This window comes from Mongoliibacter sp., from assembly GCF_007692705.1.
GTDB lineage: Bacteria > Bacteroidota > Bacteroidia > Cytophagales > Cyclobacteriaceae > Mongoliibacter.
In genome coordinates, this window is sequence record NZ_REBN01000166.1 from 1 (window position 1) to 57,671 (window position 57,671).

The 57,671-nt window shown below is 39.4% G+C and carries 54 protein-coding genes and 1 riboswitch (1 of these 55 running past the window's edge); of the genes, 25 read left to right on the top strand and 29 right to left on the bottom strand.

All coding sequences use genetic code 11. The features are described from left to right. Positions 1 to 97: 97 nt before the first annotated feature. The 3 genes from EA341_RS10930 to EA341_RS10940 all read left to right on the top strand — a co-directional run bounded on the left by EA341_RS10930 (position 98) and on the right by EA341_RS10940 (position 2,926). Entirely contained in the window at positions 98 to 319 is a 222-nt protein-coding gene (locus EA341_RS10930) for a hypothetical protein (RefSeq protein ID WP_293014120.1), read from the top strand. 71 nt (positions 320 to 390) lie between these two features. Beyond that, the gene (locus tag EA341_RS10935) at positions 391 to 1,560 is read left to right on the top strand and encodes a DUF4221 family protein (RefSeq protein ID WP_293014122.1); all 1,170 of its coding nucleotides are present in this window, start codon (positions 391 to 393) and stop codon (positions 1,558 to 1,560) included. A 52-nt stretch (positions 1,561 to 1,612) separates the two neighbouring features. Then, positions 1,613 to 2,926 (top strand): cysteine peptidase family C39 domain-containing protein, encoded by a 1,314-nt coding sequence (locus EA341_RS10940; RefSeq protein WP_293014124.1) that lies wholly within the window; start codon positions 1,613 to 1,615, stop codon positions 2,924 to 2,926. Here the strand turns inward: EA341_RS10940 and EA341_RS10945 are convergent. From EA341_RS10945 to EA341_RS10965, 5 genes are all read right to left on the bottom strand, one after another. Further along, entirely contained in the window at positions 2,834 to 4,108 is a 1,275-nt protein-coding gene (locus tag EA341_RS10945; RefSeq protein WP_293014126.1) for a TRAP transporter large permease, read from the bottom strand. The two genes, EA341_RS10940 and EA341_RS10945, sit on opposite strands and share 93 nt — an antisense overlap. After that, positions 4,105 to 4,578: a TRAP transporter small permease gene (locus tag EA341_RS10950; protein WP_293014128.1), complete on the bottom strand. Its 474-nt coding sequence runs from the start codon at positions 4,576 to 4,578 to the stop codon at positions 4,105 to 4,107. The genes EA341_RS10945 and EA341_RS10950 overlap by 4 nt, the downstream gene beginning before the upstream one ends. A 148-nt stretch (positions 4,579 to 4,726) precedes the next feature. After that, positions 4,727 to 5,710 (bottom strand): TRAP transporter substrate-binding protein, encoded by a 984-nt coding sequence (locus EA341_RS10955; RefSeq protein ID WP_293014130.1) that lies wholly within the window; start codon positions 5,708 to 5,710, stop codon positions 4,727 to 4,729. A 254-nt stretch (positions 5,711 to 5,964) separates the two neighbouring features. Further along, a complete protein-coding gene (locus EA341_RS10960) occupies positions 5,965 to 8,229 on the bottom strand; it encodes a TonB-dependent receptor (protein ID WP_293014132.1) in 2,265 nt (754 codons plus the stop codon). Between the two features lie 73 nt (positions 8,230 to 8,302). Beyond that, positions 8,303 to 8,671 carry a hypothetical protein gene (locus tag EA341_RS10965; protein WP_293014135.1) on the bottom strand — a complete coding sequence of 123 codons (369 nt, stop codon included), beginning with the start codon at positions 8,669 to 8,671 and terminating at the stop codon, positions 8,303 to 8,305. 143 nt (positions 8,672 to 8,814) lie between these two features. Here EA341_RS10965 and EA341_RS10970 point away from each other — a divergent pair, with 143 nt between their 5' ends. Then, positions 8,815 to 9,189 (top strand): UDP-glucuronosyltransferase, encoded by a 375-nt coding sequence (locus tag EA341_RS10970; protein ID WP_293014141.1) that lies wholly within the window; start codon positions 8,815 to 8,817, stop codon positions 9,187 to 9,189. Here the strand turns inward: EA341_RS10970 and EA341_RS10975 are convergent. Further along, a complete protein-coding gene (locus tag EA341_RS10975) occupies positions 9,186 to 9,416 on the bottom strand; it encodes a hypothetical protein (protein WP_293014145.1) in 231 nt (76 codons plus the stop codon). The two genes, EA341_RS10970 and EA341_RS10975, sit on opposite strands and share 4 nt — an antisense overlap. A 271-nt stretch (positions 9,417 to 9,687) precedes the next feature. Between EA341_RS10975 and EA341_RS10980 the strand changes: the two genes are divergently transcribed. Then, positions 9,688 to 10,593 (top strand): AEC family transporter, encoded by a 906-nt coding sequence (locus EA341_RS10980; protein WP_293014149.1) that lies wholly within the window; start codon positions 9,688 to 9,690, stop codon positions 10,591 to 10,593. On the opposite strand, the gene EA341_RS10985 is transcribed toward EA341_RS10980, so the two are convergent. The 12 genes from EA341_RS10985 to EA341_RS11040 all read right to left on the bottom strand — a co-directional run bounded on the left by EA341_RS10985 (position 10,594) and on the right by EA341_RS11040 (position 23,453). Continuing rightward, on the bottom strand, positions 10,594 to 13,575 hold the full coding sequence (locus EA341_RS10985; protein WP_293014151.1) for an AsmA-like C-terminal region-containing protein: 2,982 nt from the start codon (positions 13,573 to 13,575) through the stop codon (positions 10,594 to 10,596). It abuts the gene before it with no gap. Between the two features lie 66 nt (positions 13,576 to 13,641). Next, positions 13,642 to 14,433 carry an inositol monophosphatase family protein gene (locus tag EA341_RS10990; RefSeq protein WP_293014153.1) on the bottom strand — a complete coding sequence of 264 codons (792 nt, stop codon included), beginning with the start codon at positions 14,431 to 14,433 and terminating at the stop codon, positions 13,642 to 13,644. Positions 14,434 to 14,461: 28 nt separating this feature from the next. Continuing rightward, the gene (rsmI, locus tag EA341_RS10995) at positions 14,462 to 15,151 is read right to left on the bottom strand and encodes a 16S rRNA (cytidine(1402)-2'-O)-methyltransferase (RefSeq protein ID WP_293014155.1); all 690 of its coding nucleotides are present in this window, start codon (positions 15,149 to 15,151) and stop codon (positions 14,462 to 14,464) included. 2 nt (positions 15,152 to 15,153) lie between these two features. Beyond that, positions 15,154 to 15,381: a 4a-hydroxytetrahydrobiopterin dehydratase gene (locus EA341_RS11000; protein ID WP_293014157.1), complete on the bottom strand. Its 228-nt coding sequence runs from the start codon at positions 15,379 to 15,381 to the stop codon at positions 15,154 to 15,156. A 13-nt stretch (positions 15,382 to 15,394) separates the two neighbouring features. Beyond that, on the bottom strand, positions 15,395 to 15,661 hold the full coding sequence (locus EA341_RS11005; RefSeq protein WP_293014159.1) for a DUF493 domain-containing protein: 267 nt from the start codon (positions 15,659 to 15,661) through the stop codon (positions 15,395 to 15,397). Between the two features lie 110 nt (positions 15,662 to 15,771). Continuing rightward, complete coding sequence (locus tag EA341_RS11010; protein ID WP_293014161.1) at positions 15,772 to 17,883, bottom strand: peptidylprolyl isomerase; 2,112 nt, start codon at positions 17,881 to 17,883, stop codon at positions 15,772 to 15,774. Between the two features lie 74 nt (positions 17,884 to 17,957). Continuing rightward, positions 17,958 to 19,244: a hemolysin family protein gene (locus EA341_RS11015; protein WP_293014163.1), complete on the bottom strand. Its 1,287-nt coding sequence runs from the start codon at positions 19,242 to 19,244 to the stop codon at positions 17,958 to 17,960. Next, complete coding sequence (locus EA341_RS11020) at positions 19,244 to 19,453, bottom strand: hypothetical protein (RefSeq protein ID WP_293014165.1); 210 nt, start codon at positions 19,451 to 19,453, stop codon at positions 19,244 to 19,246. The genes EA341_RS11015 and EA341_RS11020 overlap by 1 nt, the downstream gene beginning before the upstream one ends. Before the next feature lie 5 nt (positions 19,454 to 19,458). Beyond that, on the bottom strand, positions 19,459 to 20,010 hold the full coding sequence (gene lptC, locus EA341_RS11025; RefSeq protein WP_293014167.1) for an LPS export ABC transporter periplasmic protein LptC: 552 nt from the start codon (positions 20,008 to 20,010) through the stop codon (positions 19,459 to 19,461). Between the two features lie 137 nt (positions 20,011 to 20,147). Then, entirely contained in the window at positions 20,148 to 21,446 is a 1,299-nt protein-coding gene (locus EA341_RS11030; protein ID WP_293014170.1) for a tetratricopeptide repeat protein, read from the bottom strand. Positions 21,447 to 21,457: 11 nt separating this feature from the next. After that, a complete protein-coding gene (locus EA341_RS11035) occupies positions 21,458 to 22,744 on the bottom strand; it encodes a hypothetical protein (RefSeq protein WP_293014172.1) in 1,287 nt (428 codons plus the stop codon). Then, on the bottom strand, positions 22,728 to 23,453 hold the full coding sequence (locus EA341_RS11040; protein WP_293014174.1) for a type III pantothenate kinase: 726 nt from the start codon (positions 23,451 to 23,453) through the stop codon (positions 22,728 to 22,730). Before EA341_RS11040 ends, EA341_RS11035 begins: the two co-directional genes overlap by 17 nt. A 128-nt stretch (positions 23,454 to 23,581) precedes the next feature. On the opposite strand from EA341_RS11040, the gene EA341_RS11045 reads away from it, so the two are divergent. From EA341_RS11045 to EA341_RS11055, 3 genes are all read left to right on the top strand, one after another. Beyond that, the gene (locus EA341_RS11045; RefSeq protein ID WP_293014176.1) at positions 23,582 to 24,652 is read left to right on the top strand and encodes an anhydro-N-acetylmuramic acid kinase; all 1,071 of its coding nucleotides are present in this window, start codon (positions 23,582 to 23,584) and stop codon (positions 24,650 to 24,652) included. A gap of 66 nt (positions 24,653 to 24,718) precedes the next feature. Beyond that, positions 24,719 to 25,945, top strand: coding sequence for a Glu/Leu/Phe/Val dehydrogenase dimerization domain-containing protein (locus EA341_RS11050; protein ID WP_293014178.1), 1,227 nt, complete (start codon positions 24,719 to 24,721; stop codon positions 25,943 to 25,945). A 192-nt stretch (positions 25,946 to 26,137) separates the two neighbouring features. After that, a complete protein-coding gene (locus tag EA341_RS11055) occupies positions 26,138 to 27,634 on the top strand; it encodes a sodium:proton antiporter (protein ID WP_293014181.1) in 1,497 nt (498 codons plus the stop codon). A gap of 195 nt (positions 27,635 to 27,829) precedes the next feature. Here EA341_RS11055 and EA341_RS11060 read toward each other — a convergent pair whose 3' ends face one another. Continuing rightward, complete coding sequence (locus EA341_RS11060; protein ID WP_293014184.1) at positions 27,830 to 28,390, bottom strand: hypothetical protein; 561 nt, start codon at positions 28,388 to 28,390, stop codon at positions 27,830 to 27,832. Positions 28,391 to 28,676: 286 nt separating this feature from the next. Next, a complete protein-coding gene (gene gpmI, locus EA341_RS11065; RefSeq protein ID WP_293014187.1) occupies positions 28,677 to 30,200 on the bottom strand; it encodes a 2,3-bisphosphoglycerate-independent phosphoglycerate mutase in 1,524 nt (507 codons plus the stop codon). A gap of 202 nt (positions 30,201 to 30,402) precedes the next feature. Here gpmI and EA341_RS11070 point away from each other — a divergent pair, with 202 nt between their 5' ends. After that, complete coding sequence (locus tag EA341_RS11070; RefSeq protein WP_293014190.1) at positions 30,403 to 30,807, top strand: DUF4783 domain-containing protein; 405 nt, start codon at positions 30,403 to 30,405, stop codon at positions 30,805 to 30,807. Positions 30,808 to 30,848: 41 nt separating this feature from the next. Then, complete coding sequence (gene nadC, locus EA341_RS11075) at positions 30,849 to 31,709, top strand: carboxylating nicotinate-nucleotide diphosphorylase (RefSeq protein ID WP_293014194.1); 861 nt, start codon at positions 30,849 to 30,851, stop codon at positions 31,707 to 31,709. Between the two features lie 59 nt (positions 31,710 to 31,768). On the opposite strand, the gene EA341_RS11080 is transcribed toward nadC, so the two are convergent. Both EA341_RS11080 and EA341_RS11085 read right to left on the bottom strand, forming a co-directional pair. Beyond that, on the bottom strand, positions 31,769 to 33,001 hold the full coding sequence (locus EA341_RS11080; protein ID WP_293014196.1) for an ammonium transporter: 1,233 nt from the start codon (positions 32,999 to 33,001) through the stop codon (positions 31,769 to 31,771). Between the two features lie 99 nt (positions 33,002 to 33,100). Beyond that, positions 33,101 to 33,439 (bottom strand): P-II family nitrogen regulator, encoded by a 339-nt coding sequence (locus tag EA341_RS11085; RefSeq protein ID WP_293014199.1) that lies wholly within the window; start codon positions 33,437 to 33,439, stop codon positions 33,101 to 33,103. Between the two features lie 318 nt (positions 33,440 to 33,757). On the opposite strand from EA341_RS11085, the gene EA341_RS11090 reads away from it, so the two are divergent. Both EA341_RS11090 and EA341_RS11095 read left to right on the top strand, forming a co-directional pair. Next, positions 33,758 to 34,663 (top strand): NTP transferase domain-containing protein, encoded by a 906-nt coding sequence (locus EA341_RS11090; RefSeq protein ID WP_293014268.1) that lies wholly within the window; start codon positions 33,758 to 33,760, stop codon positions 34,661 to 34,663. 230 nt (positions 34,664 to 34,893) lie between these two features. Then, on the top strand, positions 34,894 to 35,310 hold the full coding sequence (locus EA341_RS11095; protein WP_293014201.1) for a DoxX family protein: 417 nt from the start codon (positions 34,894 to 34,896) through the stop codon (positions 35,308 to 35,310). Here EA341_RS11095 and EA341_RS11100 read toward each other — a convergent pair. Then, the gene (locus EA341_RS11100) at positions 35,304 to 36,413 is read right to left on the bottom strand and encodes a DNA replication/repair protein RecF (RefSeq protein ID WP_293014203.1); all 1,110 of its coding nucleotides are present in this window, start codon (positions 36,411 to 36,413) and stop codon (positions 35,304 to 35,306) included. The two genes, EA341_RS11095 and EA341_RS11100, sit on opposite strands and share 7 nt — an antisense overlap. 105 nt (positions 36,414 to 36,518) lie before the next feature. Between EA341_RS11100 and pdhA the strand changes: the two genes are divergently transcribed. The 4 genes from pdhA to EA341_RS11120 all read left to right on the top strand — a co-directional run bounded on the left by pdhA (position 36,519) and on the right by EA341_RS11120 (position 40,467). Further along, the gene (gene pdhA, locus EA341_RS11105) at positions 36,519 to 37,538 is read left to right on the top strand and encodes a pyruvate dehydrogenase (acetyl-transferring) E1 component subunit alpha (RefSeq protein ID WP_293014205.1); all 1,020 of its coding nucleotides are present in this window, start codon (positions 36,519 to 36,521) and stop codon (positions 37,536 to 37,538) included. 119 nt (positions 37,539 to 37,657) lie between these two features. Further along, positions 37,658 to 38,368 carry a tetratricopeptide repeat protein gene (locus EA341_RS11110; protein ID WP_293014207.1) on the top strand — a complete coding sequence of 237 codons (711 nt, stop codon included), beginning with the start codon at positions 37,658 to 37,660 and terminating at the stop codon, positions 38,366 to 38,368. An 83-nt stretch (positions 38,369 to 38,451) separates the two neighbouring features. After that, entirely contained in the window at positions 38,452 to 38,928 is a 477-nt protein-coding gene (gene ribH / locus EA341_RS11115; protein WP_293014209.1) for a 6,7-dimethyl-8-ribityllumazine synthase, read from the top strand. A gap of 216 nt (positions 38,929 to 39,144) precedes the next feature. Further along, the gene (locus tag EA341_RS11120) at positions 39,145 to 40,467 is read left to right on the top strand and encodes an aspartate kinase (RefSeq protein ID WP_293014211.1); all 1,323 of its coding nucleotides are present in this window, start codon (positions 39,145 to 39,147) and stop codon (positions 40,465 to 40,467) included. 88 nt (positions 40,468 to 40,555) lie between these two features. Here the strand turns inward: EA341_RS11120 and EA341_RS11125 are convergent, their stop codons facing one another. Continuing rightward, positions 40,556 to 41,677 (bottom strand): ATP-binding protein, encoded by a 1,122-nt coding sequence (locus EA341_RS11125; RefSeq protein WP_293014213.1) that lies wholly within the window; start codon positions 41,675 to 41,677, stop codon positions 40,556 to 40,558. A 320-nt stretch (positions 41,678 to 41,997) separates the two neighbouring features. Between EA341_RS11125 and EA341_RS11130 the strand changes: the two genes are divergently transcribed. The 4 genes from EA341_RS11130 (at position 41,998) to EA341_RS11145 (ending at position 46,961) form a co-directional block, all read left to right on the top strand. Next, positions 41,998 to 43,728, top strand: a complete 1,731-nt coding sequence (locus tag EA341_RS11130; RefSeq protein WP_293014215.1) for a M14 family metallopeptidase — start codon at positions 41,998 to 42,000, stop codon at positions 43,726 to 43,728. A 37-nt stretch (positions 43,729 to 43,765) separates the two neighbouring features. Continuing rightward, positions 43,766 to 44,095: a DUF6787 family protein gene (locus tag EA341_RS11135; protein ID WP_293014217.1), complete on the top strand. Its 330-nt coding sequence runs from the start codon at positions 43,766 to 43,768 to the stop codon at positions 44,093 to 44,095. 170 nt (positions 44,096 to 44,265) lie between these two features. Further along, on the top strand, positions 44,266 to 46,056 hold the full coding sequence (locus EA341_RS11140; protein ID WP_293014219.1) for an ABC transporter transmembrane domain-containing protein: 1,791 nt from the start codon (positions 44,266 to 44,268) through the stop codon (positions 46,054 to 46,056). Positions 46,057 to 46,190: 134 nt separating this feature from the next. Continuing rightward, on the top strand, positions 46,191 to 46,961 hold the full coding sequence (locus EA341_RS11145) for a DUF3050 domain-containing protein (protein ID WP_293014221.1): 771 nt from the start codon (positions 46,191 to 46,193) through the stop codon (positions 46,959 to 46,961). A gap of 194 nt (positions 46,962 to 47,155) precedes the next feature. On the opposite strand, the gene EA341_RS11150 is transcribed toward EA341_RS11145, so the two are convergent. Both EA341_RS11150 and EA341_RS11155 read right to left on the bottom strand, forming a co-directional pair. Beyond that, the gene (locus EA341_RS11150) at positions 47,156 to 48,103 is read right to left on the bottom strand and encodes a pyridoxal-phosphate dependent enzyme (RefSeq protein WP_293014224.1); all 948 of its coding nucleotides are present in this window, start codon (positions 48,101 to 48,103) and stop codon (positions 47,156 to 47,158) included. 167 nt (positions 48,104 to 48,270) lie between these two features. Beyond that, positions 48,271 to 49,617 carry a fasciclin domain-containing protein gene (locus EA341_RS11155; protein WP_367127331.1) on the bottom strand — a complete coding sequence of 449 codons (1,347 nt, stop codon included), beginning with the start codon at positions 49,615 to 49,617 and terminating at the stop codon, positions 48,271 to 48,273. A gap of 204 nt (positions 49,618 to 49,821) precedes the next feature. Between EA341_RS11155 and EA341_RS11160 the strand changes: the two genes are divergently transcribed. Next, complete coding sequence (locus tag EA341_RS11160; RefSeq protein WP_293014226.1) at positions 49,822 to 50,505, top strand: peptidoglycan DD-metalloendopeptidase family protein; 684 nt, start codon at positions 49,822 to 49,824, stop codon at positions 50,503 to 50,505. On the opposite strand, the gene EA341_RS11165 is transcribed toward EA341_RS11160, so the two are convergent. After that, positions 50,495 to 51,271, bottom strand: a complete 777-nt coding sequence (locus tag EA341_RS11165; protein WP_293014229.1) for a type III pantothenate kinase — start codon at positions 51,269 to 51,271, stop codon at positions 50,495 to 50,497. The two genes, EA341_RS11160 and EA341_RS11165, sit on opposite strands and share 11 nt — an antisense overlap. 146 nt (positions 51,272 to 51,417) lie before the next feature. Here EA341_RS11165 and EA341_RS11170 point away from each other — a divergent pair, with 146 nt between their 5' ends. The 4 genes from EA341_RS11170 to EA341_RS11185 all read left to right on the top strand — a co-directional run bounded on the left by EA341_RS11170 (position 51,418) and on the right by EA341_RS11185 (position 53,892). After that, positions 51,418 to 51,897, top strand: a complete 480-nt coding sequence (locus EA341_RS11170; RefSeq protein ID WP_293014232.1) for a GNAT family N-acetyltransferase — start codon at positions 51,418 to 51,420, stop codon at positions 51,895 to 51,897. A 58-nt stretch (positions 51,898 to 51,955) separates the two neighbouring features. Beyond that, the gene (locus tag EA341_RS11175) at positions 51,956 to 52,714 is read left to right on the top strand and encodes an SDR family NAD(P)-dependent oxidoreductase (protein WP_293014235.1); all 759 of its coding nucleotides are present in this window, start codon (positions 51,956 to 51,958) and stop codon (positions 52,712 to 52,714) included. A 110-nt stretch (positions 52,715 to 52,824) separates the two neighbouring features. Next, positions 52,825 to 53,421, top strand: a complete 597-nt coding sequence (locus tag EA341_RS11180) for a hypothetical protein (RefSeq protein WP_293014238.1) — start codon at positions 52,825 to 52,827, stop codon at positions 53,419 to 53,421. 6 nt (positions 53,422 to 53,427) lie between these two features. Continuing rightward, entirely contained in the window at positions 53,428 to 53,892 is a 465-nt protein-coding gene (locus EA341_RS11185; protein WP_293014240.1) for a hypothetical protein, read from the top strand. 40 nt (positions 53,893 to 53,932) lie between these two features. On the opposite strand, the gene EA341_RS11190 is transcribed toward EA341_RS11185, so the two are convergent. Both EA341_RS11190 and EA341_RS11195 read right to left on the bottom strand, forming a co-directional pair. Continuing rightward, on the bottom strand, positions 53,933 to 56,329 hold the full coding sequence (locus EA341_RS11190) for a TonB-dependent receptor (protein WP_293014242.1): 2,397 nt from the start codon (positions 56,327 to 56,329) through the stop codon (positions 53,933 to 53,935). A 167-nt stretch (positions 56,330 to 56,496) separates the two neighbouring features. Then, positions 56,497 to 56,593: riboswitch (TPP riboswitch) on the bottom strand. Between the two features lie 148 nt (positions 56,594 to 56,741). Further along, positions 56,742 to 57,671, bottom strand: partial view of an acyl-CoA desaturase gene (locus EA341_RS11195; RefSeq protein WP_293014245.1) — the 3' portion only. 135 nt of this gene lie beyond the right edge of the window; the window shows 930 of its 1,065 coding nt (coding positions 136-1,065); its start codon lies beyond the right edge, outside the window — the gene reads right to left on this strand; it ends in the stop codon at positions 56,742 to 56,744.

The following is a 57,671-nucleotide window of genomic DNA, read 5'->3' on the forward strand; positions in this document are numbered from 1 at the left end:
ATCCAAAAGGATAAAAATATTCAATCGCGATGAATGGTCACAGGCTTCGGGTGACTTTAATGTCCGAGGAAACTAATTTTAAATAAATCTAAAAATCATGAAAAAGTCAAGTTTAGAAATGCTCAGACTTACTTCTGATGAAGTACTGGGAAGAAGTCAGATGAAGAAGATTACTGGGGGAGCTAGATTCACCTGTTCTTGCTCCGATGGTAGTACCTCATGGGATGGAAACTATAGTACTGCTATGCAAATTTCGAATGCTATAAATAATGAATGTGGAAGTGCAGGTGGTTCTTGTCATGCTGCCCCACAGCAGTGATATTTCAACATTAAAATAGTTTTATTGGCCATATCTATTTCGATATGGCCATTTAAGTTAAAAAAATGTTTATGCGATACATAATATCTTTCTTTATTATCACACTATTTTCCTGTTCCGAAAAAACTGGTGATATCAGATCGGGTTATTTCTCCAATGTTCAGTTTTCATTAGATACAGTTATCATTGATCCTGGAATTAATATAATTTTTTTGGAATATGATCTCCTTAATGCGGACAAAAGCATTGATGATAAATACCTTTTTAATTTTAATATGGATGACCATTCACTTGAAAAAATTAACCTGAATACTTTGCGTCTTGAGGAAAAGCTTCCTTTTGAAAAAGAAGGCCCCAACGGAACAGGCCCATCTTTTGGGGGCTTAAAAATTCGAAATGAAAATCAATTCACCATTGGTGGGATGAACCGGACAGAATTATTTTCTTTGAATGGAGAAAAATTAAAGACAATTCGTTATGATAGTTTTTTTTTAGAAAGTAACCCATCGGTAGCTGGCGAGTTTGTAAGTCCAATTACTTTTCTTGAAGAAGAGTCCAATCGCTTATATGTCTTGATTGATCAAAAGGCGAATAAGAGTTATGCTTTCGGTATACTTCATTTGGATAACTATGAAATTATTAGAATGCCGCTGAAAACTTTTGAGGACTTATACGATTATGGCTTTACCTTTTTCATGGGTCAGAGCAGTATAGGTTTTGGACCAGGTAAGGGAATTGATATGTTTGGTACTAAACTGGTACTATCCAATCAAATTACAAGTGCATTAATGGTTTATGATACGGAGATGGATTCGCTTTATACAAAAGATTATTGCAGCAAACTAATTGCCGATAAAAAGGTGAGACCCTATCAATTGGAGCATGAAACTGAGGAAAGTTTAGAAGCTGAATACTCAAGATTCCATCAGGAGATAAATTTTTTAGCCCCATTTTGGGATGAGAAAAACCAAGTCTTTTATCGCTTTGCTTATCAGGAAATGCCATCTGAATCCAAAGAAGATGTGCAAATAAAATCGAAAATTTACCTGACAGTTTTAGACAAAGACTTGAACCTTATAGGAGAAACATTGGTGCCTCAACTGACAAAAAAACCCGCTAAACCATTTTCCAGACAATTTCCCAAGCATTTTGCCAAGGACGGAAAAATCTGGATTTATGAGAATATCAATGATGAGATGGGGTTTGCGGTCTTAACTATCTCAAAAAAAGAAATAGGATGAAACTCCTGTTCTCTATCCTTCCTATCTGTTTTAAATTTTCAATTCTTAACTTTTGAAAACCAGTTTCTCCTTCTACAAGCAACCCGATACCAAGGACTGTGGACCGACCTGCCTTCGCATCATAGCAAAACACTATGGCAAGCTGATATCCTTAAAAGAAATCCGTGAGATATCGGAAACGACCAGAGAAGGAAGCAGCTTGCTGAAACTGAGTGATGCTGCAGAGGCCATGGGGTTTAAAACCATAGGCGCAAAATTGAATTTCAATAAACTCAGGGAAGCCCCCCTTCCATTTATTGTTCATTGGAACAAACACCACTATGTAGTGGTGTATAAAATCAAAAAGGATACCGTCTATATTTCCGACCCTGCTTATGGCTTGATCAATTATTCAAAGGAAGAGTTTATCTCCAGATGGATCGGCAACAATGCCGATGAGCATACCAAAGAAGGTATTACGCTCCTGCTTGAACCTACCCCAACATTCAGAAAAATGAAATGGGAAGGCAAAGAGAAGCGTTCCCTCAGCTTCCTTTTCAAGTACCTCTTCAATTATAAAAACCTGATAGCTCAACTGGCTATCGGATTACTGGTAGGTAGTCTGTTGCAGTTGATTTTTCCTTTCCTGACACAGAGTATAGTAGATGTGGGGATCCAAAACCAGGATATCAACTTTATTTACCTGGTCCTTTTTGCCCAGATCATGCTCTTCCTCGGAAGGATGAGTGTAGAAGTGCTTCGGAGTTGGATATTGCTCCACCTAACTACCCGGATCAATATTTCCTTGGTTTCGGATTTTTTTATCAAGCTGATGAACTTGCCCATTTCCTATTTCGATACCCGGATGACGGGAGATATCATGCAGCGCATCGGGGACCACCGCAGGATAGAGAACCTGCTGACGGGAACTACGCTCAGTACCCTATTTTCTTTTTTCAACCTGATCGTTTTTGGTGCTGTCCTGATTTATGACAGCCTTACGATTTTTTTGATCTTTCTTGGAGGAAGTGTAATATACCTTGCTTGGGTGTTGTTTTTTATGAAGCGGCGTAGGGAACTGGATTATAAGCGCTTTGCACAGATGAGCCAGGAACAGAGCACTGTGATAGAACTGATCAACGGTATGCAGGAAATCAAGATGCACAATGCCGAAAAGCAAAAGAGATGGAGTTGGGAATTTGTGCAGGCCCGGTTGTTTCAGGTATCGATTCAGTCCCTTTCTATTGATTTTACCATGAAAATCGCAACCCAAACTTTCATTTTTCATGGTAAATCAATCATAAAACAAACCCGGCAGATACAGGGAAATTTCCGGTATATAGGTTACCAAAAACAGCACAAGCAAACTCACCAAAAGAAAGGGTAGGCCTGCTTTACTGATTTTTTCCAAGGAGACATTGCCTATACTGGAAGCTACAAAAAGGCAGATTCCCACAGGAGGTGTCGTCAACCCGATCACCAGATTGACCACCATGATCATGGCAAACTGTATCGGATCCACACCCACATGCACAGCTACTCCGAGCAATACAGGGAATAGAATAAGCAATGCGGCTATGGTTTCCATAAATGCCCCAACAAAGAGCAATAGGATATTGATCATCAGCAGGATCAATAGCTTGTTTTCGGTGATGTTGAGCAAGCCAGCTGCAATCATTTGTGGTATTTCATCCACTGTCATGATCCAGGCAAAGAGATTGGCAAAGCCTACCAGGACCATCAGTGAGGCAGTGGTCTTGGCCGATTCCAAAATGATCTTGGGCAACATGGCCAATTTGAGTTCTTTGTAAACAAACAGACCTATCAAAATGGCATAAACTACCGCTACAATGGATGCTTCTGTAGGTGTAAATATCCCGCCTATTATTCCGAAAAGAATCAGCAAGGTCATCATGATAGCCCAAAATGCCTGATAAAAACTCTTGAACATCTTGATGGCAGAGACACGCTCCTTTTTGGGATAGTTTCTTTTGACCGATATCATATAAGTGACGCCCATCAATCCAAGACCCAATAGTAATCCCGGAACAATTCCTGCTACAAACAACTTTCCTACCGAAAGCCCTGTCAAGGTTGCCGCAATGATCATCGGCAAACTGGGAGGAATAATCGGTCCCAAAGTGGAGGAAGTTGCAGTTACTGCACAGGAAAACTCCTTGTCATAGCCTTCTTTTTCCATGGCAGGAATCATGACCGCACCAATGCTGGCGGTATCTGCTATGGCTGTTCCAGATATGCCACCAAATAACATGGAAGCCCCTACATTGGCCAAACCCAAACCTCCCCGGATATGCCCCAGAAAAGCATTACAGAAATGGATGATCCTACCGGTAATCCCACTCGCATTCATCAGATTTCCGGCAAGTATAAACCCCGGAATGGCCAAGAGTACAAATACATCTATGCCTGCATACATTTTTTGAGGAATGACAATCAGTGGTAGGTCGGTAAAAAGGAGATAAAAGAAGGAAGAAAGCCCTAAGGCAAAAGCTATTGGAAAACCCAGAACCAGTAAAAGCACAAAGACAATAAAAAGAAGAATGATCATCTGCTTGCCTTTAAGAGTTTAAGATTAACAGAAAACTCTATGGCTGCATATGCCAGTACCAAGCTACTCATTGCTGTCATGGAAAAATAGATAAAGGCCATATTGACCTTCATGGAGGCGGATTGTTGGAGAGCTACAACTTGCATCAGTGAAAAACTGTAATAGAGCATGACCGCCATCAACAGGATCAAACTGCCTAAAATGACATTTTCCAGAATCAAGCCTGCCTTCCTTGAAATTTTGTCGAAAATGATACTGACCCGCACATAAGCTTTGTCCTTGACAGCCAATCCAGCTCCTAAGCTCACCATATAGACAAAGCAAAATCTCGCCAGTTCTTCTGTCCATGCAGGAGACCAGGGAAGTGCATACCGGGAAACCACCTGAAGGATCACTGTAATCATCATCAGTATAAAACTGATGATTACAGCCCATTCCAGCGATTTTTCGAACATGTTTCCTCTATCCATTAATTTATAATATGATTATACCCTTATTTGGGAGGTGTTTTTATTTAGTCATCTCGAAATCGAGAGGGGATATCCGCAAATATCGAATATCCATAAGTATCAAATCAGTATTTAGAGTATTTCATTTTTTCATTTCTGGCACTAACCATTATTTAATAGCCTGAATTTTTCTGAACATTTCTTTCTGACCTTCGCTGAAGTTTTCCAGCACGGCTTCACTTGCGATTTTTTCAAAGGCTTCCTTATCCACTTCTACAAATTCCATCCCTTTACTGATCAAAAATTCCCGATCCAGGTTTTCCTGTTCCAGATGGAGATTGTGTTCATGTTCCTGCATGATTGCCGCAGCTTCCAAGACGATCTCCTGCAGCTCAACTGGCAGTCTCTCAAATTGCTTTTTCCCCATGACCACATAAGCCCAGCCTTTGACATGTTCGGTAAGGTTGCAATATTTCTGTACCTCGTAGAGGCCAGCATTCCTAATATGGGAAAAAGGGTTTTCCTGCCCGTGTACGGTGGATTGTTGCAATGCGGTAAATACTTCTGAAAAGGCCATGGGCGTCGGTTTCGCTCCCAAGGCACTCCATGTTTTGACAAAAAGGGAAACATTGGGTACCCTGATAATCATGTTTTTCAGGTCTTCAGGATGCCTGATGGGAACATTGGAAGTAAGGTTTCTGGCTCCTCTTTCAAACCAGGCAATGGGTTTGAGTCCAGCGATTTCTTCAATATGTGCTTCTATTTCTTTTCCGATTGGTCCTCCGGCTACTTTTCTGAGGTGCTCCGAATCACGGATGGCATAGGGGGTAGCGCAGAGAATGGCATAAGGCAAACTCCAGTTTTCTAAGGATTCAGCAGTAATCACAAAGTCTACACTACCGCTAAGGATTCCGGTAATCATATCCATTTCCTTTCCTAGCTGTTCGTTGGGATAGATTTTAACCTGAATCCTACCACCGGACCTTTCTTCTACTACTTCTTTGAACTTTACCGAAGCCTTATGCCAGGTATTGTCTTCATTCATGATATGACCAAAACGAAGCGTGAATTCAGGTTTACCTGAATCTGTTTTGCATGAGCAAATAATGGATATTAAGAAAAAAAGAGGCAAAAGCCGGAAGACTGGCTGCATTTGGTTCTAGGGTTTTACATAGAACAAGTTAGCCGAAAAAAATAAAAAAGCCCTTCCAAATTTTTCAAAAGGGCTTTTTTCTATATATGTAGTTTGATTATAAGCTTTTCCCCAAAATATTAACTGCTTAAGTTTACCGCTAACTAGAGGTCAATATCAATGAATATCAAATATCAATCAATATCGAAATTAAACTAAATCAAATTGTTATTTCGGTATTTTCAAGGTTCTGAATTTACAATATTTTGTAATATTTAAAATGGAACCCTCACATTCAAAGCCACATTTCTACCGATTTGGTTGATACCAAAAGGTCTGAAAAGGGACATGTGATCCAGGTAAGTTTGATTCAGTAGGTTGGTACCACTCAGGTAGACATCAACTAGATTTTTACCGACTTGTACATTACCTCCCACATTCAACCCCAGTAGGTAATAGCCTGGTGTAGCCTCTTCCAAAGGAGCTTCTCTATTTTGGTCAAATACAGCAGTTCCCAAAAGGCTGATATAAGGCCTTTGAATACCTCCGAAATTTTTCAACCTGAAATCAACACTTTGCGTCCACCTGAAAGCAGGAATATAAGGCAAGAAGCTCCAGTCTGATCTTCTTTGGCCAATGACCATGCTGTATGCAGTATTGAAATTTACCCATTTGGCACCTACAGGTTGGTAATTCAATTCCAATTCTCCACCATATAGTCTTGCATTGTCTTGTTCAAAAACCCAGACAGTCAAGTCTTCCACCATTTCTTCTGTGGGCGAGAAAAAGATGTAATTATCGATGTGGTTGTAGAATACTTCTCCAGAGATGCTGAAACCATTGTTGCTATATCTTACACCGAAGTCAGTCTGAATATTTTGCTCTCTTTCAAAACTTGCATCCCCTCTTTCAAATCTGCTGGTACCTGGGTGAGGACCGTTTGAATAGAGTTCTGCCAAATCCGGAGCCCTGAATCCTTGTGCAATATTCATTCTGAACCTCCATTTTGAGCTTGGTCTGAAAGTTGCCCCCGCACTGGTAGTAACCCCATCAAAGGTTCTTTCCAATCTTCTGTCTGCGGGATCACCTGGAAGGATAAAGCCATAGTCTATTAGATTTGGCGCATTGGCATCTGCCACTACTTTTCTCCAGTCATAGCGTATTCCACCTTGAATTACCCATTTGTCTTTATTGTAATTAACCAATGCATAAGCAGATCTATCGTCTTTGGTAGCATCGGGGATCAGTATTTCCTCTGCCTCATCCATATTGGTGTTGGTAAGATAGAAGCCCTGTACTCCAAAAATCAATTCTGTATGTTCGGTCAAAGATTTGTAATACTTGAGATCATACATGAAGTTGGTTTGATTCAAACCCAAATCTACTTCATCAAAATCATCTTCTATTTCTTTCCTCTGGTTGATATGGTAGCCGAATGTTGCCTTCAACCTATCTTCTCCAAGAAATACATTCGTTTCTGAATTGAAAAAATGATCGGTTACGTCCTGAAAAGGGAGCTGCATGGAACGGTCATTTCTGGTGGTGACCAATTCATCCAATTCATCCTCCTCTAAAATACCTAGGTTTTGCTGCAAGTAAGTATAGCGGATGCGGGTATCTCCCCATTCTTTTTTCAAGCCCACACCGGCTTTGATGTTTTGCGTATTGAATCTGGTATTGCCTACCGTATTTCCATCTCCATCTAGGTAGTCAGCATGTGATTCTGTGGCTCCTCTCAAGGACCAAACAAAGCCATTTTCGTTTGCCCCTTTGGCACCTGCTTCTACTCTTCCTCCCAGAGAGTTGCTAAACCCTCTTAAGTTGACATCGCCGTTTATTTCACCTGCTGATGCATCTCTTTCTTCGATCAGGTTGACCACACCTGCCATAGCACCTGATCCATAAATGATGGAAGCGGGGCCTTTGATCATTTCTATGTCTGCTATCCCAGTTTCGGTCAAACCAAGCCCATGGTCTGCTCCCCACTGCTGGTTTTCAAACCTTGCACCTTGATATACAGATAGTACTCTGCTGAAAGATAGACCTCTGATTACTGGCTTGCTAATACCCGGCCCCAAGGAGATCTCACTGACTCCCGGAGTTCTGGTAAGTGCTGTCATCAGGTTTGGGGATGGCATTTTCAAAATGTCACTTTTGTTGATTTTTTCTATGCTTATAGGCGAGCTTTCTTTGCTCATCACATAGGCACCTGAGATGACAACCTCGTCAATACTCGTGGTGCTTTCCTCTAATTCTACAGTCAGACTACCAGTTCTACCAGGATTGAGCGTTCTGATTTCTGTTGCATAACCCACAAAAGAGATTTGGAGGGTAAGGTTCTTTTCTGGTAGAGAACCTAGGTTAAAGTTACCGTTTAGGTCAGTTACTACACCTCTGTTCAATTCGGGAATAAATACTGAAACTCCAGGAAGCGGGGTTTTGGAATCTTTGTCCACCACTTTCCCTGAAAGCGAAATGTCTTGTGCAGCAATCACACCTACAGAAATGAGGAGTGATATAGCCACGAATAATACTCTCATGGTAATATCAATTGTTAAATTTTAAATAAAAAAGAAGTTTTGGTCTCTTGGCTTAGACCGGGTTTGGCGGATATTAAGAAAAAGTGGGTGGACCGCGGTGCTCAAAACCTAAGGCAGTAGCCTGGAAAAATTCTTGAGATATAAAAGTAGATATTATGCTTTCATTGAGTGTTGGGGCACTGGGAACCGCTACTTCAAAGTGAAAAGCAAAATATTCTCCATGTGCGATCAAGTCTAAAATGATCAGCTCCATTTCCGTATGACCATGGTCAGAAGGGTCATCACTTTCCGCTTCCAATAAGATCGGGTGGGCATGGCTAATGATTTTCCCATTTTCTAACTCATGGGAGTGGAAAAATAAAACGCCATTGGCCAAGACACTTAGCATCAAAGCTAAGCTCAAAAGGCTCATTAAAGGCACTATCTTTCTCCAAAGTTTCATTATCCCAAATTGAATCAATACAACGCGAAGTTAACAAACATTGTTAAATTAGGGACACCTTTTTTATTTTTATTAGCAAACAAAATTAAAAATTAGATAAGGCTAAAAATATTTTAATGCTGTAAATTACGTAATTTTCAAACATGATAAATTATGAATTCCGCCCGGAAACCTTTTTTGACGGCACTGGACCGAATGCCATGGTAGCCAAACTTTTGTACCCTGAAAGCCAATGGGGTGAAGAAATCAGTATTTATGTAAATGTGACAGACGGCAATTATTGTTTCGAGGCAATTGACTTTTATGGGAATGACATCAAGTTGAATCCTGAAACTGTAAAAAAAATTCCAACCTTGCAGGAGCTGATTTTTCTAATCGAAACCATGGATGTCAATCCCGAAACGGCTCAAGGTAATGTAGAACTTACCCTATCCGGCATCCCTGAGGCAGAAAGTGCTTTTTATCCAGACTTGGAAAGGTATTTTACTGAGAAAAGAAAACACTATGGACTCCGCTAAAAATCCAGTATGGTTTCGTGGTTTCTTGAAAGTATATGAAAAGTTCTGTACCAATAACTGTAGGTTTCAAATGCAACACAATCATTGAGCTCCATTCCCTGGAATTCCATTTTTCTGATACTTCCATCAGGAAGCCAGCTTCTCAGGTCATTTGCCTGATCAATGGTCAGCTGGGACAATTGAATTATCTTCTGTTCTTTGATAATCAGTGGTATCAGTCGTGTCATGTTTTAAATTATTTTATCCACTGCAAATGAAATCCTTTTTGATTCGGAATTGATTAAATATAAATTACCCTTGTGTTAATTTTGGGATTTCTATGATCACCATGGTAGCTTACATGATTCAAACATCCTTTTAGTGACTAAATCCATAATTATCCAATTTCAGTTGAAAACTGGTAGAATCATTCATTAATTAGACAAAGTGGTATTTCTGAAATCTGTATTTATAATTTTACACGTCTATACCCAAAAGGAATTTTGCTAAACTGATAACATGCTTAATATCATCCTCATTGTAGTTTTTTTGATTGTAGGGATATTCCTTCAAAGGGTAAAAGCCTTACCGCATAATTTGGCAACCCACCTTAATAATTATCTGATTTACATAGTACTTCCTGTATTAGCTTTAAAGTACCTACCTGAAGTGGATTTAAAGGTTGAATTGATTCTTCCCATTGGCACGGCTTGGCTGAGTTTCGCTCTATCCTGGATCATATTTGGATTAATAGGTAAAAAGCTGAAATGGAAGGACTCACTGACTGGCTGTCTGATAATAGTATCAGGTCTTGCCAACACCTCATTCGTAGGCTTTCCCATTGTCCAGGCACTTTATGGTCAAGAAGCGGTAAAAATTGCTTTATTGATAGATCAGGCCGGTTCTTTTATTATCGTCAGCAGTGTAGCCGTGATAGTGGCTTCAATTTATAGTGAAGGTAAAAAGAGAAAGCGCGACATTTCTAAAAAAATTCTGACTTTTCCCCCTTTTTCTTTTTTCGTCATAGCCATGGTGATGAATATATTGCAGTTGAAGATTCCATCAATTATACTCCCGGCTTTTGATACCATAGCAGCCACACTTACCCCAGTCGCATTGGTAGCAGTAGGGTTACAAGTAAAAGTGAATGTTCAAGCCATGGGCTCTCCTTTCCTTTGGATGGGTTTGGGATACAAGCTTTTGCTGATACCCTTGATTGTGTATCTGCTTTATACCACGATATTCCAGTTGGAAGGTCTATTGTTGAAGGTTTCGGTGATAGAAACAGCCATGGCGCCTATGATTACGGGGTCTATCATAGCCATTTCCCATGATCTTGAGCCAAAGTTGGCATCCCTACTCGTGGGAGTAGGGATACCCCTGTCTTTTTTGACATTGGCTTTATGGTATTTTATACTGGGCTGATCAGGGAATGCTTGTTGTGTCAGGTTTCGTATTTCTGGGTCTTAAAACATTCCTGAGTACATTTTTAGCTTCTTCGACTGCTTTATCTTTTGTTTCTGAAGCTTTTCTTTCCGCTTCTCTTTTGACGCTGTCCTGAACAGATTCTGCCTTAGATTTTACTTCCCTTCGAATGCTGTCCTCCGCAGCTCTAAACTGTTGGGTAGCTTGTTCTTGAATATTTTCCCTTTCCTGTCCGACTCTAGAGCGCAGGGCAGTTGACAAGAGGTTTTCTATGCTATTCCCACCTGCAAGACTCACTCTAGGATTGGAGTAAGTGCCGCCCAAGTTTAAGGAAACAGGTATGATGGTGGATTCACCACTTTGGGCACCGCTGATTGTTGACAACAAGTTGTTTGCCAATGAACCAAATTTACCCGCAGGAACCTGCATATTGATCAGGTAGTTGATACTGCCATCAAATGAAGTACTTCCCTGAATATTGGCTTGATAATCCCAAAGTCTGATATCAAATGGCCTCACATCCATTACCCCATCATTGATTTCTATTGGAATACTGACATTTCTCATTTGAAGGCTATTGGATTCATTTAGCCTCGTTACCTGAGAAACCGCCTGTAGCAATTGTGGGTTTTGGTAAGCAGCTTCAGCGACTCTTAACAAACCTTTGCCATCTAAAGATGAAAGTATTGGCATCATATCAGGACCGAGCTTTCCCGAGAAATTAAGTTTGGTATTGAAGTTCCCGGTAAGGTGCTGCGCAATAGGGGCAAAGGCCCTTACTGTATTGAATGTTTCAAAAGCCCTAGGAATGCTGAGACTTGAAATATCCAGATCAAAATCAAAATTAGGGGCTGTTACGTCTCTTGGGTCATAACTGCCATTGATACTGACTTGTCCTCCTAGTGTATTCATCGCAGCGTCTCTGAATCTCAGGACACCGTCTTTTATGGTAAGACTACCTCTTACATTTTTTAGACTAAGGTTATCATAAAGTACTTCGTCCATATTGACAGCTAGGGTAAAGTCAATGTCTGTGGGAAGAGGAATTACACTCAATTCCATAGATTCGTCAGCTGTATCTGCAGTCATCCATTCATTGATATTGAACTTGCTGGAATTCAAGGTAAGCTGTCCATTTAGCACTTCATCCTTTTTAAGGAAATAGTCAAGATAGTTGGCTAAAAATCCTGAAGCCATCAGTGGACTTTCTCCTAACCTGGAGTCAAAGCTTTTTAAATTTATCCTTTGAGGGGAAAACTCCATTTCTGAATTGTTTATCCTTATTCCCTGTGGTAAATCATTTGAGTTAAAGTAAAAGTCCTTGAGTGCCATCTCGCCCCGCATGTCAATCCTATTATACCTTCCGGCCTCTACATCTGTGTAAGAGCCTTTTGTTTCCAGGTCTGCCCTTAGCTTGCCTTCCATGATAATATCTTCCATCGGGAAAATGGCTAGCATTTTTCCTAAGTCTACTGATCCTTTCAGAGCACCATCCCAATTGAGTTTTGAAAAATCCTGGATCCTAAGGTTGCCAGTCACCTGCTCATCTTCAAGCTCAAACCCAAATTGGGAAAGGTTCACCACGAAATCATTCATTTTACCACTGGGGTTAATGATGCTCGCATTCACATTGAGCTTCTCAATTGGCGCTGGATATTCCACACTTTTAATAAAACCATTGGTCAGTGACAGTTTTGCATTTATACTTGGGATGATTTCCGCTACAGAATCATACCTACCCTTTGCGGCAGCATCTACATCCAATATTCCCCTGAGCGTAATACCATCAACAGGAAAAATAGAAGTGAGCTCTTCTAGGTTTAACCTTCCTTTTAAAGCACCATCTATGGGGTAATCCACCAAATTAGCCAACGCGAACCTCCCTGAAATAGGGTTGCTTCCGAAATTCATGCTGAAAGTAGGAATATCCACAGATGTATTGTCCAAGTTGTTGCTATTATTGACCATTTGCATGGCCACATTGATGTCACTGACAGGTCTTGGGAGATCGGGATATTGAAACATGCCGTCCTCTACTTTGAGTGATATGTCAAATGATGGAAAACTGCTTTCATTATATATGCCTTTCATAAACCCTCTGAAGTCCATGGTACCTGATGTCCTCAAATTTTCAAAACTTTCAGTATAGATACCTGGGACTAGTGAGAGGATACTTTTGAAGGAATTGTTTTTCCCTTCAAAAGCCAAATCCATTTCTATATCGTCATTTGGTAGGGCAATAAAACCCTGAAGATCAAAAAGGAATTCATTGAGTTGAAAACTTCCATCGCCAAGGGAGAACCTAAATTGCTCCAAATCCACGTTGAGCACAGTTTCACCTTTGAAGGTCTTGCTTCTCAGATAATTGGTACCCTCATAAGTGACATCAGCTATATATGCTTCCATCTTCATAGGAAGGTCGTAAACATCAAGTGTAAAATCTCCCCTACCTTCTATATCTATTTGTCCCAAGGCCATAAAAAAATCAAGTTGGCGGTCATTATAGATTAGGTCAAGGTCATTGACTTCAAGAATATCCACTGCCATTTTAAAGTTGCTTTCAGCAGGGGCTTCTTCTGAAGGATATGTGATGTCATAATTGGCAGTACCATCTTCCAAGACTTTTACATATAGACTACCACCATCGAGGTGTAAACCTGTAAGTGTAGGATATTCATCAAAAATGACACTTCGCAGGTTAAAATCAATCTGTAATTGATTGACATGTATCAAGGTATCGTTTTGAAAAGGAGGATTTCCAATGATACCAAATTCACGGACAGTTGCCGAGATATGGGGAAACCTCTGAAATATACTCAAACTTATATTATTGAAATCATAATAAACCTGAGCATTGACAGAAGCTTGGATTTCTCTGTCTATTCTTTCTGCTATTTTATCTTTGAAAATAAAGGGAAGGGCAATCAAAATTCCCAATAGCACCAAAAACACTGCCCCTGCAATCAATAGCTTCTTTTTCATACCATTAATGATTTTTGGTTTGTTTACTTAAGCCACATGAAAATGTTGGGCTGATCACTTGAATTTTTACCAGATTTTCTGAACTTCTCCAAGAAACTCCTGATGTATGTGCGAATTGCTTGCCAAAATTGTTTTTCCGAATAAAAAGTCTTTGCCTCCATCAAAATCTGTGACTTTCCCACCTGCTTCTCGTAAGATAACAACACCTGCCGCTACATCATACGGCTTTAAATCATATTCAAAAAAGCCATCTGATCTTCCACAAGCCACATAGCAAAGGTCAGTGGCAGCACTCCCCAATCTTCTCAAGCCATGGCAGGTTTCCATAAGGCTGCGAAGTATATTTAAATAATCATCAATTTTATCGAATGCAGAATAGGGAAATCCTGTGACAATAAGACTTTCAGACAGGCTTTTTGCTTTACTCACCTGTATTTTTTCTCCATTCAGGTACGCACCCTTCCCCTTGCTTGCATAAAAGCATTCGTCAAAATTAACCTCATAGATTACACCTAAGACAAGCTCTTCTTTGTGTTTGAGGCCAATGCTCACGGCAAAAATCGGGATACCATGAATGAAGTTGGTTGTGCCATCTAAAGGGTCTATGATCCAAGTATACTCTTTACCACTTTGAACTGCTGTCCCTTCCTCGGCTATGAAATCAGCCTCAGGCAGAATCTCTTTCAGTCGGTTGACAATTATCTTCTCAGCCTCTTTGTCAACGTAGGAAACCAGGTCATTCAGTCCCTTAGACTCGATTTTGCTTCTATCAAAAGTTTTCGCTTCTTTTCTGATAAATTCACCTGCTTTCTTTGCTATTTCTATCGTCTGATTAAGAATTTCACTTAGGTCAATCATGATTTGATGTCTTTATAGATTAAAAATATTATTTTCCCTGTACGACCAAGACAATTTCACCTTTAATGGGGTTTTCCTTGTAATATATGACCAATTCAGCCAAAGTGCCTCTCACATTCTCTTCATACAGTTTAGTTAGCTCCCGTGATACACTTGCCATTCTATCAGGCCCAAATGCTTCAGAAAGCTGCTCCAAGGTTTTCATAAGACGGTGAGTGGACTCATAAAATATCATTGTTCGGCTTTCTTCCATAAGGCTTTCGATTCTGGTCTTTCTACCTTTTTTGTGAGGTAAAAATCCCTCGAAAGTAAACCTGTCATTCGGTAAACCGGAATTGACTAAGGCAGGAACAAAAGCAGTTGCTCCCGGCAGGCAATTGACAATTAAGTCAGATTCCTTGGCCGCTCTGATCAACAGGAAGCCTGGGTCAGAGATTCCAGGAGTACCCGCATCACTGACCAAAGCCATCACCTCACCTTTTTTCATCCTTTCCACGAGTTTTTCCACGGTTTTATGCTCGTTGAAAATATGGTAGCTCTGAAGTGGCCTTTGTATTTCCAGGTGTTTGAGCAGCTTTCCGGTAGTACGGGTATCTTCTGCCAGAATTACGTCTACGGCTTTAAGTACCTCAATAGCCCTAATGGTTATGTCTTTTAGATTTCCAATAGGAGTAGGTACGAGGTATAGGCTGACACCTGTTTCTTCCTGTTCGGTCATACTCAAATCTGATCGATAGCTTTTGCAAGTTTGCGATCCTTTTCGGTTATCGTATTTCCAGCATCATGGGTAGTAAGTTCGATAGTAACCTTGTTGTAGACGTTACTCCAGTTGGGGTGATGCCCCTGGGATTCTGCTAAAAATGCAACCCTGCACATGAATGCAAAAGCTTCTTGAAAATCTTTAAATTCAAAAGTTCTAGCAAGTTTGTTGTTTTCTTCTTTCCACATGGTATTTTTTGTTTTACAGTGCGATGACTCCCTCAATTTTTGAAGCAGCATCATAAATTTCCATGATCGCTTCTGAGCTGGACATCATGGCTTTGATAGTTACGGAAACATAGGTTCCTTTTGAAGAATTTTTCAATTCAATCTTGTTGTTGGGCAGTAGCTTTGCAACCTCCTGTTCTTTTCCTTGAGGAACAATAAATTTGAACATATACAAGGAAGGAAATGATGTTTGGGCTTCAAGTTTCTCCTTAAAAGCTTCCCGATCGAAGGTATTTTTCATAATTCACTAATTTAAAACTTTAACAGCAGACTATAAAAATTAAATCCATAGATATAAAAAAAACCCATGAATGAATTCACGGGTTTTTAAGTAAGTATAAAAGGATCCTCTTAGAAGAATTTATACCTGTAATCTTTTACATTAGCAAGATCTTCAAGTGCCATCATGATCATGTAAGCCGTTCTCTGGGATGAGTTTAAGGTCAGTTGTCTTTGGAAGCTGCTATAATCACCAACTTCAGTAGCCGGAGTTATGGAATTTAGCTTAAGAACAATGATACCAACATCCTCTTGGATTGGTTTGCTGATCTGACCGCTTTCTTTCAATCCAAAAGCAGCACCTATCGCACTTGGTGCAAATCCTACACCTGGAAGTACAGATGCGGAAAGTTTAAGATCCGGAGTATTGTCCAAAGATGCATCATCAGCGAATACTTCTCTCATTTCTTCAAGAGTGGATTTGCCTGAAATTTTATCTTTGATCATTTTGGCTTTTTTCTCATTCCTTACCTGAGTCAATACTTGTGGCCTTACTTGGTCTAAGGTAGCAGTTCCCTCTTCATATCTCTTTTTCAATGTAGCGACGATAAAGGCATTATCCAATTCAAACACATCGGATACCTTGCCCTCTGAAGCATCATTGAAAGCCCACCTGATTACTTCTCTTGCATTGGTAAGGTTGTTTAGGTTTCTTGCGAATGCATCTACGTTATTTGCCTGAATGACTCTCAATCCTTCCTTTTCAGCATTGGCATTGAACTCACTGGCATTTCCTGCACTTGCAGCAAAAAAGTCTGCTTTTCTATAAGCATCATTTCGTGTAGCATCACTGGCAATAAGCTCTCTTTCTATTGTTGCGATTTTGTACGTTTCTTTTTTAGGCAGTTCGGTTACACTGATAATATGGAAACCATACTCAGTTTCTACCAATCTATTGATTAATCCTGTATTCCTTTGAGCAAATGATACCTCTGCAAATTCATCCACAAAATCTTCTTTTGCAAACCAGCCAAGATCACCACCGTTTTGGGCAGTACCGTCTTGTCCGTATTGGGCAGCTGCAGTAGCAAAGTTTAAGCCTTCTTGGATTTCCTTTAATACACTTTCCGCATTTTGCTTCACCTCTGCTTTAGCATCATCACTTAAACCTTGGGCACCAAAGAGGATGTGCGCTGCTCGCATTCTAGGGGTTCCATCAAATTTAGAAGTGATTTTATAGGATACATAAGTAGACCTGTTGGTTAGGAATGGTCCATACACTTCTCCTTCTTGGATATCATCTACATTTGATGTCAGAGAGGCAGGTAATTGGTCACCTGGAAGGATTGTTTGAAAAGGCCTCTGTGCTTCAGAATTTCTGATGGCGAAAACAGAATCGTTTTCTGCGTTTCTAAGTGCCTCAGTCAATTCTCTAATTTCTGAAATAACTGCTGCTGAATCCTCACTGCTTGGATTGATAGGAAAACTCACATAAGCCAAGTCGGCTGCATTCGAGACCTTAAATTTATCTTTGTTTTTGCTGATATAATCCCTCAACTCACTATCTGATACGCTTACAGCGGTATCAGGAATAACGTAGAAAGGAATATACAAATGGTCCACGTCAGCAACAGAATTGGCCATTTTATGTTCCATTCTGCCTTCTGCCTTGGTGGCATATTCTGAAGTAGACAAAAGGTTGTCGTATTTTACCCTTAGCCTTGCATCTGCAAACAAACGCTCTTGTTGTGCCCAGAAAGCTCTTTGTTCAGGTTCTGCATCTTCTAAAGACTGTAGAAATGCTACAAGTTGATTTCTGTCAAACTCGCCTGTTTGTGGGTTGGTCAGCTGTTGTCTTAGTTCGGCAATAATATTTTTGCCTTGTACCATGTCTACCAATTCGGCATCAGATACTGTAAGGCCAAGCTCCTCAAATTGAGAATCAAATACTTTGTCTACTACAAGTGCCTGCCATGCCTGCTCCCTGATACTGTTCATTTCATTTTCAGAAGGAGTTCTTCCAGTATTCTGTTGAAACTGGAACTTCACTTCTTCTATTTTCTGAATGTATTCCTCATATGAAATACTTTCACCTGCAATCTCACCTACTTTGTTGGAACCTCCACCCAAAAGGGTAGAGTTGGGGCTTAGGATATCTCCTCCTACAAGGAAGAAGATCAAGCCCACTGCTATAACACCGATTGCAAGACCTGTTTTCTGTCTGATTTTTTTAATTAATGCCATTCTACTGGTTTTTTGAAGTGCCGCAAAATAATTACATCTAGTGCTAAATTCAAAATAATATCACTGTCAATAAATTACTTATTGGCTTTAAGGTTGGGATTGATTTTTATTTTAAGGGTTTCTATTCTGTGATCCTGCTTGGATACAATGGTAAAGGTGAAGGATTCATAAGTAATTGTCTGACCTTTCTGAGGTATATCTTCTACAAGAGAGAGGATTAACCCAGCTAAAGTTTCAAACTCTCCATAAGGCAAGTTCCATCCGTATTTTTCATTAAGGTAATCGATTTCATGCCTAGCACTTACCAAGTATTCTACCTCAGAGATTTTCTGTTCAATCAGATCATCACTATCGTACTCATCTTGGATTTCTCCAAAAATTTCCTCTATGATATCTTCCATGCTTACTATACCGCTTGTACCTCCAAATTCATCCACCACCAAAGCTAAACTTTTTCTTTCTTTAATGAATTGAATCAAAAGTTCATTGGCAAGAGCTGACTCCGGAACTATGATGATACTGGTTAGGATATCAGAAATGGTTTTTGGCTTTTTGAATAGCTCAAGCTGATGGCAATATCCTATTACATCATCAATAGATTCTTTGTAAACTATTATTTTTGAATGCCCGCTTTCTGCAAATGCTTGTTTGAGCTCCTCTATATTTCGCTCTATATCTACCGCTACAATATCTGTCCTAGGGACCATGCATTCCCTGACCCTAATGGTTTTGAATTCCACAGCATTGTCGAAAATTTTGTGGTCTATCTCTACTTTAGAATCTTCATCCATATGCTGTAAATTGTTCTGGATGAAACTGTTTAAATCTGTCACTTTAAAAACAGGCTTGTCTTCATTATAATCAAGACGGAGTACCTTGGTGATAAAAAATCTTGATAAACCCACTACAAACCATACAATGGGATACATGAGGGTGTAAATCACCTGAAAAGGGAAAGAAAATGCAGACAATAACCGGTTGGGGTTTAAAATAAAAATACTTTTTGGTAAGAATTCAGCTGTTACCAGTACAATAAAGGTAGAAATGATGGTTTGAGAAACCAGTACCGTTGCCTGATTGTCAAAATCATTTGGCAGCATATCCTTGATCCACGGTTCCAACAGGTTGGCCATGAAAATACCATATAGTACCAAGGCAATGGTATTCCCGATCAGGGTAGTGCCTATAAACTGCCCAGGTTTCTGCATGAAATTGGACAGGATCTTACCGGAAAGTAACCCTTGCTTGTTTTGAAGTTCAATCTGTAGTTTGTTGGCTGAAATAAACGCGATTTCAATTCCCGAAAAAAATGCGGAAAACATCAAAGTGAACAATACATATATCAGGTATTGGGTTTCCATTATTTTTTCTTCTTGCGACCGGGCTTTTTATTTTCTGTTGAATTGGTTTCCTTTTCCTTATTTGTCCTGTACTTGTACCAAAAGAGTAATGCTACTGATAGCATGAAAATAGGATACGAAGCAATCAGTCCTATTGTAATCAGCTGATGTGTACCAATAATGACGGTGGCAGCTGCCAAGGAGAGTATAGATATATTACTTATTTTCATCAAAATCAATTTTCACCTGGAAGTATGGTCCGGCTATTGGTGACTTTAAATAGCTTGTATTCATTAAAACTTTCATCTGCTTCCATACCGGTTCCATTGAATAAAGTTTCTCTTTCCTGTATGGTTACAAACTTCTCTGTATAGATTTTTTTGGCATTAGGATCCCAAAAGAGCTCTTCTGAGGATAGTTTTTGTTCTTTCTCAAGGTTGTGTACCCTCACATCTCCTTCTCCTTTGTAAATATTATCTTTATGGGTGTAGAACCCCCTGTCTGCCCGCATGGTAGTGGTGATTTCTCCCTCCTCGTCAAAGAAAGTAATGTCAATTCCTTCAGGGAATTCCTGGTTGCCATTTTCAAATTCAATTTGCTTCTTGGCTCTTAGATGCGTTCTTACTATGGCAGAGTCGCTATGGTATAGATCAACATCTATCGCTTCTGCGACAGGACCTAGATAGGGTTCCAATAGACTGCTATCTACCTCTTCCTCACATGAAGAGAGAATAAATGTCACTATCCCTAGTGTCAAGAATAGAAATAGCCTGGTAACTGGAATCATTTCGGCAAAGATATCAAAAGATTGTCAATAACGTGTTTTTGTTTATTCCCCCTCACCTCTTCGTCGAGTATTTCTATATGAATGCAAAAAAAGGCAGCCTGAAAGACTGCCTTTTACTAAATATGCTAATTTTTTGATTAGTCTCTTGTAGCAAGGGTAACAGTCTCGCCTACCCAGCAACCAGTGCTGATAGAAGACCCTACCTGTAAACCTTCAGTAAACAATTCCTCTTTAGATGGGAATCGTGCTCTGGCGTCTCTCATTCCCTCGTTGTTACCAGCTCTTTGGAAAGCATTGTAGGCAGCAATGTAGACTGAGTAATCTTTTGCTCTACTTTCTCCACCTTTACAGTCATTAAAAGACCCCATATAAAGCTGTCCGATCATAGTGTAAGCATCAGATAACCTGTCTGGGTCAAGCTTTGAAGATTCCTGTGCAGCAGATCTTGCCGCAGATTTTCTTCCTGCCTGAGCATGGACCTTTGCCAAATCAAAATGAACTTCAGCTTTCTGCTTATCATTTTGGGCAAGTGTCAAAGCTTTTTCCAATACTGGCTGTGCTTTTTCGTATTCTCTATTCTGCATGTACCTCATTGCCCTTACCTGAGAGGTAGAGAAAGTAGGATTGTCATTATCTATCATTTCCAAAGCAGCAAGGAAAGTAGGAGAGGACAAACATTTGTACTGGACGGAATATTTGAAAATTTGCTGAGCTAGAAGAAGGTTCTCAGGATCTTTTTCCAATCTTGGCCCAAGTGTGTTGTCGATAAATTCACAGTTGATAAGCTCCATAGCAACAAGGAGTGCTTCCACATTGGATTTTGGAGTGGATACGTCTACACCCTGTTCTTCTGCATCGTCAAGCAATTGAGAAATTTTATCATGAATACCCAAAACTTCTATATCCGAATATGCTTTATTAAGAAGATAGTGTCTCCTTACCAAATCGAAGTAAGCTGCTGCATAAGCTGGATTGATGGTTCCATTGACCTCAAAGGCCCTATCATAAACCCCTACTGCTTCTTCTAATTTGGTCTTATCATCTCTATAGTATTGATATCCGTAATAAGCTTTATTTTCAATCCATCTGGACTCGTTGTCATAATACTTTTTTCTCAAGTCGTAGATGGTCATCACTGAATCTTGGTATATCCTCTTTTGGGCAGCGTCAGAAGTTGCGTTGGCAGCTCCATTATAGACAGTCACACCGTTGATGTATATTGACTCATTGAGTTCTGGCACATTGGTCAATAACCAATGAAGCCCTTGTGTGGCTTCTACAAACTGCTCGGACTTCATATAATCCGTATAAGCAGCATTGAGTTCTCTTGCTTTTGCCTCTCCCGCTTCGTCAGCAGGCCAATTAAATTGTTGGGCCTGGGCAAAACCCACCGTAATTATGGTAAGTAACCCGGCTAGTACACTTTTAACTTTCATGTTTGTAGAATTTATTCAAATACTCGTTTGTAAAACCATGTGTTATCATTGAGAGAAAACCCTAAACTAAAGTTAACATAATTTTCTCTTATCAATCCATTTTCAGTTGTGCCGCGGGTCCCAAGCTTGATGGCGAAGTTTGTCAAAGATAAACTGTTTATAGGAACCGAGCCTCCAAAATTGATGCCAATATCCTGAACTTGAATGCTCGACAAAATATAAGGTGTTTGCTGATATTCTAAACCTAATCTATAGGTTGTTCTTTTGAATAAATTGTCAACTGCACCGAAATCAGGAGTTAACTGACCACCAAGTGCTATTGTAAATGAGTCACCTAGTTCTTCAGTATTACCATCAAATGACCGGAATTGGCTTAACTGATGATATTGGCCTTCAAGACCAATTACAAATTTATTAATTTTTTCGAAAGATACCCCAAAACCTATCCTATTAGGAACATAAACACTACCTGGAACATCATCACTTATAACTTCTCCATCCCCGTCGGGCCTGCTAGCTTCTCCAAAATTGCCAGTTTTTGCAAATTCTTTTCCATTAATATTTCCAAATGCCTGATAGATGGCACCTATGTGAATGTTATTTTTGCTTCCTGCTTTGAAAAAATAATGAGCCCCACCTTTTACAGCAAAATCACTTACACTGAATCTTTGAAATAATTCAGAAGAGATACCTATAGGATTCCCAGATTCGTCAAGAAGGCTAAGCTGATTGGTTCTGATGGTAGAGCCAAATAAATAAGAACCATGTATGCCAAGGCTCAGATTTTTGGCAACCAAGAAGCCAGTGGAAAGATAGGCTTCAGAAACTCCACCTACTCCATCAATTCTATTGAGTGAATTGAAGTCAGTTCCTGCCACTTGGCCAGAAACCAATAAGTTATAATTCACACTCGTGAGTTGATTTATTCCCATTCCGAGAGTGGACTTTCCTGAATTGATGGGCAAAGACATCAGTACATATGAAAGGCCACCCCCATCAGCAAGTTCAGATGTTTCCCCTGAAGAAACCCCAATGCGCTCATAATTGAATGCTGCCTGAAAATTAAAGATGGTATTTCGAGTAGAAAGGGCAGGGTTCATATAATTGACTGACCAGCCTGTACCAAAGCTGATTCCCAATCCGCCCATACCTCGATTGGTGGTGAGACCGGAATTATTGAAATCACCTATGCCTAAGGCACTATAAGTAGAGGCACTTGATTGGGCATTTACTTCTGAAAATATGAAAAATGAGCAAAACGTGCTCAATAATAATTTTATCCTAGTGGAGATTGACATTGTAGCTTAGAATTCTATTTAATCCATACAGGACTAAATTTGGGATTACAAATATGTGGTCTTTTGTTAAGCTTTCAAAAACTTTTGAATCGCCTCCACAAATAATGACCTTTAAATCACCGTATTCAAAACGGTATGCGTTGATATACCCTTCAATTTCATGAAGAATACCATGATAAACACCACTTTGCATGCATGAAAGGGTACTGTCTCCGGTAAGCTTTGGTATTACGTTGTTTTCCAAGCTGACCAATGGCAATCTTGCTGTCTGTTCATGCATGGCCCTGAACCTCATTTTTAATCCTGGAGATATGGCTCCACCAAAGTACCTGTCTTTTGCATCCAATATTTCATAGGTAATGCAACTGCCCATGTCGATTGTCAAAACAGGCCCTTTTTCTACCTTTGCCCTAGCTCCGATTACTGCTGCTTTTCTATCAACCCCCAGTGTTTCAGGGGTTTTATACATGTTTGATATAGGAGTTGGAGTCAGCTTATCCAAATACAGAAAATCAAAATTCAAAAGGTCCTGAAGTTCATCTTCTGAATACTTGACAGAACTGATAATGACATTTTCAAAGTCCGAATTCTGCGTGAATTGCAGAAAGGCTTCAAAATTGTCAAAAGGACTTTCCATGACAAGATTTTCGTTGTTAAATACTGCCGTTTTGATCCTGGTATTACCAATATCTACAATCAGGTTACGCAAAATTTGAAGGTTGAATAATAACTGAACTTTTATCAGAAGCGAAAATACAGTTTTTAACCATCTGTGATTTTTGCTTAAAATAAAATTAACTTTAGGCTCCTGTATTTAACAAAATTTAACCCTTGACAATGAAAGATACCTACAAAGTAATAGGCTTGATGTCCGGAACTTCCGGAGATGGACTGGATATAGCCTATTGTACTTTTGAGAAAGCGCAGCATTGGAGTTATAAATTTCACAAAGGCCTGACTATTCCTTTTCCAGAAAAATTAGGAAAGGATTTAAAGTATGCCCATCAGATGGATAGTCTTTCACTGGCAATTTTGGATGTCGAATTCGGAAAATGGATGGGTGAGGAAGTCTTAAAAATGGTAAAGGAAAACCGAATCAAAGTGGATGCAGTCTGCTCCCATGGCCATACGGTTTTCCACCAACCACAAAAGGGGATAAGTCTCCAGATTGGCAATGGTTGGTCTATGCATCAGGCATGCAGTCTACCTGTGATCAATGATTTTAGAATGCTTGATGTACAGCTGGGCGGTCAGGGTGCCCCCTTGGTTCCCATTGGAGATCAGCTTTTGTTTGGCAATTTTGATTATTGTATCAACCTGGGTGGTATAGCCAATATCAGTATGGATTATAACGGGAAAAGGATAGCCTTTGACATTTGTCCATTTAATTTATTGCTGAACCCTTATGCAGAGGTTTTGGGAAAGCCTTATGATGAAGATGGTAAATTTGCGAAAGGTGGAAAAGTACTTGAAAATGTATTACATGAATTGAACAGTCTTCCCTTTTATAAAAGACAGGGGGCAAAATCTCTGGGGAGGGAAGATTTAGAGATATACTTTGAAATTTTGGAGCGGGTTGAAAATCACGCTCCCGAAGATATATTGAGGACTTTAGTTGAGCATTATGTCATTCAGATCAAATCCACTCTTTCTCCTTCCGAATCCAAAAAAAAATCAATCCTGATTACAGGTGGTGGAGCATTCAACAAGTTCTTCGTTGAAAGTTTAGATGATTCTATTCAAAATAGGTATGACATTTTAAAAGCGGATGAAAGCATCATCAATTTTAAGGAAGCCCTGATATTTGGGTTTTTGGGTGTACTTAGAATGAAAGGTGACAACAATTGTTTGGCCTCAGTAACTGGTGCCATAAAAGATAATTGTGGAGGGATGGTTTTTGGACTATGATAATCGGTTCTTTCCGGAGAGTAATATTTTTATATTTTTGCGGGATAATAAACCCAAATACAATTTATGAAAGACCTACTGAAAAAGTTTGAAAATAAACAGCCTGAAATCGTTTTTGAATGGAGTGATCATGAAACCGAAGCGGAAGGCTGGGTTGTGATCAATTCTCTTAGGGGTGGAGCAGCTGGTGGAGGTACACGTATGCGGAAAGGGCTTGACAAAAGAGAGGTCGAATCCTTGGCGAAAACGATGGAGGTAAAATTCACAGTTTCAGGACCAGCTATAGGTGGAGCCAAATCAGGGATCAACTTTGACCCCAATGACCCAAGAAAAAATGAGGTATTGAAAAGATGGTATAAGGCAGTGATGCCCTTGCTGAAAAACTACTATGGTACGGGTGGTGACCTCAATGTTGATGAAATTCATGAAGTTATTCCTATAACAGAAACCTATGGGCTTTGGCATCCACAAGAAGGTGTAGTAAATGGACATTTTCACGCAACGGAACCTCAGAAAATCAGGAAGATCGGTCAATTAAGACAAGGTGTTTCTAAAGTGCTGGAAGATCCGCTATATACCCCCAACGGAATCAAAAAATACACTGTGGCTGACATGATAACCGGGTTTGGTGTCGCAGAAGCAGTAAGACATTATTATAAAATCTGGGGGGGAACTCTCAAAGGAAAGAGAGCAGTCATCCAAGGATGGGGAAATGTAGGTGCAGCAGCAGCATGTTTCCTGGCAGTAGAAGGAGTGAAAATTGTGGGAATCATAGATCGAATGGGCGGTTTGATCAATGAGGAAGGATTTACCTTGGATGAAATACGAGAGTTGTTTGTCAATAGGGATGGGAACAAGCTTGTGGCAGACAATCTTATTCCATTTGAAGAAATGAATCAAAGGGTTTGGCATTTACAAAATGAGATTTTTATTCCAGCGGCTTCTTCAAGACTTATCACGAAAGAACAAGCGGAAAGTATGGTGGCATCAGGATTGGAGGTCATTTCCTGTGGAGCAAATGTTCCTTTTGCAGATCCTGAAATTTTCCTTGGACAAATAGGAGTATGGACAGATGAAAGGGTTGCTGTCTTGCCTGATTTTATAGCCAACTGTGGAATGGCTAGGGTCTTTGCCTATTTGATGTCTGGAAATGCGGAAGTCACTGATGATGCCATTTTCAAAGACGTGAGTAAGACGATTGCCAAAGCCTTGAGAAAAACCTACTCAAAGAACGCTGGGAAAACAAAAATTGCCCAGACTTCTTTAGAATTGGCACTTAAGCAACTTGTATAAGAATTAAACCAATCATCAGCCGGGGTGAAATGTTATAAAACATTTCACCCCGGCTTCTTTATTTTATATGGTTCTTTTCATTCAAAATAAGTAGTTTAGCAAAAGTAAACTTGAAAAATAGAGCTTTGAGAAGCTTCACTGACAAGTTTTTTTATTCCAAACCCGTTGAAAAATTAGTTTAATTTTAGCCGAATGAAGAATATACTCGCTGTTTTTGCATTGATTTTGGGATTGACATTTTTGGTTGATGTCCCTGTTGCAAAAGCCCAAGCAGATACTCAAACTGAAGAAGTTGATACTACTGCACAAGGTGATAAAATTCAAAGTGTTGCCGCTCATATTCATGACGACCATGACCATGAAATAGCTCCCTTATGGTTGGTGATACCTTTCGTGGCCTTGTTGCTCATGATCGCAACAGGACCGTTGTTTTATGAACATTTTTGGCACCACAATTACCCAAAAGTAGCTGTAGTCCTTGCTGTAATCGTAGTTTCCTACTACCTGTTTATACTGCATAATGTTCACGGCCCAGTACATGCTCTTGCCGAATATGTGCAATTTATAGCGCTTTTAGCCTCATTGTATATTGCTTCAGGAGGTATTTTGATTGAAATAGATAAAAAAGCCACCCCACTTGCCAATGTGTCAATACTCCTGATTGGTGCCATCATATCAAATCTTATTGGTACTACAGGAGCTTCTATGTTGCTTATCAGACCATTTATCAGGCTAAATAAAGGCAATATCCAACCCTACCATATCATATTTTTCATTTTCATGGTGAGTAATATTGGAGGATCCCTGACGCCAATTGGAGACCCGCCATTGTTCCTTGGGTTCCTTAAAGGAGTGCCTTTCTTCTGGACTTTGGAATACAACTGGCCTGCATGGATAATAGCCCTCATTATTCTGGCGGTAATCTTTTATTTTATTGACAAGAAGTTTGGACGTGCCAATGAAGAAGAATTGGAGGAAACAAGTTATACCAATAAGTTTGAACTTATAGGTAGTAGAAATTTCATATGGTTACTTATCGTAATTCTTTCAGTATTCTTGGATCCAAACGTAATTGATTGGGTACCTGCGATCAGATACGATGGTCAGAAATTTTCCTTTCTTAGAGAGATCATCATGTTGTCTGTGGCATACCTCAGTTATCGATTTGCGGATCAAAAAGCCATCAAAGGCAATGAATTTAATTTTGAGCCTATAAGAGAAGTGGCATTTATCTTTGTTGGGATCTTTGGGACCATGATGCCAGCGCTTGAATTGGTAGGTAATTTTGCTAAGTCTCCGGAGGGAGCTGCGATGATAACTCCGAATACGCTTTATTGGGGAACAGGAATCCTTTCAGGATTCTTAGACAATGCCCCTACATATCTTAATTTCCTCGCAGCCGCAATGGCTTCACAGGGTGCTGAAATAAGTAATGTCGAAAGTGTGAGAAATTTTGCACTCAACAATTATGATGGATCTGCCTTTGAATTGATGGCTATATCTATAGCAGCGGTATTCTTTGGTGCGATGACATATATAGGGAATGGACCAAACTTTATGGTAAAGTCCATAGCAGAACAGAGCGGGATTAAAATGCCTTCTTTCTTTGGATATATCATTAGATTCTCCTTGCCGATATTATTACCTGTGCTACTCATTACATGGCTAATATTCTTTGCCTTTGCATAGAGGTATTGAAATTGTAAAAAAATAATGGGATTAAATGTTTCTATATCAGCTCTTTATGGGAAGATATTTCCCTTTACCCTAAAGCTGAACTCTTCATGAAATTTTGCTTTCAAACACAGTAAAACGAAGGCCTGCCAATGAAACTTGGCAGGCCTTCATGTTTACTTAAAAAAACAGAAATAAATGATTTCAGCTTCAATCAATAACCGAAGCCGAGATGATCAATTTGTTGGGTTTGGAAAAAACTACATCCTGGTAGTTATCGATCGAAAACTGATCAAGTTTTCCGGACTCTGCATGAAAAACCAGTAATCCCTTGGTTTCTGATGAGTAAAAAGGATTTTCGGTTTTCATTCGAAAACTTATTTGGGTGACTTTGTCTTCATGGTATTTAACCACTATTCTTTTGACTTTACCTTTTTCTCCTTCTTTCAGTTCATGAACCAAAATATTTTCACTTCGGTCGGTTTTATAAGACTGAGCCAAGGCAGGACTGTTGATATCAGCTTCTATGAAGAAACTTAGTTCTTTGAGCCACTCCTCTTCTGATGGTATCGTGGTCACACGCTCTCTTTCACCGTTGATGATAACTTCCTTTAAGAGGCTTTTCCCTTCAACATTCTCAACCAAAACCTCTACAAATTCTTTGAGGGGGAAATAAATTGGTTCGTTGCTCTCTCCCTCCTCTGAAATATTTGAACAGCCCCAAAGGGATAAAAGCAGAACAAAACTGCAGAGTAGATATTTCGATTTCATATGTTCATATTTTGTTTTTCAGCGGTCATATGGAAGGCCCATAATAATCATCCCACCTTTGTGTGAACTCTTTCTCATGGGCATTTCATATTTTTATGATTATTATTCAGTGCTTATAACTTTTCCTATACCGAATTTCCAGATACTATTTCTGGAATTCGCTAGTGTAGGGGAGACTTGATTTGACAAAATCTTCCATGATGCCTCCAGGTATTGGAGCACCACCTTTTTACCTATGTTATGCTTGACTTGATATAAATGAATGTTTATAGCGTTTTTATATCGCTTATTTAAGAAGTATTTCTCCAGTCATTTCACTTGGAATGTCTATGCCCATTAGCGTAAGGATTGTGGGCGCTAAATCACCAAGTACGCCATCTTTGACATTTAACGTGTCTTTGCCGTCAACCATTATCATAGGCACTAGATTGGTAGTATGTGCAGTATTTGGGGATCCATCTTCATTGATCATCATGTCACTATTGCCATGGTCTGCTATTACTATTGTGGTGTAGCCACTTTCCAAAGCTTGCGAAATCACTTGCTCTGCGCATTTGTCTACCGCTTCGCAGGCTTTTACAGCAGCATCAAAAACCCCAGTATGGCCGACCATATCTGCGTTTGCAAAATTGAGACAAACAAAATCCACTTCCTTCTTTTTTAATTCCACATTGATTTTGGAAGAAATTTCAAATGCACTCATTTCTGGCTTGAGGTCATAAGTGGCAACCTTAGGAGACGGGCAGAGGATTCTACTTTCTCCCTCAAACTCTGCCTCCCTTCCTCCGGAGAAGAAAAATGTCACGTGAGGGTATTTTTCAGTTTCAGCAATTCTGATTTGTTTCTTGTGGTTCCTTTCCAAGACTTCTCCGATAGTATTGTTTAGGTTATCTTTTTCGAAAAGCACCTTGACACCTTTGAAAGTCTCATCATAGCTGGTAAATGTGACATAATAAAGGTTCATCTTTTTCATATGATAATCTTCAAAATCAGTCTGAGTGAGTACTTGGGTGATCTCTCTACCTCTGTCTGTACGGAAATTAAAATTGATTACCACATCACCATTTTCGATGACCGCAACAGGCTGGTTCTCCTCGTTCATCTGAATGATAGGTCTGATAAATTCATCCGTCACATCATTTGAATAGGATTTGCTGATTGAAGCAATGATATCTTTGGATTTTTCACCTTCACCTTTTACTAAGGCGTCATAGGCAAGTTTAACTCTCTCCCATCGCTTATCTCTGTCCATGGCGTAATATCGGCCTACTACAGAGGCAATTGTGCCAACGGATTTTTTAAGGTGTTCGTTAAGGTCATTCAAATATAGAACGCCACCTTTAGGATCAGTGTCACGCCCATCTGTAAAGGCATGGATGAAAGCGGATTCTATGCCATTTGCTTTTGCGGCATCACAAAGTCCTTTTAGGTGACCGACATGAGCATGTACGCCTCCGTCAGATACCAAGCCGATAAAGTGAACTTTTTTCCCTTCTTTCTTCGCGTACTGAAAGGCTTCGATCAGTACAGGGTGGCTGTTGAGGTCACCTTCTGCTACTGCCTTATTGATTTTCACCAAGTCTTGGTAAACTACCCTCCCGGCACCGATGTTCATATGCCCAACCTCCGAATTTCCCATTTGGCCTTCAGGTAAACCTACGGCCAGGCCAGAAGCATCAAGTTTTGAATGTGGATAATTTTGGAATAGACTATCAATAAATGGGGTTTGCGCTTTCTCAATTGCTGAAACAGCTGGATTTGTGGCTAATCCCCAGCCATCTAAAATCATTAGAACTACTTTCTTTTTCATCTCTCCAATCTTGCTGAATGTAAAAGTTAAATATAAATCAGCTGTAAAAATGCTTATTCTTTAGCAAGCTCACAAAATAAGATGGACTTTAATTTGTTTGAGGAATGCAGATTTTGATTCAATTGTTCTATATGGGTAGCTGTTTTTCAGGTAAACTACTTTCTTTTGATTTTTGGCTTAATATTTGTTTTTCAAGCAATTCTTGAAAAAAATAGTTTCCATATTGTCTGCACTGATCCTAGTCTGTACGCTTTCCGTAGCAGGTCTTGAGCATCATAACAATGATAGCATTGACGATATTGCCTCTACTTTTAAATATGGATCCAGTAAGGATTTAGCAAGATTTTTTGATCAGGGAATAGATATCAATATTTCCGGAAATCAGGGCGACTATTCTAAAAATCAGGCAGAATTGGTGATGAGGGATTTTTTTAAAAAATTTCCACCTAATGATTTTTCCATAGTTCACAAAGGGAATGGTTCTGACCAAATAATCAACTACATAGGAGCTTACAGTTCGGAAAGTTCAGAATTTAGGGTCTTCATAAGGGGTAAAAAAAATGAAAACAGCATCCGCATTTACAGCTTGGATATTGTCAAGGTGTAAGAAAAGCGGATAAGCTGTTATAATTTTTTTAATTTTGCCGAGTGAAAAATTTACCCTATCTCAGTAAGAAGTCATTAGATGACTTTATTCAACTAGCCATATTAGAAGATGTTGGACCTGGAGATTATTCCAGCCTTGGCTCAATACCCAAAAATCAAGCCGGTAAAGCCAAGCTTATCATCAAGGAAAACGGTGTGGTGGCTGGACTGGAATTGGCAAAAGTTATTTTTGAAACCTATGACCCAAGCTTAAAGGTTACAGTTTTGCTTGAAGACGGAGATGATGTGAAGACAGGGGATTTAGGTCTGATTGTGGAAGGTTCGGCGATTTCAATCCTGAGTACAGAAAGATTGGTCCTCAATTGTATGCAGCGGATGAGTGGCATAGCTACCAAAACACGGCATCTTAGTAAAATGATTTCCCATACGAAGGCTAGATTGATGGATACCAGAAAGACTACGCCTAATTTTAGAATGATGGAAAAATGGGCAGTTGTATTAGGTGGAGGACTCAATCACCGATACGCTTTGTATGACATGGTGATGTTGAAAGACAATCATGTTGATTTTGCTGGTGGAGTTTCCAATGCTATCAATAATACCCGGAAGTTTCTTAATGAAAAACAATTGGATCTGAAAATCGAGGTTGAAACACGAAATCTTGACGAGGTGCAAGAGGTTATTGATAATGGAGGAGCAGACATTATCATGTTGGATAATATGGATTATGCTACCATGAGAAAAGCTGTAGAGATGGTAAATGGCAGATATCCCCTAGAAGCTTCTGGAGGAATTACCGAAGATAATCTAGTTGAGGTTGCAGAATGTGGGGTGGATTACATTTCCGTAGGAGCACTCACACATCAGGTAAAAAGTTTAGATATAAGTTTAAAGGCATTTTAAAAATAAAGCCCTGTTTTCTATACAAACAGGGCTTTATTAATGATAAGAATTTTTTTACTTTAATCCTTTGAGGCAAAATCCGGGTATGCCTGCATGCTGTGTTCATGCATATCGAGTCCTTCCAGTTCCTCGCGTGCATCCACCCTGATACCTATACTTCTCTTCAAACTGAAGAATATAAGCCAGCTGGTAAAGAAGCAAAATGCACCTACAACTGCAATCCCCAAAAGCTGAGAAAGAAACTGGCTTAGACTCGCAAGATCTCCAAAGAGTCCTACGGCCAATGTACCCCATATCCCCCCAAGCAAATGGACAGAAATGGCGCCTACAGGGTCATCAATTTTGATTTTGTCAAAAAGAACTACTCCAAAAACCACAATAATGCCACCGATGAAACCTATTATAGCTGCTTCTCCCACTCCCATGACATCTGCTCCGGCTGTGATGCCAACTAAGCCGGCAAGAATACCATTGAGTACCATTGTAATGTCATAGGTTTTGAATTTCCAATATGAGGAAAACAAAGCTCCAAAAGCACCTGCGGCCCCGGCAATTGCAGTAGTGACAAATACTCTTGAAACATCACCCGGATCTGCAGACAGCACTGATCCTCCATTGAAACCGAACCAACCAAACCATAAAAGAAAAACTCCTATGGTCGCCATTGGGATACTGTGGCCTGGTATAGGTTTCATTCCTTTTTCTGTGTATTTGCCCAATCTTGGACCCAAAAGGAAAGCACCTACCAATGCCCCCCATCCACCTACTGAATGGACTATAGTAGATCCTGCAAAGTCATAGAAAGGAGTATCCAAGCTATCAAGGAATCCACCTCCCCATTTCCACATACCTACTATAGGATAACAAATACCCACATACAGTATGGAAAAGAAAATAAATGGACCCAATTTGATCCTTTCTGCTACTGCTCCTGATACAATCGTTGCAGCCGTTGCTGCAAACATGGCTTGGAATATAAAATCAGTGTAAAAAGTAAACCCCTCATCGTAGGCAGGAGTATCCCAGCCTTCGGGTAAGCTCAGACCCAAGCCGGAAATTCCGAAAAAACCTCCAACAAATGCATCCCCGGGATACATCAGGTTAAATCCGATAAAAGCATAAGTTAAAATACCTATAGCAGGGATAATAGTGTTTTTAAATAAAATATTGACAGTGTTTTTAGCCCGTGTAAGGCCTGCCTCTAGTGCTGCAAATCCCAGGTGCATGATAAACACCAATATGGTAGCTACCAGCACCCAAAGGTTGTTGATGGTAAATATTTCTTGATTCATAGGTTTGAATAGGTTAGGTTCTCAGAGAATTAGATTTGTTTAGAATAAACAAATGATAAGAAGATGTTGTAACTGCCCGGTGAGTTAAAGACTTGAATTTTATAAGGCCTCTTCACCCGTGTCATTATTTCTTATTCTATAAGCAGCGAGTGCTTCATAAATAAAGATCTTCCCATCTCCCACACGGCCAGTATTACCGTTGGTGAGGATACAATCGACGACTCCGTCGACAAGGCTATCCGGTACAACCACTTCAATTTTTGTTCTTGGGATATAAGCCGGTTCATAGGCAACCCCACGGTAGGTTTGAGATTTTGGTGGTTCCATTCCCATGCCCTTTACCTCATAAGTGGCCAGGAATTTCACACCCAATCCAAGAAGACATTCATGTATCTCCTCAAATTTTGATGTCCTAATAATTGCTTCTATTTTTTTCATTTTAGTCAATGATATGGATGGTTTAATAGGTTTTTTGCGCTAATCTATATCAAAATTTGAAAATAAAGTAATTTTGGTTTAAAAAATAACCACTTATACCCAAAAAAAGGTTGAAAAAGACTCAAATAGGATTTTTTAAGTATCTAAATTCTATAATAATGTGTAAAAAGTAGAAAAATGAGTTTTTAAATAAACCATTTGTATAGTTTGGGTTGTTTTTTTGTGTTCTTATAAAAAAACCAAATTAATGTGGGTTCATTCTTTGTATCAAAATGGAAAGGTCTAAATTTGAGGCTTTAAAAAAATTAAACTTTAATGATGAATAATAAACCGACACTTTTAGTATTAGCAGCTGGAATGGGCAGCAGGTATGGGGGAAACAAGCAAATTGATGGTTTTGGACCCAATGGCGAGACAATTCTGGAATATTCCATTTATGATGCCATTAGGGCAGGATTTGGAAAAGTTGTTTTGATCGTCAGAGAGGAAATCCTTCAGGCAGCCAAGGAATTGATTTTACCCAAAGTAAAGGGCAAAATAGAAGTTGACTTTGTCTTGCAGTCCATCAAAAGTTTTGTACCGGAAGAATTTCAAAATCCGGAAAGGGTAAAGCCATATGGAACAGCACATGCGGTACTCTGTGCAAAAGATGCCATTGCTGAACCATTTGCAGTCATCAATGCAGATGATTTTTATGGCAAAGAGGCATTTGAAGTTTTGGGAAAATTTCTTTCAAACGGTGTACAGCCAAATTTACATGCCATGGTAGGGTATGCTATCGAGCATGTTCTGTCTTCAAATGGCACAGTCTCTAGGGGCGTATGTGATATGAATGATTCCAACCAACTGGTAGGGATGGTAGAAAGAACCTCAATTGCCAGAGAAAATGGGAAAATCCTTTCGAAAGGAGAGGGAGAAGTTTTGGAAGTCAAAGAAGGGACTCCTGTTTCGATGAACTTTTGGGGTTTTCATCAGGCTGTATTCGAAGATATTCAGAGGATGTGGGATGAGTTTCTTCCTGCCAACCAGGAAAACTTAAAGTCGGAATTTTACATACCGACTGTCGCCAATAACTTGATACAGGAAGGAAAAGCTGCTTTTGAAATTTTGGAAGGAGGTAAAACCTGGTTTGGGGTGACTTATACAGAGGACAAACCGATAGTAATATCCTCACTGAAAGAAATGCACGAAATCGGAGAATATCCCGCTAAGCTTTGGGAATAAAAAAAAGGCTGCCATTTTTAATGGCAGCCTTTTTTATTGCTTGACAGGTAGGTAATTGTTTGGGGGAAGAAATTTAAACTGTTCAAACATTAATTTATACAGTAGTTAATTTTTAATCTAAAAACGATTCTATTAATTTCATATCGCTATTGAAAAGTAAACAATGAACAGATGAAATGGAGCCTGCCCCGATCCATCTGGGTGACCTCTGAAAAACAAATTATAAACGCATGAAAAGACTCTTTTTTTCGACCTCTCAATTTCTCCCGGGAATAGGTTTAGCTCTTTTAAGAATAGGTACAGCTTTGATGATGTTGACCCACGGATGGGCAAAAATTGCAAACTTTAGTGCCAACCTAACAACTTTTAGAGATCCCATAGGTCTTGGTCCAGCTTTATCTTTACAATTGGCCATTTTTGCGGAGTTTTTCTGTGCGATTCTACTCGCGATGGGATTTTTGACAAGACTGTCTTTGGTTCCTTTGATTATTACCATGAGTGTAGCAGCCTTTATAGCCCATGCTGATGATCCATTTTCTTCAAAGGAGAAGAGTCTGCTTTTCTTACTGATATTTATAGTTTTGCTTTTTCTAGGTCCTGGAAAGTATTCTGTGGATGCCCAGATTAAAAAGAAAAGGAATTACTGAGGCTGACCCTCTATTTTTCCTTGATTTACGAAGAAGAACCTGCAGTCTGCATCCATTCTGGTCAATATACCCTGAGATCTTTCTGGCCGGGCATCTGTAATAAACAATTGTCCAAATTCATGTTCGGCCACCAGCTTCATCAACTTCTCTATCCTACTGTCATCGAGCTTGTCAAAAATATCATCAAGCAGCAGAATGGGTTTAGTGTTTAGGTGTTTGAAAAAAACCATAAACTGAGCAAGCTTCAATGCGATTATAAAGGATTTTTGTTGCCCCTGGGATCCGAATTTTTTAATAGGATATTCAGAAATTTGAAAGACAAAATCATCCTTGTGTATACCCATTGTGCTGCGGCGGAGGAGGTAATCCCTCTGTGCATTCGATCTGAAAGCAGCTTCAAAATCCTCCTGTAAGCATTGGGATTCATACTGAATACTGATCCTCTCCTGTCCACCTGAAATAATCTTGTAATATTCCATCAGCAGGGGTTCATATTCCTGTAGGAAGTTTTGGCGGGTGGATGCAATATTTTTTGAAAGCTGAATGACTTCTCTGGTGTAGGGCTCAATCAATTCCTCATTCCAACGTCCTTTTTCTGCAAATTGCTTGATAAGGGCATTGCGTTGCTTGAGAAAATGTTGGTACCTGATCAGGTTTTCAAGATACTTTCGGTTGAGTTGACAAAGAATATTGTCAAAAAATTTTCTGCGTTCTTCACTTCCATCTTTGATAAGTGAAGTATCGTCCGGTGCAATCATAACTACAGGCAACAAACCTATATGTTCACTCATTTTGTCGTAAGCCTTGCCATTTTTAAGAACTTGCTTTTTCTTTCCTGACTCAAAAAGACAGCGGATTTCAATTTCCTTTCCGTTGAGATCAAAATCACCAAATACTGTAAAAAAATTCTGCTCATGCTTAATATTGAGATTATCTATAGGATTGAGCGCACTTTTGGTGAGACACAGGTAATGTATTGCATCAAGAAGGTTGGTTTTTCCACTGCCATTGATACCTACAAAACAGTTGATTTCTTCAGAAAAATGCACCTCTTCCTTTTTATAATTTTTAAACTGTTGAAGACGAATATTTTTGAGATGCATGTTGGGTAATCTGAATGGTTTTTGACTATTTTCGCAAATGGCCTTAAAATTCAGCCCATTTGCTTATATTTGAGGCCTAATTTAGCATATTTTACGACAAACGATATGGCGAAAAAGAGTACTGCCAGCAAGGCAAAAGCAAAATATTCCAAAGAAACTTACACGTTTTGGTACGAGAGCATGCTCTTGATGAGGCGTTTTGAAGAAAAAGCAGGACAACTTTACGGACAGCAAAAAATCAGAGGTTTTTGTCATTTATATATTGGCCAAGAGGCTTGTGCTTCCGGTGCGATCACAGCATTGGAAAAAGATGACAAATGGATTACTGCCTACAGAGATCATGCTCATCCACTAGGATTGGGTACTGATCCAGGAGCTATTATGGCCGAGCTTTATGGTAAGGCTACAGGTACGACCAAAGGAAAAGGTGGTTCCATGCACATCTTTGACAAGGAAAGAAATTTCATGGGAGGACATGGTATTGTTGGAGCTCAAGTTCCTATGGGGCTAGGAGTTGGTTTTGCTGAAAAGTACAAAGGAACCAAAAACCTTTGTATTTGCTATATGGGCGATGGTGCTGTTAGACAGGGGGCAGTTCACGAAGCGATGAACTTGGCCATGCTATATAAGACACCAGTAATTTTTGTGATAGAAAACAATGGTTACGCTATGGGTACTTCTGTAGCACGTACTTCAAATGTAACGGAATTGTACACGATAGGAGAATCCTATGACATGCCTTCTTTTCCAGTAGATGGAATGAATGTAGAGGCTATTCATGAAGCAGTAGCTGAAGCAGCCGATCGTGCAAGAAAAGGAGACGGGCCTACACTTTTGGAATTCCGTACTTATAGGTATAAAGGACATTCAATGTCGGATCCTCAGAAATACAGAACCCGTGAAGAAGTTGAAGAATATAAAGGTAAAGATCCTATTGAGCAGGTGAAAAAAACAATTTTGGATAATAAAATCCTTTCTGAAGAAGAGATTTCCAAAATTGATGAAAAGGTTAAGAAACAGGTAGCGGATGCAGTGAAATTTGCTGAAGAATCACCTTGGCCTGATGGAGAAAATGCCTTCAAAGACGTATACATGCAGGAAGATTATCCTTTTGTAATGGAATAAAACAAATCACTTTAAAATCAGCCATGGATGTCTGAAAAGAACATTCATGGTTGGTTTTTTTTATTGGTATTTGTGAATTAAGTAAAAGCTTTATATTTGCGGCTGCAAAAAAAATTAAAATGGCGAAGAAAAATCAAAAAAAGGCACCTGAGGTTGAATATGAACTTTTGGAAAAACCGGAAGAAATAGCAGGAAGGTTAGAAAGAGGAGAAGCCTTTGTCAGGAAGAATTCAAAAATATTTGGAGGCATATTGGTCGTTGGTATATTGGTGATGGCTGCTATTCTCTATTTACAGATAGACAAACAAAACAAGGACAAAAAAGCCCAGGCTGAAATGTTCCAGGCAGTCTACTATTTTGAGCAGGACAGTACAGACTATGCATTGAATGGAGATGGATCCAACCCAGGATTTTTGAAAATAGTAGATCAGTACAGCGGAACCAATTCTGCAAACTTAGCCCATTTCTACATAGGGTCTATTTACCTGTCTGAAGGTAACTTTCAAAAGGCTGTTGACCATTTGAAGAAGTTTTCCGCAGGCGACTATTTTGTTCAGGCTAGAGCTTATGCCTTGCTAGGGGATGCTCATCTTGAGCTAGGTAATACCAAAGAGGCAATTTCCAATTACAAAAAAGCTGTAGACCATAAAGAAAACAAGCATTTTGCTCCAAGATATTTGAGCAAATTGGCGATAGCCTACGAAGAAGCAGGAGAAATTGATAACGCTATCAAAACCTGGGGAACAATCGAAGATAAATATTTCGAGTCTTTCGAATTTACTAACGCACGAAAGCATAAAGCGCGCTTGGAAGGTCTTGCCTCTAAGTAATGCTTTGCTATAAAGCATTTTGAAAGAGTAAGGCCTCAAGTCTTACTCTTTTTTTATTTCTGAAACTCTAAAAACTTAACCATATGGCTACTTCATTAAAAAGCCTGAGCCAGTATTCAGACAAAAATATACTGGACATGTCAGACAAAAAGTTTGGCATCGTAGTTTCCGAATGGAATGACCAAGTGACTGAATCCTTATTTTCTGCTGCAGTAGATACATTGCTGAAGCATGGAGCCAAAAAAGACAATATCTACAGGAAAAATGTTCCGGGTTCCTTTGAACTGACGCTAGGTGCGCAGTGGCTTGCTGAATTGGAAGAAATTGATGCTGTAATCTGTCTGGGATGTGTCATTCAGGGTGAAACAAGACATTTTGATTTTATCTGTGATGCGGTAGCCAATGGCATTACCAACGTATCCCTGAAATTCAACAAACCTGTCATTTTTGGAGTTTTGACTCCTGATACTTTACAGCAGGCATTGGATAGGTCTGGAGGGAAGCACGGTAATAAAGGAGATGAAGCAGCTATTACAGCTGTTAAAATGCTTGGATTTTAAAAATTAGACGCAAGAAATAAGATATAAGACGCCTGATAATCCTGAAGGGATTAAATTATTAAAGTGTCAATCAAGTTTAGGGCTTGTTAACATCAAGAGTCAAGGATAAGAGCCAAGATGTGATTATTGAGTTTGCTGGCTGGAAAATCTTAGGTCTTGAGTCTTGAGTATCAAATCTTATGTCTTTTAATCACTCAAATCAAAACTCATAAAGCGATGAAAATCATGAAATTCGGAGGAACCTCAGTTGGGAAGCCCGAAAGAATGCACCAAGTCAAGGAACTCATTACCCGCGATAATCAGAAAAAAATCGTGGTGCTTTCAGCCCTTTCAGGTACAACCAATGCCTTGGTAGGGATTGGAGATGCTTTGGCATCGGCCAATAAGGAATTGGCAAAAGAAAGGATAGACGCTCTTCACGGGCATTATCAGACATTCTATAAAGAGCTTCTTAAGACGGGTGCTGCAAGGATAAAAGCCGAAAAGATCATCAAGGAGCATTTTGAATTTTTGAATATTATTTTAAAAATTTCATTCAATGAGGCGATAAACAGGGATATTCTAGCTCAGGGAGAGTTATTATCTACCAAGTTGTTCTATACCTTGCTTCAGGAATTGGATGTTCCGGCGGTGTTTTTACCGGCTTTGGATTTCATGAGCATAGATGAAAATCATGAACCTGAATTAAGTAAAATTTCAGATAAGGTAAAGGTAATCCTGGCCAATTATCCTGAAGATAGAATTTTTGTCACCCAAGGCTATATCTGTAAAAATCATCGGAATGAAGTGGATAACCTCAAAAGAGGTGGATCGGATTATTCTGCTTCGCTTATTGGTGCAGCCATCAGCGCTGAAGTGGTGGAAATTTGGACTGACATTGACGGCATGCACAACAATGATCCCAGGGTAGTGGATAAAACCCGTCCTATAGCTCAAATGTCTTTTGATGAAGCAGCTGAGTTGGCATATTTTGGAGCCAAAATACTGCATCCAGCTTCTATATGGCCTGCACAGCAATATAATATTCCCGTAAAACTTCTCAATACCATGGCTCCTGATGCAGTTGGTACAACAATTACTGCTAAAGAATTGGGTGTCGGCGTAAAGGCTTTGGCGGCAAAGGATGGTATTACCGCAATAAAAATCAAATCCAGTAGGATGCTCTTGGCTTATGGTTTTTTGAGGAAAGTTTTTGAGGTTTTTGAAAAGTATAAGACTTCTATTGATATGATAACAACCTCAGAGGTTGCTGTTTCTCTCACAATAGATGATATTTCCCATTTAAAGGAAATTACTGCTGAGCTGGAGCAATATGGTACCGTGGAAATTGATACCAATCAGACAATCATTTCAGTAGTAGGAAATCTGATAGCGGAGTCTAAAGGTACTGTTGCCAAAGTCATGAATTGCCTGGAAGAGTATCCATTGAGGATGGTTTCCTATGGTGGGAGTAGACATAATGTTTCTATTTTAGTAGATGCAAATTTTAAAAATGACGCATTAAGAAGCTTGAATGAAGGGCTTTTTGATTGGGATTAATCATCTAAAAATAAATACTGTCTTATATTCTCAATTGCATAGAACTTTCAATACAGAAAAACACCGAATTCGAGGATTCGGTGTTTTTTTATAGCCTTGCCATCCAACGGGCTAAAATCACATCATGGACCAAATAAGCCCCTTCATCGATAATGACCATCTCTTGCCTTACCAAAGCCTTGATGGCAGAACTTACTGTACTTGTGGCACCCAGTTGATATTTATCTATAAAATCTCTGCTCAGAGGGTTGTTTAGTGGCTCTTCTTTGGAAATGGACTTGAGTACATTCCATTGATTGATTGTAAGTATTTTGGCGAAATTGGCAAATACAGCTTGGTATTGCATTAAAATATTGTCAAATACAGTTTCTACGTTTTCTTCTTTTACGATTGTGTATTGCGAAAAGAGGTAGTTGCATGCCAGTTGCACAGTGTATGTTTGTCCTCTTGCCCAACTGTAAATTTTCTCAATGAGCTCCTTTTCTATTTTTTTCTTTTTTGATTCAAAGTGCTTTTGGATAAATGGAACATAATTGTCTAATGGAATAGGGTCTAGAGTCTGCAACATAGCACTGTGATAAAAAGGGCGGCTTTTTTCTGAAAACATTTCGGCCATCATGGTTCTGTGGCTGCCGCAGTATATGATACGTATATCTGGAAACAACTGGGCCCAAGTCCTGAATACCGCTTCGGCATTTTGCTTTTGATATGAGCTGATTTGTTGAAATTCATCAATTGCCAATACCACTCTTTTTTTTCTTTTTCTCAAAAATTCACCGAGTATGTTCAGTGTGTATTCAGAGCGTTCGGGTCGGCGTATACCTAGGGTTATTTCAGGTGTCCCTGACATCGGGTTGAAAGTCAAGGTTGCCCCAAGTGAAGAAAGGAGGTTTTGGATAGTAGAGGTGATTCCCTTTTTGGTACTGCCAAACCGGTCATAAACAGAAGTTGTAAAAGTCTTCAATGCTTCCTCTAATGAATGGGTAGCTAAAAAATCTACATACAAAGTTTCATATTCTCCTGAACTTTCCAAATCTTCAAAAAACCTATGAATTAATGCTGATTTTCCCATCCTTCTCCAGCCAAAAAGAACAACATTTCTGTCATTTTCGATGTGATCATGTAAGGTTCTTAGGTCATTTTCTCTATTGCAAAAATAGTCTTTTCCATGATAGGCATTGATAGAAAATGGGTTTTCGGGCTTTTTCATACATTCTTCACTTGAATTATCTTTTTTTGCAATATATAAAATGTTTACTTTATTACGATATTTTTGTTACGAACTTTTCGTAACGAAAAAATCGTAAAAAATTTAATTCTTGTTTTTAGAGTTTGAGATGCTTTATTACCCAATGATGTAATTGGTTTGGAAAGTTTTCTGCTTTTTGACCAAATTGTGACTTGAATTTGAGTTTGTCTGGAGCAGAAGGGATGAGGAAAGACCTCGCATATGAATGTTTTTAATCTATATAAGATTCCCAGTCCGACTACTGGAGCTTAATTGATCATTAAAAATCGAATTAATAAAAGATGAAAAAGACAGTTTGCCTTTTAGTAGGATTAATATTTGGGTCAGTACTGATGGCTCAAGACAAGTATCAGACTTTATTTGAAAAGACCGGAGGAAGGGAAACACCTGAATACGAAGATGTCATACAATATTTCAAAGACTTGGCGCAGGATTTTGAGCAAGTTAAAATTGTTGAAATGGGAATGACAGACTCGGGAGAGCCTATTCATATTGTTTTATATGATAATGAAAGGATATTTGATCCGAAAAAGTGGCATGAGAAAGATAGGCCAATATTGTTTATCAACAATGGCATCCATCCCGGTGAACCGGATGGGATAGATGCCAGTATGATGTTGCTGAGGGATATTCTTCTGGGTAAGCAGCAGGTGTCTGACGATATTGCAATAGCCATAATACCTGTTTACAACATAGGGGGGCATCTAAACAGGGGTTCACACAGCAGGGTGAATCAAAATGGTCCGGAAGCTTATGGGTTTAGGGGCAATGCCAGGAATTTTGATTTGAACAGAGACTTCATCAAGGCTGATACTAAAAATGCCCGTTCATTTCAACTGATCTTCAATTGGCTTCGGCCTCATATTTTTGTGGATACCCATGTCAGTAATGGTGCAGATTATCAACATGTGATGACGCTGATTTCTACCCAACATAATAGACTGGGAGGCCAGGTAGGTAAATACCTTCATGAGCATTTGAATCCCTTTCTATACAAAAGTATGGAGGAGAAAGATTTTCCAATGGTACCATATGTGAATGCTTGGGGAGGTAAGCCCGAGGATGGCTGGGCTCAATTCAAAGACTTGGGTCGCTATAGTTCAGGATATGCTGCACTTTTCTCTACACTGAGCTTTATGCCTGAAACGCATATGCTTAAGCCTTATGCTGATCGCGTTCAATCTACTTACAGCCTACTAGAGACTTTCTTGGAGGCTTTGGCAAATGAAGGTGATGAAATAGTGCAGGTAGTAAAATCCGATAGAGAGGAACAAAAATCAAGAAGCGAATTTGCCTTTAACCATAATTTAAACAGGGATAAATACAGTTTGATTACTTTTAAGGGATATGAGTCTGGGCAAAAGCCCTCGGATATTTCAGGACTTCCCAGGTTGTATTATGACCGGGATAAACCTTTTACCAAAGAAGTGAAGTTTTATGACAATTACAGCGAAGGACTAACCCTTATAAAGCCTCAGGCCTATGTCATTCCACAGGGTTGGTACACAGTCATAGAGAACCTTCAGAGAAATGGTGTCAAAATGAACAAGATCAGTAAAGATACCTTGATAAAAGTAAGTGTATATCATATTGAAGACTTCCAAACTGTATCAAGTCCATTTGAAGGGCATTATCTTCACAGCAATACAAAAGTTAAGAAATCACAGGAAATGATCAGTTTCCGAAAAGGAGATGTATTGGTGACCATGGATCAGGAAGTCAACAGGTATATTATGGAAGTTCTTGAGCCGCAGAGTGAGGATAGTTTCTTCAATTGGAATTTCTTTGACACCATCCTTCAAGCCAAGGAAGGATACTCTTCGTATGTGTTTGAAGATTTGGCTAATGAGTTTCTTGAAGAACATGGTAGGATGAGGCAGGTATTGGAGGAGGAAAAGGCAAAGGATGAAAATCTTGCTAAAAGTGCAGCAGCCCAATTGAGATGGGTGTATGAAAGGTCACCGTGGAAGGAGAAAGAACACAAGAGGTATCCGATTTTCAGAGTAGATTAATTGCACTTTTTCCTTCTGATATTGTTAATGTTTAGTAATGGAAAAAAAAGAAGATAAGAATTTTCTAGAAAGGCTTCAGACTAAATGGAATCTTAAAAGTCTTCGTCAGGTAGTTTTGGTGTTGGTTGTTTTTGCCTTTACCGGATTTACAATTCTCTTTATCAAGAAGCCGATTTTTGACTTTCTTGGAATAAGTATGGAACGTGGAGGTTTTTGGAAAACCGTACTTTACCTTTTGCTTGTTTTGCCACTGTACCAGATAATATTGCTCATGTGGGGATTTGTCTTTGGGCAGTTCTCTTTTTTTTGGGAAAAAGAAAAGCAATTCTTTAGGAGAATTACTGGCAGAGGAAAAAGAAATGATTGATAGTAGTGAGAGCATTCTGTTTATGGCGAAAAATCCGAATTGTCGGTTGTAAAGATTTGAATTTCATAAATACTTTCGGCATTAAGCTACAAAAAAGCATGAAAAATTGACTGCTGGGGAAAGGGATTGATTAAATTTGCAGATTGTAAAGGAGTGACGAGGTAATAATAATGGCGAAAAAGAGAGGTACAGCCCTAGAAGATCACGAGAAGAGGAAACTCAACAAGCAAAACCTGGGCAAACTGGGAGGAATATTCAGGTTTATCCTTCCATATAAATTCAATTTTATTCTGGGGATGCTTTTTTTGGCTTTTTCCAGTCTTACCCTCCTGACCTTTCCTTTCGTAGCAGGTAAGCTAATTGATGCGGCTTCAGGAGAGGAATGGTTGGTCAGTGGTATCAATAATATAGCTTTTATTCTTTTGGGAATATTGCTGGTACAATCCATATTTTCTTTTTTCCGAGTATGGCTTTTTGCAAAAGTCAGCGAGAGAAGTATGCGTGATATCAGAATAGCACTATACAGTCAACTGGTACAATTACCAATGACATTTTTTGACAAAAGGCGAACCGGAGAATTGATCAGCAGAATCACGGCTGATGTGAGTATGTTGCAGGATACTTTTTCTACTACCCTGGCAGAGTTATTCCGCCAGGTCATCACATTGCTTGCTGGTGTGATTTTCCTGATGTTCACGACCCCGAAGCTCACCCTTTTTATGTTGGCAACTTTTCCTGTCTTGGTGCTCATTGCTATGGTTTTTGGTAAATTTATCAGGAAACTATCCAAGCAGACACAAGACGAATTGGCTGCAGCCAATGTGATTGTGGAGGAAACCCTTCAGTCCATTATGACAGTAAAATCTTTTGCTGGAGAAGAATATGAGTCCAATCGCTATAGAAGTGGTCTAAACAAAGTTGTCAATGTTGCCTTAAAAGCAGCAGGATTTAGAGGTGCATTTATATCTTTTATTATTTTCGCACTTTTCGGCGGTATTGTTGCCGTGATGTGGTACGGGGCTTCACTTGTAGCTTCAGGAGATATGAGTGTGGGAGACCTTGTCTCTTTTGTGCTGTATACCACATTTATAGGAGGTTCAATTGCAGGACTGGGAGATATCTATGGGCAAATTCAGAAAGCCATAGGTTCTTCGGAACGAGTTTTGGAAATTCTGGAAGAACATCCTGAAGAATCCACTGCAGATTTTCAAAAGTTACCTATCGAGGGGAATATCAATTTTGAGCATGTGGCGTTTTCTTATCCCACCAGACCTGAGTCCGAAGTACTGAAAGATATCAATTTCAATATTCAAGCTGGGGAGAAAGTTGCGCTTGCCGGACATTCAGGGGCTGGTAAATCTACTATAGTTCAAATTTTACTGAAATTTTATCCAGTTCAAAAGGGACAGGTTTTGGTGGATGGCAAGCCTATTTCTGATTGGAATCTCAAGCAGCTCAGGTCTAACATTGGTATTGTGCCGCAGGAAGTATTACTTTTTGGTGGTAGCATCAGAGAAAATATTGCTTATGCGAGACCTGATGCTACTGAGGAAGAAATCATTGAGGCTGCTAAAAAAGCCAATGCATGGCAGTTTATCAGTAAATTTCCTGAGGGACTAGAAACCAAAGTCGGTGAACGAGGCATCAAACTTTCAGGGGGGCAGCGTCAGAGAGTAGCCATAGCAAGGGCAATTTTAAAGGATCCTGCTATTTTGATACTTGATGAAGCCACATCATCCCTTGATGCCGAATCAGAATCTTTAGTACAGGAAGCCCTGGATGAATTGATGAAAAACAGAACCACTATTATCATCGCACATAGATTGGCTACTATCAGAAAAGTGGATAGAATATATGTGCTTCAAGAAGGAGAAATTGTTGAAGAAGGGACCCATGATAATTTGGCCTTGCAGGAAGATGGGTTTTATGCTCACTTGGTCAGACTGCAGTTTGCAGAATAAAAGTTTGAACTTGTTATTCATCCGATTAGAATCGTGAAATTTATATGTAACTCAGTCTAAAAAAAGAATAATATATCCAAATCAATTTGCCTGATTTATAGTTTAGAATAAAATCACCCAAATTTTACTATCATATGCATATTGAAAAATTGATGGAGGCTATTCAGCCTTACAGGAATCAATTATTGGCCCATCCAATTTATAAGGATATGGATTCCCTGGAAGATTTTCAGGTTTTCATGGAGCAGCATGTTTTTGCTGTTTGGGATTTTATGAGTTTACTCAAAGCTTTGCAATTGAGATTGACGGGTATGAGTTTGCCATGGAGACCATCTGGAGATCCTCAGGTGACAAGGTTGATCAATGACATTGTAATGGCAGAGGAAAGCGATGAGGACGGTAACGGCAGTTATTGTTCCCATTTTGAATTGTACCTCAGGGCCATGCAGGAAGCAGGGGCGAGTACGTATTTTATAGATCGACTTCTTGAGTTGCTAAATGAGGGGGTGGGATTTGATGAGGCACTGGAAAGTATTGACATCCCTACTGCTACCAAGGCTTTTCTAAAAACAAATTTTCATACGGTGTTATACGGTAAGCCACATGAAATAGCCGCCTCATTTACTTTGGGAAGGGAAGACCTGATACCTGATTTGTTCCGTAAATTGGTCAATGACCTGATTGCTTCAAAGCCTGAAGAATTGAAGACATTAGAGTTTTACTTTGAAAGGCATATTCATCTAGATGAAGACCATCATGGGCCTCTTGCAATGCGAATGTTGGAGCACCTTTGTGGTCAGGATGCTGTGAAATGGAAAGAAACTGAAAATGCTGCCATTGAAGCTTTGAAAGCCCGTAAAATCCTGTGGGATGGGATTCATGACAGCATTATGGTTGAGGTATGAGAATTTAAATAAAGCTTTATTTGATTGTCAGTATTAATGCTCGCGATCTTTTTAAAGATTCTTCATAGGAGATATTCGTAGATACGAGATTGATATTAGGATATTTCCTTACCTCATCTTCTTTGGTTACGTATATAGATGTCAATAATTATAAAACAATATAAAAAAGGAAGCAAGCTGGGCTTGCTTCCTGTTTATTTGAAAGGGAGTTTTGCCAAATCAACATTTCCACCTGAAAGAATAATTCCTACTTTTTGACCCGCAAACCTTTCCTTATTTTTCAACAATGCCGCCAAAGGAACAGCACAGCTAGGTTCTATAACAATTTTCATTCTTTCATAAATCAGTCTCATGGCTTCTACAATTTCTTCATCGCTTACAGTGAGTATGTCGTCCACATGCTCGAGAATTATTTCAAAATTTATTTTGCCTAACGAGGTCAACAAGCCATCAGCGATAGTATTTGGGCTTTTCATTGGGATGAGTTCTTTTGCTTGAAAAGACCTGTAGGCATCGTCTGCTCCTTCAGGTTCACCTGCGATTACTTTGGTTTTGGGAGAAATGTAATGTGTAGCAAGTGCCGTTCCACCCAAAAGACCACCTCCTCCAACTGGTGTCATGATAGTATCAAAATCAATTCCTGCTTCCCACATCTCCAAAGCGCAGGTTGCCTGACCTTCCACTACATCCCTGTTGTCATAAGGGTGGATAAACGTGGCTCCTGTCTTCTCTACAACCTCCTGTAAGGTTGTTTCTCTGGCGATCAAGTTAGGTTCACATTCAATGATTTCTCCACCGTAACCCTTTACAGCTTTCTTTTTGATTTCTGGTGCATTGGAAGGCATTACAATATAAGAAGGAATCCCTGCTACTTTAGCTGCCCTTGCAAGGGCAGCAGCATGATTTCCGCTAGAATGGGTAGCTACTCCATTTTTCTTAAATTCGTCTGTAAGTTTGCTTACTGCGTTTGCTGCTCCACGTGCCTTGAATGCTCCGACCTTTTGGAAGTTTTCACATTTGAAAAAAAGTTCTGCTCCGGCAATTTTATTGATTGCCTCCGAACTTAGTATAGGCGTGTTGTGGATAAATGGCTGGATGCGTCTATGCGCCTCCTTAATATCAGCTTGGGATGGGAAATTCATAAAATCTTCTTTAAAATCAATTGTAAGCTTATTTTGAATGAAGCTATTGACCTATACAAAAGTTCAAATATCCCGGGTAAAATCAAAGGTACCTTTCTGGTATTGATAAAAAAACAAACAGGCCGACCCCTAAGAGCCCGCCTTGTCTGAACCAAACTTATGTATATTTACTCAGTAATAATAATTTCGCCTTCCATTGAAGCATGTGCAGTACATCTATATACGGCTAATTCATTGGCAAAATCCTCGGTCACTGTAAAGCTTACATTATCTCCGTCTACTTCAAAAGCAACATTGGAATCATCTTCAAAAGATCCATCTTGATCTCCTTGTGCCAGAAGAATATTCCCATCACTATCCCTGAAGTCTAGAGGATGTGCCGAACCCCCATTATTTACAAATGTATATCTTAAACCACTTTGTAAAGTGATAGCTGTATTCTCAGTGTCGAGTTCAGCTGATGCACCATCACCATCGATTGATGTAATTACATAAGCAGAGGCGCCTACATTATCTAGAGTTATAGTTGCCGCAGATTCGTCACCTGATGCTGGAAGTATAACCCGATCAATAGCATGAATTACACCATTGGTTGCATGAATATTTAATGATGAACCAACTAGTCCAGCATCATTTATTTGCAGATTATCCAAATCCACTGTTAAAGTTTGCCCATTCAATAATGTTGGCAATTCGGCATCTTGTCTCAAGTCTTGCGAGAAAGCTCTCACAGGTACTACATGATATTCTAAAACACTCTGTAATAAATCTACAGGTATTTCATCAACACCAGATACGCCTAGTGCATCATATAACTCTTCAAATGCAGCATCAGTTGGTGCGAAAACAGTCAGATTATCTGTTACTCCACCACTCACGGCATCGACCAATTCAGCCCTCACCAGAGCAGCGACTAATTGTGTGAATTCAGGTTCAGCTGATTCAGTAGAAGCTATTGCTATTTCAGCGATATTATTTGATGGAGCAATGATTACATTATCCAAAACATGTATGACCCCATTGGATGCATCAATATCAGTAGCTGTAATTCTTGTATTACCATTTATCCAAATGGAATTATCCGGTGCTACACTCACATAGAAGTTCGCGTTTGCAACAGAATTTACCGGACCGGCTTCTACCGCGCTGGAAGGTATTTCACCTGATACTACATGGTAAGATAAAATTTCAGACAAACTCTCATTTGCCAATAATTCTTCAGCAGTCAAATTATTTTCATCTAAGAAACGAATAAAAGCATCATTGTCTGGAGCAAAAACTGTAAATGGTCCTGGGCTGGATAGGGTCTCAGCAAGATCCGCTTCAACAACAGCACTGACCAAAGTTGAGAAATCATCATTGGCGGAAGCAACATCTACTATCGTTTGTCCATCTGGTTCAGTTGTTATCGGATCGGGATCATCATCGTCACTACAAGATACGGTAATTGCCATTAACCCTATAAAAACAAAATAATACTTGTTTAAAAACAAATGGTTTATAAAATTTTTCATATTGAATATTAAATTATGGTTCTTTGAATTAACACTTAAGCTTACATTATGTTATTTTTAAGACTTAACTGAGATAGGATAAGTGTATGAACTCAATTTTTATGTAAATCAATTGGGATTCAAGAAGCTCTGGAAACGTGATATTTAAAGAAACCAGTCCCTCTCATTTTCGTCAATTCCGCATCTTTAATTATCTTGCGCCCCATGCAAAAAGCCCTGAACTCCATTTTGGAGGAACAAAAACTTTTCCCCATCATGGGAGAAACCTTGAACCTATCCAATGCAATCCAATTGGACTTTTCTCCGTCAAATCATGACTTGGAAGAAATAGACCTATCTGATACAGCTAAATTTGACACTTATGTTTTTGAAAAGATCTCCAGGTCAAAAAAGAAATATGGGATAGGAGGATATTTTGAGCATAGGGCCATATACAGTAGAAGTGCTGTTTTTTCAACTGAGTTGGCTGACTTCAGAGATGTACATATGGGAGTGGATATTTGGGCTGACGCCTGGACTCCTGTATTTGCGCCATTGAATGGGAAAATCCATAGTTTTCAGGACAATGCTGGATTTGGGAATTACGGACCAACCATCATATTGGAACATGAGTTAGGCGAAAGAAAGCTTTATAGCCTGTTTGGTCATTTAGCCTTGGAAGACCTAAAAGGTCTGGAAGTAGGGCAGAAAATAAGCAAAGGTCAGCGCTTTTGTCATCTGGGTCCATTTCCTGAAAATGGTGATTGGCCTCCACACCTGCATTTTCAATTGATGTGGGATATGATGGGAATGTTTGGTGACTTTCCAGGAGTATGCTCACACAGAGAAGTAGAAAAATTCAGGAATATTTGTCCTGATCCCAATTTGCTGATTCCATTTAAGACCTGAGATTGGTAAGGGTAATCAAGCGAATACCTTCCAATGTAAGGTTTCGATCTACTACTTCAAATGAGTCTTGCAAAGTGGTGAGGATAGTTGATAAGCCTCCCGTGGCGATGATGTGGCAAGGAATTGCAATTTCCTTTTGCATGGTTTCCAACATTCCTTTAACCAAACCTGTGTAACCATATAAAATACCGGATTGTATAGAATGTGTTGTATTACGTCCCAGAGCTGATTTAGGCAAAGTGAGTTCTACTTCCGGTAGCTTAGATGTATTGGAAAACAATGATTTGATGGCAGTCTTCAATCCGGGAACTATATTCACACCTAGGATTTTTCCTTCTTTACCCACAGCTGTAAATGTCAGAGCAGTTCCAAAATCTACAATAATGCAGGTATCTTCAAACCTTTCAAAGGCAGCAGTTACGTTGCACATGAGATCTGAACCGATTTCATTTGGTCTTGTCGTGCTTACTTTGAGTTTTTCGTAACTGTTGCCATTAATAAGGTAGCAGTTTTGTTGAAGATAATCTTTGCAAAAACTTTTGAGTATCGGATTAATCTCAGGTACCACAGATGAGATTCCCACTTGTTTGATCTGGTCTATTTTTATGTCGTTTTCTAGGAAGAAAAGCCGGATTTCTGTTTCCAATTTGAGTTTGGAAAGTTCTTTATTGGTTTCTATCCGAAACTCATGAATCCATTTTTCCTTAGCTTCATCAAAAAAGCCAAATACAATATTGGAGTTACCTGCATCAATTGCTAAAAACATATAGCGCGTTCTGGAGAATACATATAGGTTAAAATACTTTTTGCCCAAAGATAGAAATTGATTTTGTTTTAAAGGATAATCATAAAAAAATACCGTTAACAGCATTCCTTTCGTCATTTTCGGAGATAAATTGATAATTTTAAATTATGTACACTATCAGAAAAGGAAAAATAGAGGATTTGCCAAGGGTATTGGAATTGGTAAATGAGTTGGCTATTTATGAAAAAGCACCGAATGAGGTTATCAATACGGTGGAATTGATGGAAAAAGATGGCTTTGGAGAAAATCCCGTATTTGGGTTTTATGTAGCAGTGAAGGATAGTTCCAGTGAAATCATCGGTATTTCCATTTTTTATTACCGCTACAGTACATGGAAAGGGAAAAGACTTTATCTTGAGGATATTGTTGTGACAGAATCCGAGAGGGGAAATGGAGCTGGAAAACTTCTTTTTGACAGGACATTGGAAAAATCTCTTGAAGAGAATTGCTCTGGAATGACTTGGCAGGTTTTGGATTGGAATTCGCCAGCCATTAACTTTTATAAAAAATACGGAGCTGATCTGGAGGAAGAGTGGATAAACTGTAATCTGCAGGATTTTCAGATTAAGGAAATTTTGAAGAAATAGTCAAAGTAAAGTAGGTCCTGGGTGGATCTTTCATCATTTAATTTCCTAAAAAAAGAGCATGAATATTTCTCTACAAAATCAAAGAATATTAGTCACAGGCGCATCTAGGGGCATAGGTAAAGCAATTGCCCAGCAATTGTCCAATTCTGGTGCAGAGGTTTTGATCCACTTCAATTCCAATAAAGAAGAGGCTGCCAAGCTTCAGCAAGAGCTGGCTAATAAATCGTATTTATGTCCATGCGATCTGTCAGACCTTTCAAAAGTAAAAGGCTGGTTTGCTTCCTTAGTCGATAGTCATGGAAAAATTGATGCGGTCATTAATAATGCAGGAATAGCCATTTCCGTAGCGGATGATGCCGATTCCGAAATTTGGACTGATGCCTGGCTCAAGACCATGGATGTCAATATCAATGCATTGGCAATTATCAGCAAAGAATTTATTGAACACGCCAAGAAAAATAAAAGCGGGAGATTGATCAATATTTCATCAAGAGCGGCTTTCAGGGGTGATACTCCGGATTACCTGGCTTATGCGGCCTCTAAGGCAGCAATAGTTTCTTTTACCAAATCGATTGCCAGATATTATGGTAAAGACGGGATTAAGGCTTTTATCATTGCGCCAGGATTTACCAGAACTGATATGGCCCAGGATTTTATGGATCAATATGGAGAAGAGTATGCACTCAATGACATTGCTTTGGATACGCTCACTGAACCGAAAGATATCGCTCCTTTGGTTACTATGCTGTGTTCAGGACTTGCTGACCATGCAACAGGCTGTACCATTGATATCAATGCAGGATCTTATGTTCATTGATTGTTGATTTGAACAGGGTTTTTTAGGGTAAAAGAGTGGGGTTTCATGTCAAGAGATTATGCCCTTCCAAACTTTTGCCTAAGCTGATCTGTTTACTTTTAAAAACCAACATGCCGCAAGCCTCTCCAGATACATTCTCTCCAGAGATGATCCGCATTTTTAAAATATTCGGGTTTGGCTCTTTATTTTTTGTATTTGTATTGTCTTTTTTCAACGAAAAGAGGGCAAACAATACAGGAGAGATGGACAGTATCATGTATGTGGCAGACCCTGAGAGGATATATTTCAAAAACCTCAGAGCTTCGCATTATGATATTGAAGGTAGGAATGATGCTAAAATGAACCTATACAGGCATGGTAAAAGGGAGAAATCAGATTCCCAACCCCATCTTAACTTTATGATTTTACTCAATAGGGTGAAAAATGAGGCTTACATCTATGCAGAACCCTTTCCGGAAAGTTTGCCACTGAAAATAAAATGGATAAACTCAGATTCCGGAGAATCGGGCGAGCTTGAGTTTCAGGGTGGCAACAAGTTCGCTCATTTTGAATTCGCAGAGCAAATTTATCCTAAACTGATTGAAAATACGTATTTTGAAATGTGGCACAATGAAGATTGGGTGCCCATACTAACGGAAGGTCCGGAAAGAGATGCGGTCAAAGTAACTCTGGTAGACTTTTACCGTTTGATAAATAACCCAAAATAAACCCAAATGGAACTTCTCAGGATAAATAACCTTTGGAAGTTTCTAGGCATCAAGAATAACCTCACAGTGAATTACAGCATTCATGATGAGATGAAGTATTCGCTTGTCAAAGGTGGCCTGGAACTTACCCATCAATTCAATCCAAAATTCCTCAATAAATCATTCCTGAAACTACAGGAAAGAAGTTTCCAGGATAAATTAGTTTATCAAAAGTTCATCAGTCAAAAACAAAGGTTTGGAATCAAGCCCAAAGTGGCATCACCTGTTGTGAGTTCTGTGTTTTTCCCAAAGGAATTGTTGGACTTGCAAAAAAAGTTTGATTTGGAAATACAAAAAGACCGCAAAGGACATTTTAAAGTGATTATTTCTCCTTTTGCGCCCAAGACTGTTTACGACATACTCAACGTAGTGAATCTAGTGAGCAGGAATTTATGGGTAAAGAATTTTTTTGCAGAGGGAATAAGAAATTAATAACAAAATGCCCTTCAGACTTTTTCTGAAGGGCATTTTGTTAAAATAGGATTTTGACACCGGCCAGGAAGTTTGTGCCTGCCTGTGGGTAATAGAAATTCTCTGTTATCAACTCCCTACCCGAAGCTCCTTCGGCAGGTAGGAAGTAGCTGAAGGTATATCCGTTTGGTTCATAGAGTTGATTGAAGATATTGTTTACCAATAAGGTGAATTCTAAATTTTTTACGAATCTCGGACGCATGGCATAATTAAACCTCAGGTCAGAAGTCCAGAATGCGTTCAACATCCTGTCTTCATTTTGGGTATTGTCCATGAACTGACTGCCTACATATTTGTTGAGGAGGCTGATTTCAAGGTTTTTGATTGGGCGATAGTCAAGAATTGCAGCAGCTACTGTATTTGGAGAAAAGGCAATATCTGTGTCCCTATGCACAATCACTTCCTGCTGGAATTCAGCGGCGGCATAATCGTCAATAAATTCGCGGAACTCCTCGATTTTATTTCTGCTGAAGGCCACATTACCGCCGATGGTGAATTTACTGGATAGCTGATACGCAGCTTCTACTTCAATACCTGCTCTGTAAGAATTGTCAACATTGTCTCTCACATAAGCCCCTACATCGTTGAGCTGTCCTGTAAGAACCAATTGATCCCTATAATTCATGTAGTAAAGGTTAGCAGCATACGTAAATCCAGAACCCTGTCTTTTATACCCAGCTTCAATATTTTGAAGGTTCTCTGCTTGAGGAGCCCTGTCTACAATCGGACTATCTGTAAAATCCCTTCTTACAGGTTCTCTATTGGCCACTGCATAGGAAGCATACCAGGTTTTGCTAGGATCTGGTTGGTAAGTAAGCCCGAACTTTGGGTTGAAGAAGTTGTAGGTAACTTCTCCTGAAATATCCCTCAAGTCATTGTTGATACCGTCAAAGGTATAATCTATACGCCTGTACTGAAGATCTCCAAAAACATAAAGTCCATCAACTGCCTCATAGGTCGCTTTTGTATATATATTGTAGTCATCCTTGACGGCTCTGTTGTCATAATACCTATCTCTGATATTGACATCACCAGCATATTGCATCCATATCAGTTCACCAAAATGGTCTCCATCATATCGGTTTGCACCACCACCAATGATGGCATCAAGCTTTTTATTATCAGACAAATAATTGAGAGAGAATACTGCGCCATAGAAATCATTGTCCAGCCACCTTCTTCGTATAAGGTCCATTCTTGCAATGCTTTCTCCTCCAATCTGTAGAGGTGGTAGGGCATAATTGCTCAATCTGTCATTGGTCCTGAACTGTTCAAAAAAGCCCCTGCCATATGTATAATGAAGAGCAGCATTGGCTTTCCAGTTGGGTCCAAATTGACCTGTATAAATCAATTGATTATGTGTCTGTCTGTAGTTGTCTACCTGATTGTCGTAGGTATAGGGATTGAATGTTCTATTGGTTTCCAATAAGGCTTGTGGTACTCCTTCCCAGGCTTGGTAAGTGACCTCAGCCCCTGAGAAAATATTCAATTTCACCACGTGATTTTCGCCATAATAGCCTCCTGATAGGAAGTATGATCTTAAATCAGAAGAAGCCCTGTCAATATAACCGTCAGAGCTTATCTGAGATAACCTGGCATCAAATGCCCATTTGTCATTGATCAAGCCTGAACCTACTTTGACCATGTGTCTTCTGGTATTGAAGGATCCAAATGAATTATCTATTTCCCCATAGGCCTCCTCCTGTCTTGTGTCAGTCTGGATATTCAGGCTGGCACCGAAAGTTGCCGCACCATTGGTGGAGGTTCCTACCCCTCTTTGAATCTGAATATTATCCACTGAGGAGGCAAAATCAGGCATATTAACCCAAAATACGCCATGTGACTCAGCATCATTGAGTGGGATACCATTTACTGTCACATTGATTCTGGTCTGATCAGAGCCTCGGATCCTCAAACCAGTGTACCCAACACCTGCACCGGCATCAGAAAAACTCACAACTGATGGCGTGAAATTCAGCAGAATAGGAATGTCTTGCCCAAGATTCAGTTTGGCAATATCTGATTTGTCTATATTGGTAAAGGTGGTGGGAGTTTTATCCGTAGCTCTTGTGGCATACACGATAAATTCCTCAGTCAGAAGACTGCTTGATTGTAAGGTGATTTCCAATTCTTCTGTGCTGGGGAAAGTGATTTCCCTGCTAAATGGCTCATAGCCCAAATAAGTGACCCTGAGCGTATAATTACCGTCAGGAATATTTCTGATTTGAAATTTTCCATTTAGGTCTGTAGTAGAGCCTCTCCCTGTACCACTTAAAATGACATTGGCACCAACAAGCTCTTCTCCCGAGCTACTTTGAACTACTCCGCGCAGGTTTGACTGCGCCATAGTAATCATGGATACCAGCCAAAAGGCAAGAATGCAAATTATATTTTTCATGTTGATTTGTACTTTCCGGTTTTCCGGAGATTTTGGTTAAACATCAGAAAATCAAGGGGGATTTTCTTCCAGTTGTTTACCCTTTACCAAAGCATTCAGATTTACCTTTAGCATGCATGCTTATATTGGCTTTTGATGCCTATATCCTAGGTTTTGGTATTTCTGCAATCTTCAGTTACTCATTTCCCTTCGCCGGCACTACCCGGATCAGGTATTGTGGGTATGATCTCAGCCCGTTTTGTTAAGGCACCCCTAATGATCTTGGGCACAAAGGTAATTTGAAAAGTGTATGAAGCAAATAATTAACCTGCTATAAAAATCGGGAAGGTTGAATTTTGTAAAGGGAAGAGGATAAAAACAAAAATGCCGGACAGGTTTATGTCCGGCATTGATTTCATCATTTTGCTGATTTTTAGGATCTCCCCAAGTGTCTGAGATGATTTACATGGGAAGCAAATGCCATTCGCATTTTTGGATGCTCTATGTAGGCAATATTATACTCTCTACAGGTATCTTTTATGATTTTACTGATAGCTGGATAATGGATATGAGAGATATTTGGAAAAAGGTGGTGCTCAATCTGAAAATTCAATCCGCCGATCATCCAGGATAAGACTTTATTCTTTGTAGCAAAATTTGCTGTCGTTTTCAACTGGTGTACAGCCCAATCATTTTCCAATTTATTGGAGTCCTTATCTGGCATAGGAAACTCAGTTTCTTCAAGGGAGTGAGCCAATTGAAAAACTACACTTAGGAAAATCCCTGTAGAAATACCATACACAAGAAAACCTACCAACCACGGTAGAAAACCGACAACATAAATCGGTAAGGCTACAAACAGCAAAATATGTATTGCTTTAAATCCCCAAAAAACCACGTGCTCTTTAACATCCATCTTTTGAATGGGTGTAGTACCTACTTTTTTGGTCACATATTTCTTATAATCTGTGAAGAATACCCAATAGATATACAAGATGGAATAAACCAGAAGGAAATACCTATGCTGATACTTATGGATAGCATATTTTTTTTGATTGGGACACAGCCTCAAAAGAGGTCTGGCATTCATGTCGTCATCCACTTCATCTACATTGGTGAAAGAATGATGTACTACATTGTGTTTGGTTTTCCACATGAACACATTTGCTCCCAAGAAATTAATCGTAACACCTGCAAGTTCGTTGACCCAGGATTTTTTGGAAAAACTTCCATGTGCCCCATCGTGCATAACGTTGAAGCCTATCCCAGCTGCTAAAGCTCCAAGTAGTATTGCCTCAAGCAAGGCAATTGCCCAAAAAGGAGTGAAGAATACCAGATGGATAAAGACAACTACATAAAGCGT

Coding starts and splice junctions, on each gene's coding strand:
- EA341_RS11000 (WP_293014157.1), bottom strand. CDS start 15,381: ATGTGGAAAGAAGAAAACAACAAACTTGCTAGAACTTTTGAATTTAAA.
- EA341_RS10970 (WP_293014141.1), top strand. CDS start 8,815: ATGATAAATTATGAATTCCGCCCGGAAACCTTTTTTGACGGCACTGGA.
- EA341_RS10955 (WP_293014130.1), bottom strand. CDS start 5,710: ATGCAGCCAGTCTTCCGGCTTTTGCCTCTTTTTTTCTTAATATCCATT.
- EA341_RS11180 (WP_293014238.1), top strand. CDS start 52,825: ATGCCGCAAGCCTCTCCAGATACATTCTCTCCAGAGATGATCCGCATT.
- EA341_RS10980 (WP_293014149.1), top strand. CDS start 9,688: ATGCTTAATATCATCCTCATTGTAGTTTTTTTGATTGTAGGGATATTC.
- EA341_RS11020 (WP_293014165.1), bottom strand. CDS start 19,453: ATGAAAATAAGTAATATATCTATACTCTCCTTGGCAGCTGCCACCGTC.
- EA341_RS11175 (WP_293014235.1), top strand. CDS start 51,956: ATGAATATTTCTCTACAAAATCAAAGAATATTAGTCACAGGCGCATCT.
- EA341_RS11165 (WP_293014229.1), bottom strand. CDS start 51,271: ATGTTTTTAGCAATTGATGCAGGTAACTCCAATATTGTATTTGGCTTT.
- EA341_RS10985 (WP_293014151.1), bottom strand. CDS start 13,575: ATGAAAAAGAAGCTATTGATTGCAGGGGCAGTGTTTTTGGTGCTATTG.
- EA341_RS11125 (WP_293014213.1), bottom strand. CDS start 41,677: ATGAAAAAGCCCGAAAACCCATTTTCTATCAATGCCTATCATGGAAAA.
- rsmI (WP_293014155.1), bottom strand. CDS start 15,151: ATGACCGAACAGGAAGAAACAGGTGTCAGCCTATACCTCGTACCTACT.
- EA341_RS10945 (WP_293014126.1), bottom strand. CDS start 4,108: ATGATCATTCTTCTTTTTATTGTCTTTGTGCTTTTACTGGTTCTGGGT.
- pdhA (WP_293014205.1), top strand. CDS start 36,519: ATGGCGAAAAAGAGTACTGCCAGCAAGGCAAAAGCAAAATATTCCAAA.
- EA341_RS11145 (WP_293014221.1), top strand. CDS start 46,191: ATGCATATTGAAAAATTGATGGAGGCTATTCAGCCTTACAGGAATCAA.
- EA341_RS10935 (WP_293014122.1), top strand. CDS start 391: ATGCGATACATAATATCTTTCTTTATTATCACACTATTTTCCTGTTCC.
- EA341_RS11010 (WP_293014161.1), bottom strand. CDS start 17,883: ATGGCATTAATTAAAAAAATCAGACAGAAAACAGGTCTTGCAATCGGT.
- EA341_RS11005 (WP_293014159.1), bottom strand. CDS start 15,661: ATGAAAAATACCTTCGATCGGGAAGCTTTTAAGGAGAAACTTGAAGCC.
- EA341_RS10965 (WP_293014135.1), bottom strand. CDS start 8,671: ATGAAACTTTGGAGAAAGATAGTGCCTTTAATGAGCCTTTTGAGCTTA.
- EA341_RS11110 (WP_293014207.1), top strand. CDS start 37,658: ATGGCGAAGAAAAATCAAAAAAAGGCACCTGAGGTTGAATATGAACTT.
- EA341_RS11120 (WP_293014211.1), top strand. CDS start 39,145: ATGAAAATCATGAAATTCGGAGGAACCTCAGTTGGGAAGCCCGAAAGA.
- EA341_RS10950 (WP_293014128.1), bottom strand. CDS start 4,578: ATGGATAGAGGAAACATGTTCGAAAAATCGCTGGAATGGGCTGTAATC.
- EA341_RS10990 (WP_293014153.1), bottom strand. CDS start 14,433: ATGATTGACCTAAGTGAAATTCTTAATCAGACGATAGAAATAGCAAAG.
- EA341_RS11150 (WP_293014224.1), bottom strand. CDS start 48,103: ATGAATTTCCCATCCCAAGCTGATATTAAGGAGGCGCATAGACGCATC.
- EA341_RS11045 (WP_293014176.1), top strand. CDS start 23,582: ATGAAAGATACCTACAAAGTAATAGGCTTGATGTCCGGAACTTCCGGA.
- EA341_RS11190 (WP_293014242.1), bottom strand. CDS start 56,329: ATGAAAAATATAATTTGCATTCTTGCCTTTTGGCTGGTATCCATGATT.
- EA341_RS10960 (WP_293014132.1), bottom strand. CDS start 8,229: ATGAGAGTATTATTCGTGGCTATATCACTCCTCATTTCTGTAGGTGTG.
- EA341_RS11155 (WP_367127331.1), bottom strand. CDS start 49,617: ATGAAAAATTTTATAAACCATTTGTTTTTAAACAAGTATTATTTTGTT.
- EA341_RS11170 (WP_293014232.1), top strand. CDS start 51,418: ATGTACACTATCAGAAAAGGAAAAATAGAGGATTTGCCAAGGGTATTG.
- EA341_RS11135 (WP_293014217.1), top strand. CDS start 43,766: ATGGAAAAAAAAGAAGATAAGAATTTTCTAGAAAGGCTTCAGACTAAA.
- EA341_RS11055 (WP_293014181.1), top strand. CDS start 26,138: ATGAAGAATATACTCGCTGTTTTTGCATTGATTTTGGGATTGACATTT.
- EA341_RS11085 (WP_293014199.1), bottom strand. CDS start 33,439: ATGAAAAAAATAGAAGCAATTATTAGGACATCAAAATTTGAGGAGATA.
- EA341_RS11185 (WP_293014240.1), top strand. CDS start 53,428: ATGGAACTTCTCAGGATAAATAACCTTTGGAAGTTTCTAGGCATCAAG.
- EA341_RS11080 (WP_293014196.1), bottom strand. CDS start 33,001: ATGAATCAAGAAATATTTACCATCAACAACCTTTGGGTGCTGGTAGCT.
- EA341_RS11160 (WP_293014226.1), top strand. CDS start 49,822: ATGCAAAAAGCCCTGAACTCCATTTTGGAGGAACAAAAACTTTTCCCC.
- ribH (WP_293014209.1), top strand. CDS start 38,452: ATGGCTACTTCATTAAAAAGCCTGAGCCAGTATTCAGACAAAAATATA.
- EA341_RS10975 (WP_293014145.1), bottom strand. CDS start 9,416: ATGACACGACTGATACCACTGATTATCAAAGAACAGAAGATAATTCAA.
- EA341_RS11090 (WP_293014268.1), top strand. CDS start 33,758: ATGAATAATAAACCGACACTTTTAGTATTAGCAGCTGGAATGGGCAGC.
- EA341_RS11140 (WP_293014219.1), top strand. CDS start 44,266: ATGGCGAAAAAGAGAGGTACAGCCCTAGAAGATCACGAGAAGAGGAAA.
- EA341_RS11030 (WP_293014170.1), bottom strand. CDS start 21,446: ATGAAAGTTAAAAGTGTACTAGCCGGGTTACTTACCATAATTACGGTG.
- EA341_RS11130 (WP_293014215.1), top strand. CDS start 41,998: ATGAAAAAGACAGTTTGCCTTTTAGTAGGATTAATATTTGGGTCAGTA.
- EA341_RS11100 (WP_293014203.1), bottom strand. CDS start 36,413: ATGCATCTCAAAAATATTCGTCTTCAACAGTTTAAAAATTATAAAAAG.
- EA341_RS11050 (WP_293014178.1), top strand. CDS start 24,719: ATGAAAGACCTACTGAAAAAGTTTGAAAATAAACAGCCTGAAATCGTT.
- EA341_RS11060 (WP_293014184.1), bottom strand. CDS start 28,390: ATGAAATCGAAATATCTACTCTGCAGTTTTGTTCTGCTTTTATCCCTT.
- lptC (WP_293014167.1), bottom strand. CDS start 20,010: ATGATTCCAGTTACCAGGCTATTTCTATTCTTGACACTAGGGATAGTG.
- EA341_RS11095 (WP_293014201.1), top strand. CDS start 34,894: ATGAAAAGACTCTTTTTTTCGACCTCTCAATTTCTCCCGGGAATAGGT.
- EA341_RS11015 (WP_293014163.1), bottom strand. CDS start 19,244: ATGGAAACCCAATACCTGATATATGTATTGTTCACTTTGATGTTTTCC.
- EA341_RS10930 (WP_293014120.1), top strand. CDS start 98: ATGAAAAAGTCAAGTTTAGAAATGCTCAGACTTACTTCTGATGAAGTA.
- EA341_RS11035 (WP_293014172.1), bottom strand. CDS start 22,744: ATGTCAATCTCCACTAGGATAAAATTATTATTGAGCACGTTTTGCTCA.
- gpmI (WP_293014187.1), bottom strand. CDS start 30,200: ATGAAAAAGAAAGTAGTTCTAATGATTTTAGATGGCTGGGGATTAGCC.